The organism is Massilia sp. YIM B02443 (genome assembly GCF_030411955.1).
Lineage (GTDB): Bacteria > Pseudomonadota > Gammaproteobacteria > Burkholderiales > Burkholderiaceae_D > Telluria.
Window position 1 is genome coordinate 56523 of the sequence record NZ_JASNRA010000020.1, and the last position, 43695, is coordinate 100217.

Sequence of the window (43695 nt, forward strand, 5' to 3'; positions counted from 1 at the left end):
CAGGCTGGCGCTGGCCGTATGGTCGCCCGTCGTGGAGACATAGTTTGCCTGGTAGGCGGCGTTGTGGATCGTGGAAGCCTGCACCGTGCCCGGAAAATAGATGCTGACGGCCAGGTCGGCGAACGGCGCCACTGCCAGCGCCACCGGGTCGGACACGGCCGGCGCCCCGGCGGGAATCGTGATGGCGCGGCTGCCGCCAAAGCTCAGTGGCAGATTGGCGCCGACCACGGCGCCGCCGGACCGCACCCCGATGGCGGCGCCGCCTACACGCAGGTCGGTGCTGCCGCGCTCGTTCGACAGGCGGATGCGCACCCGGCTGCCGCCGACCGAGGCGCGCACGATCAGGCGCAGGGTCTGGTTGCTGAAGCTCTGGGTCGAGGCCGCCGGCGGCGGGCCGGCCGGGGCGCAGCCCCAGGTGGCAGACCAGCGCTGGACCGCGCGCGCCTGCGCCGGCGGCGAAGCGGCGCCGGCCAGCGCAGCCGCCAGCGCCGGGGCGCCGAGCAGCAGACGCCGCCTTCCCGCGTCGATGCCGGCCCGGCGATGGGAAGACGAAGTGGAAGCGCGGAAAGCCGGGAAAATCATGGCGGGCTCCTGTCGATGGCGTTCGGCCGCAGTACGGCCGCACATCAACGATAGCCCAGCGCGACGCGCGCGCGACAGCCGGCGCGCACGGGGCTTGCGCCAGCTCGATCCTGCACTAGAAGCGCAAAAACGCGGGAACTTGTCGGCGCCGCGCGATCACGAAAGAATGTTCAGCAGGCCGTCCAGGCCCGAGAAGTTCAGCGCCACATCGGCCTGCTCGCGCACCACCGGCTTGGCGCGGAACGCCACCGACAGTCCGGACACGCTCATCATCTTGAGGTCGTTGGCGCCGTCGCCCATCACGATCGCCTGGGCAGGGGCGATGCCCAGTTCGGCGCACACCCGCTCGACGGTGCGCTTCTTTTCCTCGGCGTCGACGATGCCGCCCAGCACGCGGCCGGTCAGCTTGCCGTCGACCACTTCCAGCGTATTGGCGTGGGTATGATCCAGCCCCAGGCGCGGCTTGAGGCGGTCGGTGAAGAAGGTGAAGCCGCCCGACACCAGCAGCGTCTTGAGGCCGGCCGCCTGCACCGCCCTCAGCATCGCTTCGCCGCCCATCGAAATCCGCAGCCGCTCGTCGTAGACGCGCTGCAGCGCGCTGGCGTCCAGCCCTTCGAGCAGGGCCACGCGCCGGGTCAGGCTCTCGGAGAAATCGAGTTCGCCGCGCATCGCCGCCTCGGTGATCGCCGCCACCTGCGGTTTCAGGCCCTGCATGTCGGCGATCTCGTCGATGCACTCGATGGTGATCAGGGTCGAGTCCATGTCCATCGCCACCAGCCTGAAGTCGGCCAGCGTGCGGCCGGCCGCGATGAAGGTGGCGTCGACCCCGGCCGCGAACGCGGCTGCGTCCAGTTCTGCCTTGAGCACCGGGTCGAAGGTCACGCCGTCGACGCGCAGTGCGTGGCCGCCGAGCGCCGTGAGGCCCTGCGCCGGGCCGGCCAGGCGCGCCAGGCGCTCGAGGGTTGCGTGGTCGGCCTGCGGCCCCTGAAGCACCAGGTTCGTGGTCATGGTTCGATTCAAAAAAAGTTAAGCAAGTAGCTGTTTGATGGTCTGCTTGACCTGGTTCACGCGCGCCGCCAGGTCGGGCATGCTGGCGGTGATGCGCAGCTTGTCCTGGCCGGCCAGCTTGACGTGGCGGTTCTTCTGGATCAGCGTGATGATCTTGATCGGGTCGATCGGCGGCTGTTCCATGAACTGCAGGCTGGCCGCTTCGCCGTGGGCGTCGATCTTGACGATGCCGACCGACCTGGCGGCGATGCGCAGGCGGTGGGTCTCGATCAGCGCCTTCACCGCGTCCGGCAGCTTGCCGAAGCGGTCGATCAGCTCTTCCTGCATGCCGTCGATGCGGTCCTGGCTTTCGCAGTTGGCCAGGCGTTTATAGATCGACAGCCGCTCGTGCACGTCGCCGCAATAGTCGGCCGGGAGCAGCGCCGGCACGTGCAGGTTGATCTCGGTGGTCGAGGACAGCGGCGCCGCCAGGTCCGGCTCCTTGCCGGCTTTCAGCGAACGCACCGCTTCGTTGAGCATGTCCGAGTACAGCTGGAAGCCGACCTCCAGCATCTCGCCCGACTGGTTCTCGCCCAGCACTTCGCCGGCCCCGCGGATCTCGAGGTCGTGCATGGCGAGATAGAAGCCGCTGCCCAGTTCTTCCATCGCCTGGATCGCGTCCAGGCGGCGCTGCGCCTGCTTGGTCAGGTTCTGCACGTCGCTCACCAGGAGGTAGGCATAGGCCTGGTGGTGCGAACGGCCTACGCGCCCGCGCAGCTGGTGCAGCTGGGCCAGGCCGAACTTGTCGGCGCGGTGCATGATGATGGTGTTCGCGGTCGGCACGTCGATGCCGGTCTCGATGATGGTGGTGCACAGCAGGATGTTGAAGCGCTGCTGCACGAAGTCGCGCATCACCTTCTCGAGGTCGCGCTCGTGCATCTGGCCGTGCGCGACGCCGATGCGCGCCTCGGGCAGCAGCTCCTGCAGCATCACGCGCCGGTTTTCAATCGTGTCGACTTCGTTGTGCAGGAAGTAGATCTGGCCGCCGCGTTTCAGTTCGCGCAGGCAGGCTTCGCGGATCACCGAGCCGTCTTCGCTGCGCACGAACGTCTTGATCGCCAGGCGCTTCTGCGGCGCGGTGGCGATGATGGAAAAGTCGCGCAGGCCTTCAAGCGCCATGCCGAGCGTGCGCGGGATCGGGGTCGCGGTCAGCGTCAAGACGTCGACCTCGGCGCGCAGGGCCTTCAGCGCTTCTTTCTGGCGCACGCCGAAGCGGTGCTCCTCGTCGATGATCACCAGCCCCAGGCGGGTGAACTTGACGTCGGGCGACAGCAGTTTATGGGTGCCGATCACGATGTCGAGGGTGCCGTCGGCCATGCCCTTGATCGCATTGTTGATTTCTTTTCCTGTCCTGAAGCGCGACAGCTCGGCGATTTTCACCGGCCAGTCGGCGAAGCGGTCGGCGAAGGTCTGCGCATGCTGCTCGGCCAGCAGCGTGGTCGGCGCCAGGATCGCCACCTGCTTGCCGCCCATGACGGCAATGAAAGCGGCGCGCAGCGCGACCTCGGTCTTGCCGAAGCCGACGTCGCCGCACACCAGGCGGTCCATCGGCCGGCCCGAGGTCATGTCCTTCACGACGTTGTGGATGGCCTCGGCCTGGTCCGGCGTCTCGTCGAAGCCGAAGCTCTGGGCGAAGTTCTCGTAGTCGATGCTCGAGTATTCGAAGGCGTGGCCCTGGCGCGCGGCGCGCCGCGCGTACAGGTTGAGCAGCTCGGCGGCGGTGTCGCGCACCTGCTCGGCGGCCTTGCGCTTGGCCTTTTCCCACTGGCCCGAGCCGAGCGAATGCAGCGGCGCGTCTTCCGGCGAGGTGCCGGAGTAGCGCGAGATCACGTGCAGCTGCGAGACCGGCACGTACAACTTCGAATCCTTGGCGTACTCCAGGTGCAGGAACTCGGTCTCGCCTTCGCCGAGATCCATGCTCATCAGGCCCATGTAGCGCCCGATGCCGTGGTTGATGTGCACCACCGGGTCGCCGATTTTCAGCTCGGACAGGTCGCGCACCATCGATTCGACCTGGCTCGTGGCTTCCTGCTTCTTCTTGCCGGCGCGCCGGCCCGAGCCCGCATACAGCTCGGTCTCGGTGATGAACACCAGGCGGCCCGACGCTTCGTCGTTCAGCTCGAAGCCGGCCTGCAGCGGGGCCACGCCCAGCGCCAGCTTGGCATCGCTTTGACGGAAGCCCTCGAAGCCTTCGACCGGTGCCAGGTCCAGCTTGTACTCGGCGAAGTACTGCTGCAGCGTCTCGCGGCGGCCGGCCGAATCGGCGCAGATCATCACGCGCGTGTCGCGGTTGTGACCATCGGCCAGATAGCCGCGCAGGCTGGTCAGCGGATCTTCCAGGCGGCGGTTGACCGACACGTCGGGCAGCGGCGCGGACAGCTCCGACGCCGGCGCGGCCGCGTCGCGCGCGATCGCCCAGCGACCGTGCGGCTTGATGCAGGTGAAGAACTGCTCGGCGCCCAGGAACAGCTCGTGCGGCTCCAGGATCGGGCGCTCGCGGTCGCTCCTGAGGAATTTGTAGCGCGACTCAGTATCCAGCCAGAAGCGCTGGATTGCAGCGTCGATGTCGCCCACCAGGGCCACCGGCGACTCCTCCGGCAGGTAGTTGAACAGGTTGGCCGTCTCTTCGAAGAACAGCGGCAGATAGTACTCGATGCCGGCCGAGGCGATGCCGTTGCCGATGTCGCGGTAGATCGGCGAGCGCGACGGGTCGCCCTCGAAGCGTTCGCGCCAGCGGCCGCGGAAGGCGGTGCGGGCGGCGTCGTCCATCGGGAATTCGCGGCCCGGCAGCAGGCGCACTTCCTTTACCGGGTACAGCGAGCGCTGGGTGTCGGCGTCGAAGGTGCGGATGGTTTCGATCTCGTCGCCGAACAGGTCGAGCCGGTAGGGCAGCACGGAACCCATCGGGAACAGGTCGATCAGGCCGCCGCGCACCGAGTATTCGCCGGGCGACATCACCTGCGACACGTGGCTGTAGCCGGCCAGCGTCAGCTGCGCCTTGAGCCGCGCTTCGTCGAGCCGTTCGCCCTGGCGGAAGAAGAAGGTGTAGGCGGCGAGGAAGGACGGCGGCGCCAGGCGAACCAGGGCGGTGGTGGCCGGCACCACCAGCACGTCGCACTGGCCGTTCTGGATCTCGTGCAGGGTGGCCAGGCGTTCCGACACCAGGTCCTGGTGCGGCGAAAACGCGTCGTAGGGAAGCGTCTCCCAGTCCGGCAGCAGGTGGCACGACAGCTTGCCGTCCGCGAACCAGGGGATTTCGTCCAGCAGGCGCTGGCCGTCGCTGGCGTTGGCGACGACCACGGTCAGCATCTGGCGGTTGGCTTTCAAGGCCAGCGCACCCATGGCGAGTGCGTAAGCATCGGACGAGCCGTGCAGCGACGGCAGGGCGAAGCGGTGGCCTGGTTTGGGGAGGTGTTTCTTGAGATCGAAAGGCATGCAGCGTGGCTGTTACGTTCGCGTCAAAGTGGCTGCCAATTATAGACGAACGCGCAATATCGGGCGCGGCGCAAGGCGCCGCGTGGCGCCGCCGCCGTGCATGCCGGCAGGAACGCCGGAGCAGCGGTTCGCCATCCGGGCCGATCCGCCAATTGCCGCCTCACGGGGCCATCGCTATACTCCAGTTCAATTTCTCTTCTGATTTTTGCGTAATGCGCTTCTACCGCAGCCGGGCACGGCACGTCTTCCATCCGCTGCCGGCCTGCATGGTCGCGCTGTGCTGTCTGCTGCCGTCCTGGCCCCTGGCCGCGCCGGCGCGCACCCTGGACCAGCTCGAGCACGTGAGCTGGACCGCGCGCGACGGCGTGCCCGACAACATCACCGCCATGGCCCAGACCACCGATGGCTGGATGTGGTTCGGCACCTCGGAAGGGTTGTGGCGCTTCGACGGCCTGCGCTTCACGGCCGCGAAGGCGCCCGCCGGCGCGCGTTTTCCCGACCAGACGGTTTACTCGCTGCAGGCGGACGGCGCCGCGGGCCTGTGGATCGGCTGGATGTTCGGCGGGGTCAGCCATTTGCAGGCGGGGACGCTGCGTAACTGGAGCGCGGCGGACGGGCTGCCGCCCGGCGTCATCTGGGCGTTCGCGCAGGACGGTCCGTGGCTGTGGGCGGGCGGCATCGGCGGCCTGGCGCTGTTCGACGGCAGCCGCTGGCAGCGCATGGGGCCGGAACAGGGTTTCAGCGCGCGCAAGGTCGATGCGGTGTTCGTGCATGCCGACGGCACGCTGGCCGTGTTTACCGAACAGGGCCTGTTCCTGCGCGCGCCCGGCGCTGCGCGTTTCGCGCCGCCGCTGCCCGGTCCGCCCACACGCCAGCGGCCGGCCCAGTACGGGAGCGGCCCGGTCTGGTACCTGGAACAGCGTGGCATCCGGGCGCTGGACAGCCTGGCGCAGTACGGGCGCGCCGATCGCTGGGTGTTTCGCCAGCGCGCCGCCGTCACCGGCAGCCTGCTGGCCGACAGCCGCGGCGCGCTGTGGTTCGACGACGTCGGCACGCTGTTGCGGCATGCGGACCCGCTCGGCGCGGACGATGCCCCCGGCGGCGGGTACGCGCCGGGCGTCGAGCAATTCGGCGCGGCGCAAGGATTGTCCGGTTCCATCGTGTATCACATGATGGAAGATGCCCAGGGCAATGTCTGGGTCGTGACGAATGGCGGCCTGAACCGTTTTCGCGCGGCCAATGCGGTCGAACTGCGGCTGCCGACGCTGTACCGCGCGCGCCTGCTGGCCGGGGCCGACGGCAGTGTCTTCATCAGCGACGGCAACCAGGCGTGGCAAGCCAGCGCCGGCGGCGCCATGCGCAGCCTGCCTGCGGCGTCCGGCGCGATGGCGATGGCCACGGCGCCCGATGGCGCCATCTGGCTGGCGACGGCGCGGGCGCTGCGCCGGGTGACGGCGGACGGCGCGCGGCTGCTGGCCGACATCCCGTATCCGCCCGACGTCGCGCCGGCCGACAATATCCGCGCCATCGTCGCCGCGCGTGACAGCGCGCTCTGGCTGGTGGCCAGCGGCCGCGGCGTGCTGCGCCACGCCGACGGCGCCTGGCAGCGCCATCCCGCGCTGCCCGAGGGCGGGCGCAAGACACCGATCGCCGTGCTGCAGGACAGCCGCGGCCGGGTCTGGATCGGCTACGAAGACAACCAGGTCGCCCTGGTCGAGGGCGACAAGGTCACCCTGTACGGCGCCGCGCAGGGGCTGACGGCCGGCAAGGTCAGCGTGCTGCTCGAGCACGGCGGCGCGATCTGGGCCGGCGGCAGCGACGGACTGGCGCGCCTGTCGGGGGCGCGCTTCGTCGCGCTGCACGCCTTCCCGGCCAGGGCCCTGGCCAGCCTGGCCGGCGCCGTCGGCGCGCCGGAAGGGATCTGGCTCAACGGCGGCGCCGGGCTGGTGCTGCTGCCGGCGGCTGCGCTGAAAGCGGGCGGCCCGCTGCCGGCCCGGGTGTTCGACGACACCGAAGGCGTCGTGGGGCGCGCCCGTCCGCTGTACAACGATGCGATCGTGCGCGCCACCGATGGCAGCATCTGGGTCTCGACCAAGCGCCGCGTGTTCCGGCTCGATCCGGCCACCGTCCGGCCCGAACCGGTGCCGGGGGCGCCGACGCTGCTGGCCGTGACGGCCGACGGGCGCGATTACGACGCGTCCGCCGCGATCGCGCTGCCGCCCAACCCGGGCCGGGTCGCGTTCCGCTTCGCTTCGCCCTCCACCGGCATGGCGCCGCGCATCCGCTACCGCTACCGGCTGGAGGGATACGACCGCGCGTGGCAGCACGCCGGCCATGCGGTGGACGTGGCCTATACCGGACTGCCGCCAGGCGACTTCCGGTTCGTGGTGCAGGCGCTGAACGGCGCCGGCGCGCCAGGTCCGGCCAGCGCGCCGTTGCCGGTGCACGTTGCGGCGACCGTGGTGCAGACGGTGTGGTTCAAGCTCGCCTGCGCGGGCCTGGCGCTGCTGGGGCTGTGGGGACTGGTCCGCTACCGCCTGCGCCTGCAGGCGCGCCGCCTGCTCGCGGTGGAGCGTACCCGGCATGCCGAGCGCGAGCGCATCGCGCGCGAGTTGCACGACACGCTGCTGCAAAGCGTGCAGGGACTGGTGCTGAGCGTTTCCGCGACCACCGAGCGCCTGCCGGCGTCCGACCCGCTGCGCGCGTCGTTGAGCGCAACCCTGGAACGGGCCGACACCGTGCTGGCCGAGGCGCGCGACCATGTGCAGGGATTGCGCCGCAGCGTGCCCGCGGCGCATGCATTGCCGACGCAGCTGGCCGCCGCGCTGGACCAGGCCTGCGCCGAACACGGCGCGCCGCGCTGCAGCTTCACGCACAGCGGCGCTCCCGTGGCCTTGTCGCCGGACGCGGTTCGCGCGTGTATTGGCATTGCGATGGAAGCCGTCCGCAACGCGTGCCGGCACGCCGGGGCGCGCCACATCGACGTCCGGCTGCGCTATGACGCGCAGGGGCTGGAACTGTCGGTCGCCGACGATGGCCGGGGAATCGAGGCGGGCATCCTGCAAATGGGCCGTGCCGGCCACTGGGGGATCGCCGGCATGCGCGAGCGGGCGGCCGAAGCCGGGGGCCTGTTGCGCATCGACTCGACGGTCGGCGCCGGCACGACCGTGGTGCTGACGCTGTCCCGTGCCGCTGCCGCTGCCGACGGCGACCTGGACCGCGCCTGAGCGCCGGCGTCCTTGCCGGCGGCCGCCCGCGCCCGGGCAAGTCTCAATGCCGCACTTCCTCGCGCTGCGCCAGCGACTGCGGCAGCCAGCCGCCGGCCGGGTCGCTCGGCTCGGCCACCCGGATCACCGACAGCGGATGCGCGAACTGGATCCGCTCGCGCTCGAAGCAGCGGTAGATCTCGAGCAGGATCGCCTGCTGCGCATCCATGTGCGGGTTGTAGTCCGGGCTCTTGAAGTGGTACACCACCTCGAAGTCGAGCGACCATTCGCCGTAGCGGAAAAAGTGGGCGCGGTCGAAATCGACGTCGTCGCGCGCGGCGACGATGTCGCGCACCATCTGCGGGATGCGCGCCATCTGCGCGTCCGGGGTGCCGTAAGCCACGCGCAGGTTGAAGGCGACGCGGCGCGACTGCATGCGCTTGTGGTTGTGGATGCGGCTCTTGAGCAGGTCGCCGTTGGAGAACACGATCTGCTCGCCCCCGAGGCCGCGCAGGCGGGTGGTCTTCAGGCCGATGTACTCGACCGCGCCGAGGGCGTCGCCGACGATGATGAAGTCGCCGATCTCGAACGGCTTGTCGATCATGATCGACAGCGACGCGAACAGGTCGCCCAGGATGTTCTGGGTGGCGAGGGCGACGGCGATGCCGCCGATGCCGAGACTCGCCACCAGCGTGGTGATGTTGAAGCCGAAGTTGTCCAGCAGCATCAGGAACGCCACCGTCCAGGTCAGCAGGCGCAGCATGAAGAACATGATCAGGCTCGAGGCCTTGCGCGCCCCGTCGCCATGGGTGTCCATGAACTGGGCGCGCCAGGCGCGCAGGCCGGCGTCGGCCCACACCGCCAGTTGCAGGATCAGGGCGGCGACGGCGATGCGCGAGATGATGATCTTGTAGTTGGCGGGCAGCACCAGGAAGAGGCTGCCGAGATACACGCCGATGCACAGCAGGAAGGTGATGTAGGTCGTGTGCAGCATCTTGCTCACGAACTCGGCCAACCGGGTCGAGGCGCGCTGCGCCAGCTGATGCGTCTTGCGGATGGCGAAGCAGCGGACGAAGTACATCAGCGCCGTACTGCCCACGGTGACGCCGAGGGCCATGATCCAGTTTTCGAAGTGGTTGTACGGCAGCAGGGATTCCACGCAAGGCTCCATCGGACAGCAACAGACAATCGCCTAGTCTGCTGCCCAATGGGATCGCGGCGCGCACGTTTGCGCGGGCTGCCATGTACCCCGCCGGCCAAGCCGCGCCGCGCCGCTGCGCTCATTATCACGGCCGTGACAGTTGCGTTAGCGCTAACAGTCGCGCATCATGTCGTTTCCAACGAAAAGAACAGGCAGGAGACATGATGAGAAGTGGAATCGCGGGCATGGTATGGCTCGCCGCAGGCGCCCTGAGCGCTTGCACGACCGTGAAACACAGCGAGGCACAAGCCGACGGGATGGCGCTGTTCGACGTCCAGCCGCGCCACGGCATGCAGGTGGTGGCGGTGGCGCCCGACAGCGAGCACGTGCTCGATGGCGCCGCGGTCAGTGCCGGCGCGGCCCTGGCCGGGAAATTCCCGAACAGCGACATCAGCGTGTCGCGCGCCCCGAAAACCGGCGGCGGCGATGCGTTGACGCTGCGCTGGCACGACATCTGGAAGAGCGGCGTGCGCTTGCAGGGCGCGCCGCTCGACCTGCGGCCGTATGCCGCAAACGGCATCGTGTACTTCGACCTCAAGGTGAACAAGCTGGACAAGGGCGGCATCGTGTTCAAGGTCGGCTGCGGCGACGGCTGCGAGCGCCAGGTGCCGTACGTGCTGCCTGGCCGCGCGGCCGCAGGCCAGGGCTGGCGCCGCGTGATCCTGTCGATGGGATGCTTCGTGCGCGATGGCGACGATTTCTCGGCGGTGGCGCGGCCGTTCGCGCTGGAAGGCACCGGCAGCGGAGAAGTCAGCATCGCGAATATCGCGTTCGCCCGTGACGGCAAGCCGAACACGCCATGCCCGGACTGGCGCACGGTGGCGCTCATCCCCGACATGCTCAACGAATCCTGGGCGATCGACTGGTGGCTGCCGCGTCACCGCCAGAAACTGGACGAAAAGGCGCGCATGGTCGCGGCGGGAAAAAGTCCGCAGCTGCTGTTCATCGGCGACTCGATCACCCAGGGCTGGGAGAAGGAAGGCGCGCCGGTCTGGCAGCAGTACTACGCGCGCCACGATGCGCTGGCGCTGGGCTTCGGCGGCGATCGTACCGAGAACGTGCTGTGGCGGTTGCAGAACGGTGAAGTCGACGGCATCGCGCCCAAGGTCGCGGTGCTGATGTTCGGCACCAACAACACCGGCCTGCGCGGCGACTTCCCGGCGATCACGGTGGCCGGCATCAAGCGCAACCTGGACGAACTGCGGCAGCGGCTGCCGCACACGCGCATCCTGCTGCTCGGGATCTTCCCGCGCGACGCGACGCCGGATGGCGCGGCGCGCAAGACCAACGAGCAGGTCAATGCGCTGCTGCCGGCGTTGGCGGACAACCGGCGTGTGTTTTTCCTGAACATCAACACCGCGTTCCTGGGGCAGGACGGTTCTCTGTCGAAGGCGGTCATGCCTGACCTGCTGCATCCGAATGAGCAGGGCTATGCGATCTGGGCCAAAGCGATGCAGCCCCGGCTCGACGAGTTGATGGCGCTGCCGCCGTTCTAGACGGGGCCGATAAATTCTTGGCTAGGGAAGTTAATGCTACCACCAGATGGAAATTAACAGTGCTTTCATTGGGAATTTTATGGTAGAGTCGTTGGCATGGCAAAGCGGCAATGTTCGCTTTGCCATGTCCGCAGCATCACTCGACGACCATCTCTCCTTGAAGGCGACCCATGATCCGGCTGATTGCGTTCTTCCTCGTAGTCTTATGCAGTGCGCCGTCCGGCGCCCAGCAGCCCGTTCTCATTGACAACCAGCCCGGCCAGTACGCGGTCGGCTTCCGTAGCGTCGAACAGCTCGACACCAGCCGCGTCTATGGCCAGGCGGCGGCGCGTCCGATCCAGACCGCGGTCTGGTACCCGGCGCGTGCCGGCGGCAAGCCGATGCGCTACGACGACTACCTCGCCCTGCGCGGCTGGGACGACGATTTCACCCGCACGCCGCAGCAACGCAGCAAGGTGGTGGAAGACTGGCTGCAGTCGTTCGTCGGCGCCGACCGCGCAGCACAGGTCGCGGCCGAGCGGCGCGACGTGCTGTGGGCGGTACGCGATGCGCAGCCTGCGGCCGGAAAGTTCCCCGTGGTCGTCTATTCGCCCAGCTTCAGCAGCCCCGCGTTCGAGAACGCCGAGATGATGGAATACCTCGCCAGCCACGGCTATATCGTGCTCGCCAGCCCCGCGCTGGGCGTCGCCAGCCGCGGACAGAAGATGGACGCGGCCCACGTCGAAGCGCAGGCCGCCGATATCCGCTTCCTGGTCGCCTATGCCGCTTCACTGCCGCAGGCCGATACCGGACGCGTGGCCGTGGTGGGGTTTTCGTTTGGCGGCCTGGCCAATGCGCTGGCGGCGGCGCAGGACGCGCGCATCAAGGCGCTGGTCAGCCTGGATGGTTCGCTGCGCTACCACCATCAACTGGTTGCGCAGCTGCCCGGCCTGCAGCTGGAAACGCTGCGCACGCCGCTGCTGTTCCTGGCCCAGCGTCCGGCCCCGTTCGAGCGCGCCGCGCGCTATCCGCAAGACCTGTCGGGCGGCACGCTCAAGCGCCTGAAGAACGCCGACGTCTACCTGGTGACGATGTACGCGATGGAGCACCCGCACTTTGCCACCGCCTTCCTGCGCCTCGATCCGCTGGAATTCGACGAGTACACGCGCGACGAAGTGGCGCGCTCGCATGCGGCCAGCGGACGCTACGTGCTGAACTTCCTGAACGGCGTCCTGAAAGGGGAGCCCGAGGGCCTGGCCTACCTGATGAAGAAGCCGGAGCAGACCGGCATGCCGCGCCATAGTTCGTACAGCCAGTTCTTCCCGGCCCGGCGCTAGGCCTTACGCAGCACTGTCGGGCGTCTCCGGCGCGCGCCGGTTGGCGATTCCGAACGGCACGTGCACCATCGGGATGGCGCCGCCGGGACCCGCGCGCAGGTGGCTCAGCTGGTCGTCGAAGAAGATGTGCGGCTTGAACACCGACAGCACGCGCGCTTTTTCCATCCCGCCCAAAAAGAAGGTCTCGTCGGCCGACACGCCCCAGCTTTTCAGCGTGGTGACCACGCGCTCGTGCGAGGGCGCGCTGCGCGCCGTGATGATGGCGATGCGCACGATGCGGCGGTAATCGGGATCGTCGCGCTCGGCCTCGCGCTCGAGCTGCTGCATCATGGCCAGCTTCTGGAACAGGTCGGCCAATGGCCCCGGCTGGTGCGGACGCGCCACGTGCAGGCGCTCGTGGGCGTGGAACTCGTCCAGGTCGTTGTTGCGCTTGAAGACGGTCTCGGATTCGTCGTCGGCCAGCACGCCGTCGAAGTCGAAGGCGACACGCAGCTCGACGTCGTCCAGGTCTTCGCTGTCGGCGATGCGCGAAGGCAGCACCAGGCCGGCCGGATAATTCACCGCGATCGCGCTCTTGACGTCTTCCTCGTTGGCGCTCAGGAACAGCGAGGCGTTGAAGGCCGGCAGGTAGGCGTACGGCGACTTGCCGTTCATAAAGGCCGCGCGTGAAATATCCAGGCCATAGTGGGCGATCGAGTGCATCACGCGCAGGCCGGTCTCGGGCGAATTGCGCGAGAACAGCACCACTTCGACCGGCGTCTGCTGCGGGAAGCACTTGTTGATGCTCAGGAAGCGCCGGATGAAGGTAAACGCGACGCCGCGCTCGAGCACCACGTCGCGCTGCTGTTCCTGGTAGCTGCGATAGGCCTCGGGTCCTTGCTCAAGGTAGACCTGGTGCGACTCGGACAGGTCGAACAGCGCGCTCGAAGCGACGCCGATCACCAGTTTCTGTTCGATAGGAAAGGGCATCAGCGCTCCTCCGGTGCGGGTTGATCGTCGAGCTGGTCATAGACCTGGCGCTCGTGCGCGTCGAGCCGGGCGGCGGCGCGCACGAAGGCCGGCTGGCCGCCGCCCGCCAGCATGCGCAGCTTGGACAGGCGGTCGGCGGCGGCTAGCGTCGCCGGCAACGGCGCCGCTGGTGACACACCATCGCCCAGGTGGCCGATCGCATGGCCGATCGGCGGCGGCAGTTCCCACTGGGCGGCAATGTGCGCCGAGATCCGGCGCGCCACCCGCACCAGTCCCAGGCCGAAGGCGTCGTCGTCGGGCAGGGCGCCGGCCGGCAGCAGGCCGTCGATCACGCGCAGTGCCACCACCAGGCCGACGTTGTGCATCAGCCCGGCCAGGTAAGCTTCGAAGGGGTCGGCGCCGAGTCGTGGCGCCAGCAGGGCGGCGGCCAGCGCGCAATGCTCGGACTGACGCCACAGATTGGGCGCCGCCTGGCGCGCCAGCGGCCCGGCCTGGATACTGATGACGGGACGAAAGGCGACCCGCGCCAGCAGCATGCGCAGGCCGTTCTGGCCCAGCAGCAGCAGCGCGCCTTCGAGGTTGCGCACCGGCGTCGCCGGGCGGTAATACGGGCTGTTCACTTCGCGGATCACCTCGGCCACCAGCACCGCATCCTGCGCCAGCTGGCGCGCCAGCTCGGCCGACGAACTGTCCTGGTCGCGCAGGCTGCGCAGCAGTTGCGGGATCACGGCCGGCACCCGCGGCACCAGGCTGGCGGCATCGAGCGGGTCGCGGCCCAGGCGCGCCAGCTCGTCCAGGATCAGGTCGGCGCCGGCGGGGGCGCCGCTGACGTGCGGGCCGGCCAGCCACAGGAAGAAGGCGAGGTCGATGTCGGGCGCAGCCTCGGTCATGGTCGGAGCCGCCGGCTCCAGTCCGGTTACCGGCGCGGGCGTGGACTGGCCGGAGGCCGGACGCGCGCCGCCAGCGCCGCCGAACAGGCGCGCGAGCCATTTTTTCATGAGATGGGCAGGTGAGGGCAGTCGGCCATGACGGAATTCTACCCGAGCCGTCGTGCAATGCCCATGCGAAACGGCCCGCTGCGGGCGCCGCATGGGCGCCCGCAGCGGGCCGTCATTGCCGAGCGTCTGGCGCTTTAGCTGCCGGTCGACGAACCGGTGGTCGGTGCGCCGTGGGTCGGGGTATTGGCGGCCGGACGGGTGTCGCCGGTGTTGCCGCTGGCGCCTTCGCCGGTCGAGGCGCCGCTGTTCGGCGCATTCGAGCTGCTGCCGTTGCTGCGGGCATTCGGGTCCATCGACGAACCGCTGCTGCTCATCGACGACGAGCCGCTGGTGGTGGTGGTGTCGGTGCCGGTGGTGTTGCAGGCGGCCAGGGCGAAGGCCATGACGCCGCCCAGGACGACGGTCTGGATCGTGTTTTTCATATTGGATCTCCTCGGTTTGTCTGTGGCCTCATCATGCGAGGTCAGCGGTATGGCGAGAATAGGAACGCGTCGTTAACGTTTGTAGGAAGGTGCTCACACACTCATCCATAACTGCGCGGCGCCATGCCGGACCAGGCCATGGCGCCCGTCCGTCAGCGGCTGATGGTCGCGTTGGGATTGGTATTGGTGCCGGTGCTCGACGAATCGGTGTTGTTGATGGTGCCCGAAGCGTTGGTCACGCCTGTCGAGCCGGCATTCCAGCTCGAGCCGCCGGTGGTGTCGCCGGTGGTGGCGTTCGATTCCACGGCGCTGCCGCTGTTGGTCGACGAGGTCGCGCTCGAGCCGCTGCTGTTCATGCCGTTGTTCATGGTGTCGGTCGAGCTGCAGGCGCCCAGGCCAAAGGCCAGCACGCCGGCCACGACTGCGGTATTCAGGATACGTTTCATGTCGTTCTCCTCGGATGATTGGATGAGGCCATGATGCAGTTCCGGCCCGCGCGCCGGGAATAGGAACGCGCCGGCGTGCCCTGTAGGAGCCCGGCGCAGCGCCGCGTCAGGCGGCCACTGCCATTCTGGCGTCGAGCCAAGCCAGCAGCTCCGGCGCCGGCAGCGGGCGGCTGTACAAGTATCCCTGCGCCTTGTCGCAGCGCTGGCTGCGCACCACGTCGAGCTGGGACTGGGTCTCGATGCCCTCGGCCACCGTATTCATGCCCAGGCTCTGCGCCACCTTGACGGTGGCTTCGATCAGCACCCGGTGGTGGGCGCTGGTGTCGGCCTGGCACACGAAGGAGCGGTCGATCTTGACCGTGTCCACCGGCAGCAGGTGCAGGCTCGACAGCGACGAATAGCCGGTGCCGAAGTCGTCCAGCGCCAGCTTGATGCCGAGCGCCTTCAGTTCGTGTAGGCGGCCCTGGATGTCCTGGTCCTGGGCGGCCAGGCTTTCGGTCACTTCCAGCTGCAGCGCCGCGGCCGGCATGCTGCTGCGCTCGAGGATGGCGCGCACGGTGTCGATCCAGCCCGGCTGGCCGAGCTGGGCGCGCGACAGGTTGACCGCCATCAGGCGCGGCGCGGCATTGCCCATGCGCGCCTGCCAGCTGACGTAGTCGCGGCAGGCGCGCTCCAGCACGAAGTCGCCCACCGCGCCGATCAGGCCGCATTCTTCGGCCACCTGGATGAAGTCGCCGGGCGGCACGATGCCGCGCAGCGGATGGCGCCAGCGCACCAGCGCCTCGACGCCGGCCGCGTGGTCGACCGCGCCGTCCGGGCGCAGGCCCACCACCGGCTGGTAGACCACGAACAGCTGGTCCTCCGCCAGCGCCTGGCGCAGGTCGGCCTCGATGTCGGCGCGGCGCGCGGCGCGTTCGCGCATGCCCGGGTCGAACACCACGTGGCGGTTGCCGCCGGCGCGCTTGGCTTCGACCATGGCGATGCCGGCGTCGCGCAGCACGGCGTCCGGATCGCTGGCCGCGCCCGCGCCCCAGGCCAGGCCCAGGCTGGCGCAGCAGACGATCTCGTGGCCGTCGATCACGTAGGGACGCGCCAGCGCGTCGAGCAGGCGGATCGCCACCCGTTCGGCGTCGCTGCGGCTGCGCATGCTTTCCAGCACCACCACGAATTCGTCGCCGCCGATGCGTCCCGCCAGCTGGCCCGGCACGCGCGCGCCGGGGGGAATGAAGCCTGCGCCGGTCGGGCGCAGGGCGCCGCGCACGCGGTCGGCCATGTGCATCAAGAGCTGGTCGCCGATACCCTGGCCCAGGCTGTCGTTGACCTGGCGGAAGCGGTCGCCGTTGATCAGCAACACCGCGAACTGGGGCGCGTCGGCGTCCGGCGCAGCCGCCTGCGATCCGATCAGGCGCTGCAGCTCTTCGCGCACCGCTTCGCGGTTCGGCATGCGGGTCAGGGCGTCGGTGCGCGCGGCGTTGCGCAGGCGCCGGTGCAGGGTTTCCTGCTCGCGCTGGACTTCGAAGGTGGCGTCGGCCACGGTCGCCATCAGGCGCTCGCGGTCCAGTTTCAGCAGGCTCAGCGACAGCACCTGCAGGCTGCCGGTGGCGGCGTGCGCCACCCCGACCGGCAGGCGCAGGCCTTCGCAGATCACGCCGGACGGCTCGATGAAGGCCTCGACCATGAGCGGCAGCTGCGGCGCGACCGCGGCCAGCACCTCGAACAGGTTGTCCAAGCCGTGCTCGTTCGCGAGCGGCATCAAGAGGTTCGAGGCCATCGGATTGAGCATCTCGACGCTGCCGTCGAGGGTGGTCTGTGCCAGCCCGATCGGGGCGCGGTACAGGAACTGCATCAGGGCTTCGTAGGCATCGCTCGGGTCAGGCAGCATCGGCATCCTCTCCAGGGTGGTGCGCGTGGTCGTGGGGGCGCTTGGCAACCAGCTCGGGCCGCCAGCGTTCGACGCGGTTGCGTCCGGCGCGCTTGGCGGCGTACAGGGCCTGGTCGGCCTGCTTGAGCAGCAGGTCGACGCCGCCGCGGCCGTTGCTGCTGGCGGCGACGCCGGCGCTGACCGTGAAGCGTACCGCGACGCCGTCGACCATGGCGCTCTGCGAAGCGACGGCGGCGCGCAGGCGTTCGGCCACCACGGCGGCGCGCGTCAGGTCGGTCGAGGGCAGCAGCACGGCAAACTCCTCGCCGCCGATGCGCGCCACCACGTCCACTTCGCGGAAGGTGGAGGTCAGGATGGCGGCCAGGTGCTGCAGCACGGCGTCGCCGCCCGGATGGCCGTGGCGGTCGTTGATGGCCTTGAAGTGGTCGGCGTCGATCACCACCAGCGCGGTCGGACGCGGCAGCGCCTGGCTGCGCTGCAATTCCTGCTCGGCCGCCTCGAACAGGGCGCGGCGGTTGGCCAGGCCGGTGAGGTAGTCGGCGAAGGTCTCGCGGCGGCGGCGCTCGCTGGCTTCGCGCTTGTCGCTGATGTCGCGCAGGATCAGGCAATAGGCCGGGCCGGGGTCTTCGCCCGGCAGCGGCTCGCGGTCCGGCAGCGGGGCGATCAGCACGCTGCCCCAGAAGGTGCTGCCGTCGGCGCGCAGGCGGCGGCCTTCGTCCAGGGTCCAGCCGTTGGCGTCGGCCTCGCGCAGGCGGTCATGCAAATGTTCGGGAATGATCGCGTCGGGCGCATAGAACACCGAGAACGGCTGGCCGACGATGTCCTGGCCGTGGCCGGTGACGCGTTCGATGCTCGGGTTCCATTCGCAGATACGGCCCTGCCAGTCGATGCTGGCCAGGGCGTAGTCGCTGATGCCGGTCAGGATGGCGTTGAGCCAGGCATCGCTCTGGCGCAGCTGGCGCTCGCGCCGCACCTGCTCGGTGACGTCGCTGATCACCGCCATCAGGCGTGTGGCGTCGAGTTTGAGCAGGGTGATCGACAGGATCTGCGGCACCCGCTTGGCGCTGCCGGTAACGCCGCCCGCGTTCAGGTGCACGTGCAGGCCGTCGCACACCTTGCCGCTGGGCGCCCCATAGGTGGCGCACAGGTTGCGCAACTCCGGCGCCACGTCCTGCAGGGCCGTGAACAGGTTGTCCAGGCCGCCATCGCGCGACAGCGGCATCAGCAACTGGGCCGAGATCGGGTTCATCATGGCGATCTCGCCATGGAAGTCCGCCTGCACCAGCCCCACCGGGGCCAGGTACAGGAACTGGATCAGCGCTTCGTATTCGGCGCCGAGCTGGTCGAGATCGCGCGACACGGTATCAACGCGGCTGGCGCTGGACCAGCACGTAGCGGCGGGCGCTGCCCGGACTGGCCAGCAGGCGCAGGGCCACCTTGACCGGGCGCATGCGCAGGGTCAGCACGTAGTCGATCGTGTCGTCGAGAGGCGAGCCGTCGTCCTGGGCGTCCTCGAAGCGCTGCGCCACCATGAAGTTGTTCAGGCACGGGGCGACGTTGGTGAACAGCGGCTGGCCGAGCACGCGCTGCTGCGACAGGCCGGCGGCCTGCGATTCGAAGGCGTTGTAGAGCTCGACGTTGGTGTCGGCGCCGAAGCCGATCACGCCAAAGTCCAGACCATCGAGCTCTTCAAGCGTGCAGCGGTCGAGGCGGGCGGCGAGATCCGGCATGCCGAAGGTGGTGGTCGAATTGGTCATGGTTTTGGCGGCCGTATTGTTGGATATTGATTGTTAGAAACTGATGTTGGCATGTGAAAAGGTCGGGTGTCAATTGTGCGCAGGGTCTAATGTGACAATTTCTTTGTGGATTGTACTTTTAGCCACAGGAATGACCGGTTTGACAGCATTTGCGCGTGCTGTCACCATCCAGGCCTTTCCACCTTCCGGCCTGCCTGCATGACTTCCGAGACCCCGATCGCGTTCCGCTGGTGGCGGGACGATGCCGTGTTGCAGCGCATGGTTGCCGATTTGCTGGCGGCCGACATGGCGCTGATGCGCCCCGGCGTGCGATTTCCGGGGCAGCCGTGGACGCCCGACACCGACCTGCGCACCGATCTCGGCGCCGACTCGCTCGACCTGATGGGACTGGCCAGCACACTGGAAACGGTGCTGCACCTGGGCCGCCCGACGGCCGAGGCCGAAGGCGCGCTGCTGGCGGACACCCGTCTGTGCGCGTGGGTGGCGCAGGCCCATGCCGGCCTCGATGCCGGTGGCGCCGCGCTGACCTTCCGCACCTCGGGCAGCTCAGGTGCGCCGAAACCCTGCACCCACGCGCTGGCCGCGCTGTGGCAAGAGACGGCGGCGCTGGCGTCGCTGTTCCCGGGACGGCGCCGGATCGTCAGTCTGGTGCCATCGCACCATATCTATGGATTCCTGTTCACCGTGTTGCTGCCGCTCCGGCTGGGCCTGTCGGCACAGGACGTGCTCGATTTGCGCGGCTTTGCCCCGGGCGCGCTGGCGCGGCAGTTGCGTCCGGGCGACCTGGTGGTCGGGTTCCCCGATTTCTGGCGTGGCTTGGCCGAGGCTGGCGTGGATGCGCAAATCGGTGGCACGGCGGGCGGCGCAGCGGACGGCGCGGCAACGCACGGCGCGGCGGCGCGCGTGCTACCGGACGTGATTGGCGTCAGCTCGACCTCGCCATGCCCGGACGCGGTGGCGCGCGGCGCCGTCGATGCCGGCCTGGCGCGGCTGGTGCAGGTGTACGGCAGTTCCGAGACCGCCGGCGTCGGCTGGCGCGACAGCCCGGATGCGGACTACACGCTGTTCCCCTACTGGAGCCGCGCGCACCAGGGCGAACACTTGAACGGTGAACACGCGAAATACGAGTACCCACAAGGCGAGCAGCCACAAGGCGAGCACCTTGAACGCACCATGGTCGATGGCCAGCGTCGCACCTATCCGCTGCAGGACCGGCTGGACTGGTCCGACGCCGACCGCTTCCGCCCGGCCGGACGGGTCGACCAGGCGGTGCAGGTCGGGGGCGTCAACGTGTTCCCGGGCTATGTGGCGGACGTGCTCAAGCTGCATCCGCAGGTCGCGGACGCCAGCGTGCGCCTGATGCGCGCCGACGAGGGCCATCGCCTGAAAGCCTTCGTGGCGCCGCGCCAGCCCGGCTGGGACTGGCAACAGGGCGGCGTGCAGCAAGCCGATGCCCTGCGCGCGCAACTGCATGCCTGGCTCGGCGAGCGCCTGTCGGCCGCCGAATGCCCGGCCGCGATCTCGTTTGGCCCGGCATTGCCGCGCGGCGCCAGCGGCAAGCTGGCCGACTGGATCATCGACGCCTGCCTGTAAGCCGCGCCGCGCGCGGCGACGCCGGGCGCCTGGCGGCTGGCGCCCGCGGCGCCGGGTTCAGCGCGCGAGGCTCAGCGCTCCACCAGCAGATTGAAGCCGCCGTAAATCATGCGCTTGCCGTCGAACGGCATCGCGTCCGGCTTCATCACATCGGCCAGGCGCGGATCTTTCATCACCTTCTCGTTGACCTGGTCGCGCGCTTCGCGCGATGCGTACACGATCCACGCGAATACCACGGTTTCGCCGTCTTCCAGGTTGACGCTCTGCGGGAACGAGGTCAGCTTGCCCGGCTTGACGTCGTCGGCGATCCATTCGCGATAATCGAGCGCGCCATGCTCGCGCCACACCGTGCCGGCCATTTCGGCGATCGCCTTGTAGGCGTCGATCTTTGATTTGGGCAGGGGAAGGACAAAACCGTCGACGTACGCCATGATGATCTCCTCGTTGTGATGTGCTGCGGATGGGGAATGCCCGCTGCCGGCACGGGCCGCTCATCTACAGACCGGCGGACCGTGGCGAAGGTTCCCGGCCGGAGCCGGGCAGATCAGACTAACATCAATAGCGGCCGCCGGGTGGCGGCGCGGGCGCCCCTTGTGGCACGGCGGGCACAGGCGCCGGCGGGGCAGGCGGCGGCGCCACCTGCGGCAGCGGGATCGCGCCTGGCACGCCGTCTTCCGGCGCGCCGTCATGCGGCGCCGGCAGCGCGTCCGGATCGTCCGTCACTATGCCTTCCGGATCGGTCTGCGGCGCGATGTCGATGGTGCGTTCTTCCACCGCGTCGATGAATTCCGGGTAGATCCAGTCGACGCCGTCGTTGACCACGTCCTCGGGCGGCGTGCGTTCGACCGGGGACACCTTGGCCAGCGCCACGCGCATGTAGTCGATCCAGATCGGCATCGCCAGCGTCGAGCCGAATTCGCGTCCGCCCAGCGAGCGCGGTTCGTCGTAGCCCATCCAGGCCACGCCCACCACGTTGCCGCCGTAGCCGGAGAACCAGCCGTCGATGGCGTCGTTGGTGGTGCCGGTCTTGCCGGCCAGGTCCTGGCGGCCAAGTTGCTTGGTCGCGGCGGCGGCGGTGCCGTAGCGGGTGACGTCGCGCAGCATGCTGTCCACCACGAAGGCGTTGCGCGCCGTGATCACGCGCCGGTCCTCGCTCTGCGCCGCCGGCTGCGTCTCGGCAATGACGCTGCCGTTACCGTCCCGGATGCTTGCGATCAGGTAGGGTTTGACGCGGTAGCCGCCGTTGGCGAATACGGCATAGGCGCCGGCCAGCTGCAGCGGGGTGACCGCGCCGGTGCCGAGCGCCATGGTGTAATTCTTCGGGTGGCGCGCCAGGTCGAAGCCGAAGTGCTCCAGGTACTGGTGCGCGAAGTCGACCGACACCGCGCGCAGCACGCGCACCGTCGGCACGTTCTTCGACTTGGCCAGCGCCTGGCGCAGCGTGACTTCGCCGTCGAACACGCCGTCGTCGTTCTGCGGCGTCCATGGCGTGTCGACGCTGGCGCCGGGCAGCTCGATCGGCTGGTCCAGGATGCGGGTGGCCGGCGAATAGCCTTTTTCCAGCGCCGCCGAATAGACGAAGGGCTTGATGCTGGAGCCGGGCTGGCGCCAGGCCTGGGTCACGTGGTTGAACTTCTGCAGGTTGTAGTCGAAGCCGCCGACCAGCGCGTGGTAGGCGCCGGTGGACGCGTCGAGCGCGACGAACGCGGCGGCCACCTGCGGCACCTGGGTGATCGCCCACGCGCCTTTGTCGCTTTTGCTGATGCGGATCACCGCGCCCGGCGCGATGCGGATCGCCTCGCGCGCCTTGGGCGACAGGCCGGCCGCGGCGAACTTCAGGCCGGCGCCGCTGATCGTGACGTCCTCGCCGGACAAGGTCTCGACCCGCACCTCCTGCGCGCTGGCGGCCAGCACCACCGCCGGCAGCAGGCCGTCGCTCGACGGACGCTTTTGCAGCGCCTCGATGATCGCCGCTTCGCGTTCCTCGCCGTCGCCCGGCAGCACGATGCGCGCCTCGGGGCCGCGGTAGCCGTGGCGGCTGTCGTAGGCCAGCACGTTGCCTCGCACCGAGTCGTAGGCCGCGTCCTGCTCGGCCTTGAGGATGGTGGTGGTGACCGTGATGCCGCGCGTATAGGCTTCTTCGCCGAACTGCTCGAAGACCACCTGGCGCGCCAGTTCGGCCACGTATTCGGCGCGGGTGTCGAACGACTGGCCGGCGTCGCGCTTGACGCGCAGCGGCTCGGCCAGCGCCTGCTGGCATTGCGCCTCGTCGATGTCGCCCAGGTCGCGCAGGCGCTTGAGGATGGCGTGCTGGCGCTGCTGCGCGCGCTTGGGGTTGGCGACCGGGTTGTGGCGCGCCGGGTTCTGCGGCAGGCCGGCCAGCATCGCCGTCTCGGCCAGCGTCAACTGATCCAGCGTCTTGCCGAAATAGCTGCGCGCGGCGCTGGAAAAGCCGTACGAGCGCTGGCCCAGGTAGATCTGGTTCATGTACAGCTCGAGGATCTGGTCCTTGCTCAGGGCGGCTTCGATCTTGTAGGCCAGCGCGACTTCGGTCAGCTTGCGCGACACCAGTTTTTCTTTCGTGAGGAAGAAGTTGCGCGCCACCTGCNCTCAGGGCGGCTTCGATCTTGTAGGCCAGCGCGACTTCGGTCAGCTTGCGCGACACCAGTTTTTCTTTCGTGAGGAAGAAGTTGCGCGCCACCTGCATGGTGATGGTCGAGGCGCCCTGGCGAAAGCCCCCGCCCAGGTTGGCGCGGGCCGCGCCCAGCGCGCGCCGGAAGTCGATGCCGCCATGCTCGTAGAAGCGGGTGTCCTCGATCGCCAGCACCGCCGTCTTCATCATCGGCGGGATCTTCGAGATCGGCACGAAGTCGCGGTGCTCGACGCCGAACTGGCCGATCAGGACATTGTCGGCGGTGTAGATGCGCAGCGGGATCTTGGGCCGGTAGTCGGTGACGGCGTCGATCGGGGGCACGTTGGGCAGGATCGCCGTCATCACCCAGGCGGCCACGCCGCCGATCGCCAGCAGGACGGCCGCCAGCAGGGCGAGCAGGATGCCGCGCAGGCGGCGCGGGCGTGGGGGAGGCTGTTTTTTCGACGTTGGGGACGTGCTTGAAGACTTGGTCACTGCGGAACTCTCGCGGTAGTTATGGCGCCGGGCGCGCTGCTGTGCCCGAGGTCGAGTCCAACTTCGGGCCGCCAGCCACCGATTATAGTGCGCTTTTATACCATGCAATTTTTACGCTTTCATTCCCGCGTTGCATGTGAGATATTCTCGCTTTCGGCCGCGCCATGGCGTCCCATTTCCCGTGGCGGACCGCTCCAGCAACAAAGGAACACCATGCCTTACGACCCCAACCCGGCCGGCTTCAAGCCCTACATCCCGGCCTCCGCCCAGCTGGCGGAAATGACCCCGCGCGCCCTGATCATGGGCGTGATCCTGGGGATGATCTTCGGCGCCTCGTCGCTGTACCTGGTGCTGAAGGTCGGCCTGACCGTCAGCGCCTCGATTCCGGTGGCGGTGATCGCGATCACCCTGTTCGGCGTGGCGCGCAAGATGGGCGCGCGCGAATCGACCATCCTGGAAAACAGCGTGGCCCAGACCGCCGGCTCGGCCGGCGAATCGCTGGCCTTCGGCCTGGGCGTGACCATGCCGGCGATCATGATCCTGGGCTTCGACCTGGAAATCTCGCGCGTGATGCTGGTCGGCGTGCTGGGCGGCCTGCTCGGTATCCTGATGATGATCCCGCTGCGCCGCACGCTGATCGTCGACCAGCACCGCGAACTGAAGTACCCGGAAGGCACCGCCTGCGCCGAAGTGCTCAAGGCCGCCGCCACCGACGTCTCGCGCGAAGCGGCGGGCGAGGTGCGCGAGGAGGGTTCCGACGCAGCGAAGGAAGCCAAGCGCCGCGCGATGATCATCTTCGGCGGCTTCGGCATCGGCATCCTGTATAAAACCCTGAGCGTGTCGTTCAAGGGCTGGCGCGACGTGATCGACTTTCAGTTCGGCGCGCCGCTCAAGGCCGGCAGCGCCGGGGCCGAGATCTCGCCGGAACTGGTCGGCGTCGGCTACATCATCGGTCCGCGCATCGCGTTCACGATGGCGGCCGGCGGCGTGCTGGCTTCGCTCCTGCTCATCCCGATGATCAAGTTCTTCGGCGAGCTGTTGACCGTACCGCTGTCGCCGGGGACCATGCTGATCCGCGACATGACGCCGGACGACATCCGCGGCGCCTACATCCTGTACATCGGCGCCGGCGCGGTGGCGGCCGGGGGCCTGATCTCGCTGGTGCGTTCGCTGCCGACGATCTGGAACGGCCTGCGTGGCGGCCTCGCAGGCATGAGCAAGGGTTCGAGCGGCGACGCGTCGCTGCGCACCGACCGCGACATTCCGATGAAGTGGGTGGTGATCGGCTGCCTGGCGATCATCGCCATCATCTCGCTGGCCACGCCGCTGCACATGAACGTGCTGGGCGCGATCCTGATCCTGGTGTTCGGCTTCCTGTTCGCCACCGTGTCGTCGCGCCTGACCGGCGAGATCGGCTCGTCGTCGAACCCGATCTCGGGCATGGCGGTGGCCACGCTGCTGTTCACCTGCCTGATTTTCCTGGTGCTGGGCTGGACCGGCGGGCGTTACTACGTCACCGCGCTGTCGGTCGGCGCCATCGTCTGCATCGCCGCCAGCAACGCCGGCACCACCTCGCAGGATCTGAAGACCGGCTACCTGGTCGGCTCGACCCCGCGCATGCAGCAGTACGCGATCCTGTGCGGTGCGTTCGCTTCGGCGCTGATCCTGGGGCCGATCCTGCTCAAGCTGAACGAAGCGGGCACCGTATACGTGCCGGCGGCGCAGGTGGCGCCGGGCCTGACGGTGGATGCCTCGAAGCTGGACGAGACCGGCCAGCTGCACGGCCCGCAGGGGCAAACCGACGGTAACACGTATAAAGTCTGGCACAAGCTCGACACCGTGGGCGGCCCGGCCGGCAAGTACTTCGTGGCGAACGACGGCAAGGTCGTGTACCTGGTCGACCCGGGCATCAATGGCCAGCACAAGACCCGCCCCGACGGCTCCGAGGTCAAGAAATACGACGCGCCCAAGGCGGTGCTGATGTCGTACATCATCAAGGGCATCCTCGACCAGCAGCTGCCGTGGACGCTGGTGCTGTTCGGCGTGATGATCGCGCTGGTGCTGGAAATGGCCGGCATCTCGGCGCTGGCGTTCTCGGTCGGCGTCTACCTGCCGCTGGTGGCGACGCTGCCGATCGCGATCGGCGGCACGGTGCGCTGGCTCGCGGACCGCCGCAACAACAAGCTGCCGCAGAACGCCAACCTGAACGAGGAAGAACGCCAGGCCGCGGGCGACCGCAGCTCGGGCACGCTGCTGGCGTCGGGCTATATCGCGGGCGGCGCGCTGGCCGGCATCATCATTGCGATCACGGCCGGCGTGCTGACCGAGTTCGATAGCGCGATCGGCGATTGGGCCGAGGCGTCGAATCCGTTCTTCGCGGGGGACAATGCCAACTTCCTGAGCATGATTCCGTATGCGCTGATCGTCGGGCTGCTGTACTGGGTGGCGCGCGAGAAGGCCAGGAAGTAATCCGAGAAATAAAGAGGGGCGGCCGCAAGGCCGCGCTGCAAACGACAACGCCGGCTTCGAGCCGGCGTTGTTCGTTAATGGGATGCGAGCGTCGCTTGAACGCGTCGGCGGCGGAGCCGCCAACCCTACGCGGTATGGATGCGATGTTGGACGCGTGGACGGCAAGCCGTCCACGCGTTCAACAACCTTTCCTGTAGGGTTGGCGGCTCCGCCGCCGACGCGTCCAACCAGCTCCAGCGCAGCCGTCAATCAAACGTAAGCCAGATCGTGCTGCCGGATCGTATCCGCGATCCAGTCGTCGGTATGCTTGACCGGATAGCCCAGCGCCTTCGCGCGCGACGTGTCCAGCACCAGCGGCGCCGCCAGGTCGAACGGCGAAAACGGCCCGGCTTCGTCAGCAGGGGCCTTGCGCACCCGCGCCGGCGCATCCAGCGCCTGGCCGACGCGCGCATGCAGCTCATACGCCGACAGCGCGCCGTCGTCGCCCGCATTCACCGGCCCGGTGAAGTCCTGCGCCCCGGTCCAGGCCAGGAAGTTGGCAGCGTCCTGCGCCTCGATGAACGAGGTGCGCGCACGTGCCTGGGTGTAGCGCAGCGGCGTACGCCCGCGCACCAGGTCGACATAGTGCGCCAGCCGGCCGGTGTAGTCGTCCGGTCCGCCCAGCACGTGCGCCAGGCGCACGCTGGCCAGCGGCAGGCTGCCGTCGCGGTACAGGTAAGCCTCGGCCTGGAGTTTGCCGGCCACGTAGCTGTCGTTGGCCAGCGCCGGGTCGTGCCACGGATAGCCGGTGTCGATCGGCTGGGCCAGGATCTGCAGCGCGTCTTCGGCAAAGGGCGCGGTCTGCGCCGGCAGCGCGCGATACACGTCGATGGTCGAGGTCATCACGTAGCGTCCCACCTTGCCGCCGAACACGCGCGCCGAGATCGCGGCGTCGAACGGCGAATAGCACATCTGGTCGTAGACGATGTCGAAACGGGCGCCGGCAAAGGCGGCGCGCATGCTCGACTCGTTGCGGCGGTCGACGCGCACGCGGGCGATGCGGTTGCCGAACGGATCCGGTGCGTAGCCGCGCGTGGCGACCGTGACCTCGTGCCCGGCGCGCAGCAGGCGCTGGACCAGCAGTTTGCCGAAAAAGCGGGTGCCACCGATTACCAAAATTTTCTTGGGCATGGGGTGTCCTCTGTTGATCCTCGCTATTGTCGTACCGTTGTTACAATGGTGCAACCGAGAAATAGTATGGACATTGACTAATAAATTCTAATGCATGGAGCGCTTATGAAGCCTTTGCGCAGCCTGTCCGGGCTGATCGATTTCGACTGCGCCGCGCGCTGGGGCAGCTTCAAGCTGGCCGCGCGCGAGCTGCACAAGACGCCGGCGGCGGTCAGCCAGCAGGTCAAGCAGCTCGAGGAAAACGTCGGCTTTGCCTTGTTCGTGCGCCATCCGCGCCACATCGCGCTCACCGAAAAGGGGCAGGAGCTGGCGATCGCCACCGCGCGCATGCTGGCCGACCTGCGCGCCAAGGTGGCGGCGCTGCAAAGCGGCGACGAGGAAGCGGTGCTGCGCATCTCGACCACGCATTCGTTCGCGATCAAATGGCTGGTGCCGCGCATGCACCGCTTCACCAAGCTGTATCCGGAACTCGATATCCGGCTCGACTCGAACGACGCCCAGGTCGACCTGCATGCGGACAGCACCGACGTCGCGATCCGCTATGGACCGGTGGAAGAGGGCGATCCGCTGGTGCTGTTTCGCGAGCGGCTGGTGCCGGTCTACAGCCCGGAACTGCTGGCGCCCGGCCAGGCGCCTTTGACGCTGGCCGACCTGCCGGACTACCGGCTGTTGATCGAGAAGTCGTCCGAGGCCTGGCTCAAGCTGCTCAACGAGAACCGGGCGCTGGATGGCGACTACCTGTTCTCGCGCGGCTACAGCCACTGGGGCGTGCTGGTGCAGGCTGCGGTGGCCGGGCAGGGCGTGGCGCTGGTGCCGTACGGGATCGCGTTCGAGGACATCTCGGCCGGCGCCTTGCTGCGCATCCCATGCCGCAGCGCGCCGTTCGCCAACGGCTACCGTTTCCTGGCCAATCCGACCAAGGAACACATGCTCAAGGTGCGGCGCATCAAGGCCTGGCTGGAGCGCGAGATGGAAGAAATGCGGGTGCAGTTCGACCAGGGTTGACGCCGATGGCGTCGTCCGCACGGCCTCGTTAGCACCCGTGATTCGTAACTAACCAACAAAGCTGCTTGGCACGGCAACGGCAGCCATCACGGCGGCGGGGGATGAAAAAACGGCGGCCATATAGGCCGCCGTTCTTGGCGAAGCAGGGAGCGTGTTATTTCACGCCGTGCATCAGTTTCTGGATCAACGGCGCCAGCACGAACAGCAGCACGCCGCCGCCCAGCAGCGACCAGAAGCCGAAGCTGTAGCCGCTCAGGGCCGACGCCACCGACATGCCGGATTCACCCGAGACGTGCGAGGCGAAGATGCCGGACAGGTTGTTGCCGATACCGGTCGACAGGAACCAGCCGCCCATGCCCAGGCCCACCAGGCGGGTCGGCGCCAGCTTGGTCACCATCGACAGACCGATCGGCGACAGGCACAGTTCACCCACCGACTGGATCACGTAGACCATGAACAGGGTCCAGAACGGGATCTTGCCGTTGTCGTTGATCAGCTGCGACAGCGCGTACATCAGCAGGCCGAAGGCCAGGCCGTTGAAGATCAGGCCGAGGCCGAACTTGCGCGGGATCGACGGGTTGGCGTTGCGCTTGCCCAGCCAGACCCAGATCGCGGCGATGATCGGCGCGCACACGATGATGGCGATCGAGTTCACCGACTGGAACCAGGCCACCGGGAATTCGAAGCCGCTCAGGTTGCGGTCGACGATGTTCGCGGCCAGGAAGGTGAACGAGCTGCCGGCCTGCTCGAAGAAGCACCAGAACAGGACGTTGAAGAAGAAGATGATCATCATCGCCCAGGTCTTGTCGCGCGCGACCTTGCCTTCGCGGATGCCTTCGATGATCAGCATCGCGGCCAGGCCGATGAACAGCACGGTCAGCAGGATCTGCAGGTTGTTGGCGCCGGCCTGCAGCAGGAAGTAGACGATCGGGATCACGATCAGCGAGCCGACGATGACCATGATCTGGCGCTTCGGGTTGGCCAGTTCTCCGTTTGCGGCGCCGATGCCCTGCAGGGTCTTGCGGCCGATGTAGAACCACACCAGCGAGATCAGCATGCCGATGCCCGAGGCCAGGAACACGATCTTGTACGACGGCATGGCGCTGGTGCCGAACACCTTCTCGGCCAGGATCTGGGTCAGGATCGGCGCGAAGAAGGCGCCGACGTTGATGCCCATGTAGAAGATGGTGAAGCCCGAATCGCGGCGGGTGTCGTTCAGCGAATACAGCTGGCCGACCATGGCCGAGATGTTCGGCTTGAACATGCCGTTGCCGACGATGATGGTCGCCAGGCCGAGCTTGAAGATGTCATGGTTCGGGATGGTGATCATGAACAGGCCTGCCGCCATGAAGATGGCGCCGGTCAGGATCGAACGCTGATAACCGATGACGCGGTCGGCCACGTAGCCGCCGAAGACGGCGCCGGCGTACACCAGCGCGAGGTAGGAACCGTAGGTGAGGTTGGCCTCGGCCTGGCCGGATGCGTCGCCGCCGAAGAACTGGCCGACGATGTAAAGGACGAGTGCCCAACGAATGCCGTAGAAAGCGAAACGCTCCCAGAATTCGGTCATGAACAGCATCCACAGCGGTGCTGGATGGCCCATGATCTGCTTGAATTCTGGAAGGGGTCCCTTGGCGGGTGTAGTAGCTGCACCGCTCATGCGGTTCCTCCCGAAATAGATTGACTCGAATAATAGTTATATGAAGCACCTGGGCACCGCGAATGCGACGGCCGAGCATTCCAATAGGCACGCATTCTAGTGCATATCAGGTACCACAAGCGAATTTTTTCCGGATGTGGTATTGACGCGCGAAGGCGGTGCACGGCGCGGTGCACGGCTGCCTTTTTTTGGACAGGCATCGTGGTGCGCTTTGGCGTATATTGCTGTTCAGGCTACTAGAGTTTCAAGCAACGGAAAGAGGAAAAACAGACCATGACCCATGAAGTAGTCGACACCCTGATTTCGCCGGAAAACCTGAAGTCGGTCGATACCCTGATTTCTCCCGAAGGCCGGCTCGAAGTATTGTCCAAGGCCGAAGTGACCAAGCTGCTGGACACCAGCAAGGCCGGCCTGTACGACATCTTCCGCAAGTGCGCGCTGGCGGTTCTGAACAGCGGCAGCAGCATCGACGACGGCAAGGAGCTGATGGAACGCTACGCTTCGTTCGACATCAGCATCCTGCAGCGCGAGCGCGGCATCAAGCTCGACATCCGCGGCGCGCCCGGCCAGGCCTTCGTCGACGGCAAGATGATCAAGGGCATCCACGAACACCTGTTCGCGGTGCTGCGCGACATCGTCTACGTCCACTTCGACGTCACCGACAACCCCAAATTCGACCTGACCCGCAGCGACGGCATCACCGACGCCGTGTTCCACATCCTGCGCAACGCCAATGTGCTGCAGCCGCAGCGCAATCCGAACCTGGTGGTGTGCTGGGGCGGGCACTCGATCTCGCGCCTCGAATACAACTACACCAAGCAGGTCGGCTACGCGCTCGGCCTGCGCGAACTGGACATTTGCACCGGCTGCGGCCCGGGCGCGATGAAGGGCCCGATGAAGGGCGCCACTATCGGCCACTCCAAACAGCGCCTGTCGGGCGGGCGGTATCTCGGCATCTCGGAACCGGGCATCATCGCCGCCGAGTCGCCGAACCCGATCGTCAACGACCTGGTGATCATGCCGGACATCGAAAAGCGCCTGGAAGCATTCGTGCGCACCGGCCACGGCATCATCGTGTTCCCAGGCGGCGCCGGCACCGCCGAAGAGATCCTGTACATCCTCGGCATCCTGCTGCACCCCGAGAATGCCGAGATTCCGTTCCCGCTGATCTTCACGGGTCCGGCGGCGGCGCGCGAATACTTCACCCAAATCGACCAGTTCATCGGCGTCACCCTGGGCGAGGCGGCGCAGCGGCGCTACAAGATCATCATCGACGATCCGGACGCGGTGGCGCGTGAGATGGTCGCGGGTATCCAGCAGGTGCGCGCCTTCCGCAAGGCCCACAGCGACGCCTATTACTACAACTGGCGCCTGAAGATCGACCCCGAATTCCAGAAGCCGTTCAAGCCGACGCACGAGAACATGCGCAACCTGAAGCTGCACCGGGGACAGGAACCGCACCTGCTGGCGGCCCAGCTGCGGCGCGCGTTCTCGGGCGTGGTGGCGGGCAACGTCAAGGAAGAGGGCATCCGCGCGATCGAGCAGTTCGGCAAGTACGAGATCCAGGGCGAGGCGGCTATCATGGGGCCGATGGATGCGCTATTGCAGTCGTTCGTGGAGCAGAGCCGGATGAAGTTGCCGGGCAAGGCGTATGTGCCTTGCTATACGATCGTGCAGTAGCGCACCGCAATCTCAAATTCGGCTACGTCCGTTTGAACGTCATCCCCGCGCAGGCGGGGATGACGTTCGGGAGGAGCGGGCCAACGTTTCGCGGTAATGGCACGCAAATAAAAAAGGCCGCCTTCCGGCGGCCTTGCTACATCAGTCTTCCTTGCGCAGGTGGGGGAACAGCAGCACGTCGCGGATGTTCGGCGAATCCGTAATCAGCATCATCAGGCGATCGATACCGATACCGCAGCCGCCGGCCGGCGGCATGCCGTATTCCAGCGCGCGGATGTAGTCGGCGTCGTAGAACATCGCCTCGTCGTCGCCCGCGTCCTTGGCCGCCACCTGCGACAGGAAGCGCGCCGCCTGGTCTTCAGGGTCGTTCAGCTCCGAGAAGCCGTTGGCGATTTCGCGGCCCACCATGAACAGCTCGAAGCGCTCGGTGATCCCTTCGCGCACGTCCGAGGCGCGCGCCAGCGGCGAGACTTCGACCGGGTAGTCGATGATGAAGGTCGGTTCCCACAGCAGCGCTTCGGCGGTCTCTTCGAACAGGGCCAGCTGCAGCGCGCCCAGGCCGGCGGTGGCGAACGGCTTGACGCCGAACTTCAGCAGTTCCTGCTTGATGAACTCGACGTCGTTCAGCTGCTCGGGAGTATAGCCCGGCGCGTACTTGTCGATCGCCTCGACGATGGTCAGGCGCTGGAACGGCTTCGACAGGTCGAGTTCGCGTCCGCCGTAGGTCAGCACGGCGCTGCCGTTCGAATCGATCGCGGCCTGGCGGATCACTTCTTCGGTGAAGTTCATGATCCACTTGTAGTCGGTGTAGGCCGCATAGAATTCCATCATCGTGAATTCAGGGTTGTGGCGGACCGAGACACCCTCGTTGCGGAAGTTGCGGTTGACTTCGAACACACGGTCGAAGCCGCCCACCACCAGGCGCTTCAGGTACAGTTCCGGCGCGATGCGCAGGTACATTTCCATGTCCAGCGCGTTGTGGTGGGTGACGAAGGGCTTGGCCGCGGCGCCGCCGGGAATAGGGTGCAACATCGGGGTCTCGACTTCCATGAAGCCGTTCTTTTCCATGAAGCGGCGCATCGACGACATCGCGGCGGTACGCGCCTTGAAGGTGCGGCGCGTCTCTTCGTTCATGATCAGGTCGACGTAGCGCTGGCGGTACTTGGTTTCCTGGTCGGCCAGGCCGTGGAATTTGTCCGGCAGCGGACGGATCGCCTTGGCCACCAGGCGCAGTTTGGTGACCTTGATGGTCAGCTCTTCGACCTTGGTTTTGAACAGGGTACCTTCGACGCCCAGGATGTCGCCCAGGTCGTAGCTGCGCAGTTCTTCCATCGCGGCTTCGCCGGCGCTGTCGAGGGTGATGTAGACCTGGATGCGGCCATCGGCGGCCGGGCCGGAACTATCCTGCAGGGTGGCGAAGGCGGCTTTCTTGCCGGCTTCGCGGCGCAGCATCATGCGGCCGGCCAGCACCACCGGCACCGGTTCGGCTTCCAGTTCTTCGCGGGTCTTGCCGCCATAGGTGGCGACCAGGTCGGCGGCTTTGTGCTGCGGCACGAAGTCGTTCGGGAAGGCGATGCCTTTTTCGCGGATCGCCGCCAGCTTGGCGCGGCGCTCGGCCATGATCTTGTTCTCGTCGGCGCCCGGAGCGGTGGCTGGGGCCTGCTGTTCTTGGTTTTCGGTGGTCATGATGTGTTCTGTTCTAGTTTTGGTGGTACTGGCTGTATTCAGGCCAACAGCGTTTCAACGTCCAGCTGCGTGAAATCGTTGACGATGGCGATCACGTTGTCGAATTCGGCGAACGCGGACGCAGGCAGGGTGGTGGTCAAGACCACCGCGCGCATGCCGGCGCGGCGCGCCGCTTCCACGCCCAGCGGCGCATCCTCGAACACGATCGATTGCGCCGGCATCACGCCGCAGCGGTCGGCCGCTTTCAGGAACACGTCCGGATGCGGTTTGCCGCGCGGGACGTCGATGGTGCCGATCACGACTTCGTCGAAGCGCTCGCGCAGGCCCATGTCGTCCAGCACGAAGCGCGCGCTGCCGGGCGAGGCCGAGGTGGCGACGGCCAGTTTCCAGCCGCGTGCGCGCGCCGTCTCGATGAAGGCATCGAAACCTTCGACGGTGCGCCGGTGCGGGCCGTACATCTCGCGGTACAGCACTTCCTTCTCGTGGGTCAGCGCCATGATCTCATCGTCGCTCAAATCCTCGCCAACATAGTGGCGGATGATTTCCTTGCCCTGGCGGCCCGCCGTATCGCGGAAAAACTGGTCCGGGTCGATGCTCTTCCCGCGCCGTTCGAAGAATGCGATCCACGCTTGCGTGTGGAAGCTCATGTTGTCGACGATCGTGCCGTCCATGTCGAAGATCAGCGCGCGGGAAGAAGAAGTCATCGTTGAGTGCCTTTACGGTTGAGCGAGTGGAATCACACGCCTTGCTTGAGCGAGGCGGAGATGAAGTCGTCCAGATCGCCGTCGAGCACGTTCTTGGTATTGCCGGTCTCGAAACCGGTACGCAAGTCCTTGATGCGCGACTGGTCCAGCACGTACGAGCGGATCTGGTGGCCCCAGCCGACGTCGGTCTTGGAGTCTTCCAGCTTCTGCTGCTCGCTCATGCGGTTGCGCAGCTCGAGTTCATACAGCTTGGCGCGCAGCATGTCCCATGCTTCGGCCTTGTTGCGGTGCTGCGAGCGGTCGTTCTGGCACTGCACGACGATACCGGATGGGCCGTGGGTCAGGCGCACCGCAGAATCGGTCTTGTTGATGTGCTGACCGCCGGCGCCCGATGCGCGGTAGGTATCGATACGCACGTCGGCCGGGTTGATCTCGATCTCGATCGAGTCGTCGACCTCCGGGTACACGAACAGCGAGGTGAACGAGGTGTGGCGGCCGTTGGCCGAGTCGAACGGCGACTTGCGCACCAGGCGGTGCACGCCGGTCTCGGTGCGCAGGTGGCCATAGGCATATTCGCCGTCGACCTTGATGGTGGCGGTCTTGATGCCCGCGACCTCGCCCTCTGACTGCTCCAGGATCTCGGCCTTGAAGCCCTTGCGTTCGCAGTAGCGCAGGTATTGGCGCAGCAGCATCGAGGCCCAGTCCTGGGCTTCGGTGCCGCCGGCGCCGGCCTGGATGTCGATGAAGCAGCTGGCGTGGTCCATCGGGTTGTTGAACATCCGGCGGAATTCCATGCCTTCGATGATCTTCAGGATCGCATCCAGGTCGGCGGCCACGGCTTCGAGCGTGTCGTCGTCGCCTTCCTCGCGCGCCATGTCGAACAGGTCGCGCGCATCAAGCAGGTCGGCTTTCGCCTTCTCGAGCACCAGCACGACGCCTTCCAGCGCCTTCTTCTCTTTGCCCATCTCCTGGGCGCGCTTCTGGTCGTTCCAGATCGATGGATCTTCCATCTCCTGGTTGACCTGTTCTAGTTTCTCCGACTTCTTATCGAAGTCAAAGATACCTCCGAAGTTCGGCCTCACGACCGGTCAGGTCGTTCAGCAGGGCGGAAATGGCATTGATGCGTTCAGCTTCCATGGTCTTGGCAGTCTCGTTTGTAGGTTGAATCGAACCGGAGATTATAAACGACTGCGGCGCCGAAGTCGCCCGCCAGCCCCTGCCGAAGTTGTCTGGACAGATTCTTTCTTGCCCCGGCGCAGGGCGCTGCCGTATCATCGGCCCGTCTATTCACCTGGAATCACCATGTCCGTCGCTTCAAACACCACCTTGCGTTACCAGATTTGCATGGCGTTCGCGCCTGTCTTATTCAGCCTTCCCGTGTATGCCGCAACCGCGCCAGCCAAGGGCACGTCCGCCGTGCTGGCCGTGCTCGAGACATCCGACCTGCACTCGAACGTGGTCGGCTACGACTACTACAAGCTGGCCGAGGAACCGTCGATCGGCTTCGATCGCACCGCGACCCTGATCCGCCAGGCGCGCAAGGAGTTCGCCAACACCCTGCTACTCGACAATGGCGACACCATCCAGGGCACGGCGTTCGCCGACTACCAATCCCTGGTGGCGCCGCCGAAATGCGGCGAGGTGCTGGGCATCTACAAGATCATGAATGCGCTCGGCTACGAGGGCGCCACGGTCGGCAACCATGAATTCAACTACGGCCTGCCGTTCCTGAACCAGGTCACCGGCAGCAGCTTCAAGGTCAAGGACGTGACGCCCGCCGCCAAGCCGTGCGCCGGACCGAAGTTCCCGATCGTGCTGGCCAACATCCAGAGCCTGCAGAGCAAGCAGCCGCTGTTCGCGCCGTACCGCATTCTCGACAAGAAGATCGTCGCCACCGGCGCCAACGGCAAGCAGGTCGAGACGACGGTCAAGGTCGGCATCATCGGCTTCACCCCGCCGGACATCATGTCGTGGGACAAGCGCTGGCTGGACGGCCGCGTGGCGCCGCTGGACATCCGCGCGACCGCTGAAAAATTCATCCCCGAGATGAAGAAGAAGGGCGCCGACCTGGTGGTGGTGCTGGGCCACGCGGGCCTGGACGACAGCCCGTATTCGGCCAAGATGGAAAATACCAACTGGCACCTGGCCAAGGTGCCGGGCGTGGACGTGGTCCTGATGGGGCATGCGCACCAGCTGTTCCCGAACAAGGACAGCACGGTCGGCCAGTTCAACCTGCCGGGCGTCGATAAAGTGCGCGGCCTGGTGAATGGCGTGCCGGCCGTGATGCCGAGCCAGTGGGGCAAGCACCTGGGCGTGGTCCAGCTGCATCTGAAATATGACGGCAAGGCCTGGAGTGTGGACAAGGACAAGACGGTGGTTCAGGCGCGTTCGACCCAGACCGGCCCAAAGACCTTCGTCGAGCCGGATGCAGAAGTGCGCGCGCTGGTGAAGGCCGAGCACGAGGCGACCATCGCCTACGTCAAGACGCCGATCGGCGCGACCCAGTTCCGCATGTCGAGCTACTTCGCCGACGTCGGCGACCCGTCGGCGATCGAGATCGTCAACCGCGCGCAGGCCGACTACGTCGTCAAGTACGTCAAGGCCAACCTGCCGCAGTACGCCAGCCTGCCGGTGCTGTCGGTATCGGCGCCGTTCAAGGGCGGCTTCCCGACCGCGGCCGATTTCACCGACGTGCCGGCGGGCGACTTGGCGCTGAACAACGCGGCCGACCTGTACCTGTTCCCGAACTCGCTGTACGCGGTGAAGGTGGATGGCGCGGGCCTGAAGGCGTGGCTGGAGACGGCGGCAGGGCGTTTCAACACGATCGACCCGAAACAGTCGGCGCCGCAGGAGCTGGTCAACAGCCGCTTCCCGAGCTTTAATTTCGATACCGTGACCTCGCCGGACGTCAGCTACGAGATCGACGTCACCCGCGCGCCGGGCGATCGGATCCGCAACCTGCAATACCGCGGCAAGGCGGTCGAGGCCAGGCAGGAATTCCTGGTCGCGACCAACAACTACCGCGCCAGCGGTGGCGGCGGGTTCCCGGGGCTGGATGGCAGCAACGTGGTGCTGGCTTCGCCCGACAACAACCGCGACATCCTGATCGAGTACGTGCGCAATGCGAAGCAGCTGACGCGCAAGGAGCATGGGTCGGCGCGCAGCTGGAAGTTTGCACGCGTGCAGACGGCGGGTCCGGTGGTGTTCCGTTCGGCGCCGGGGCTGGTGGGGCTGGCGCAGGAGGCCGGGCTGGCCAATGTCAGTCAGCTGAAGGAAGATGACGGCGCCGGCAAGGGCATGGCCTTGTACGCGGTCGATCTGTCGAAGTAACGCTACCTTTAGCTGCTGGCAGAAGCACGTCGCCCCCGCGCAGGCGGGGGCCCAAGTTCGTAGCGCAGCCGCTACCTTCAACGCAGGTGGTTCGCACGCAAACTTGGGCCCCCGCCTGCGCGGGGGCGACGGTTTTTAGGATAACAATTGCAATAAGGGTGACGTCCGCGCGAACCAGCCCCTCAATGCAGCTGCTTCTTCGGCTCCTGCACCAGCACGAACGGGCTCACCACCGACGCCCACAGCGTCGCATCCTGTTCCACCCAGCTCTGCGCCTGCGCGTCGCTCACCTTCGCCAGCATTCCATCGTTCATCCAGCGCGTGATGCTGTCCTTGTCGTCGTGCGCGATGCGCAGCGCGACGTCGATCAGGTCCAGCTGCTCGCTGACCCACACCACCGAGCCGCTGGCGAAGTGGCGGTCGAGTTCCTTCCACTGGATGCGGCCGGTCTCGCGGTTGATCTTGTCGTGCAGTTCGGTGTCTTTTTCGGGATTGGTTTTCATGCTTTTGCTTCGGGAATCATTGAATCTCGACCGCAGGATGCGGCGAACCCGCCCATGTTAACCGATACGTCTGCGCCTTGCGCACATTGCCGACCAGCGCCGGGCGGAAGCACGCCAGGCAGGTGCCGCCGGGATCGCGCACGCTGGGAAAGATCACGCCCATCGAGCCGGCGTCGAGCAGTTCGTTGGCCAGCGCCTGCGAGGCCACGTAGCTGGACGGGTCCAGGCACGGCAGATACGCCTCGATGCCGCGCAAATCGTGGAAGGTGGCGCTGAAGTCGGCCAGCAAGGCCTGGTACGTCACGCTGTCGTCGAAGCGGTTGATCTCGCTGTACTCGACCGTCTTGTGGAAGATGACTTCGGCCAGCGAGGTCTCGGCCGAGAACCCGCAATACCAGGCGCCGCGCTCGCCGTCGTTGAAGCGGCTGCCTTCGGGCCGCGCATAGGTATAAGCGGCGTTGATGATGCGGAAGTTGGGCACGCCGAACACCAGTTCGTCCATGCCGATGCCCGGCAGCAGGCCGGATTCGCCGCGCAGCCGTTCGCTGGTGGCGTTGTCGAGGTCGAACAGGTCGCGCAAGGCGCCGTCGCTGTCGGCCAGCGGGGCCAGCACCGAATCCTCGACGTCGGCGAAGCGCGACGGGATCAGGCGGCAGGTGTCGTTCTGGCGCAGCAGGCTGAGTTTGGGCACGAGGCGCAGGGTCATGGGCGCACGCTCATGGCCAGGCGATCAAAGTCCGCCGCGGCGGGCGTCGAGCAGCCGGCGCACGTTCTGCATCGCCAGCAGGCCGCCACCCAGCATGTAGGCCAGCGGCGAGCGGCCGGCGAACACCGGATTGGTATTCGGCAGGTGGACCCATTCGTCGGCCAGCTTGTCGCCGTACAGGATGTGCAGCGCTTTATAGATGCCAAGCAGGTACGAGATGCGCGTGATGCGGTCGACTTCGAGCACGCGCTCGGGGTTCTTCTTCCATTCGTAGTATGACGAAGACGACAGGCCGCCGAGCAGTTCGCGCGCATCGTCGTCGCGCACCTGCCAGCTGGCAGCCAGCTTGAAGAAGCCTGTGAGGGCCGAGCGCGACAGGCGTTCGCGCTCGACGCGGGAATTCAGGTCGACCAGTACCGCCGGCTCGAAGCGGCTCTTGGGGTAGGCGTAGGCTAAGTTCATGATTCCTCCGGTAGTGGATTCTTTATACTCCGATTTCGAAAACATTGCAACCTGCGGTTGTCAAGCATGAGCGACCGTGACAGAATTCCCGGTTTGCCAAAAACGCAAACTCCGCTGCCATGCGCCTACGTTCGCTGTCGCTGATCGCCGCCTGCTTGCTGGCAACCGTGACCGTTGGCAGCGTGCGCTCGTCGCCCGGCGACCTGCGGCGCCAGGTGTTCGAGAGCGAGCGCGCATTCGCGGCCACGATGGCGGCGCGCGACTTCGACGGCTTCAGCCATTTTCTGGCGCACGAGGCGATCTTCATGTCGGGAAGTCAAGTGCTGCGCGGCAGCGACGCGGTGCGCAAGGTCTGGCGCCGCTACTACGACGGGCCGCGCGCGCCGTTCTCGTGGCAGCCGGCACAGGTGGAGGTGCTGGCTTCGGGCACGCTGGCCTACAGCAGCGGCGCGATCTTCGACCCGGACGGAAAACGCATTGGCAGCTTCAATTCGGTGTGGCGGCTGGAAGCGCCGGGAAGGTGGCGGGTGGTCTTCGACCGGGGCTGTGACTGCCGCCCCTAGCCGACACGGCAGGCGAAAAAAAGCCGGCATCGGATGCCGGCTCTCGAATGTCAGGCTGCGAACATCAGTCCGCAACGATCCCCGAATTCATCATCGCGCTGGCGCCGGCGCCGGCGCTCAGCATCCAGCCGTTCATGAACAGGAACAGCATCAGCAGCGCGAACAGCACCGAGATGCGGCGCGCCGACACGCCTTCGAACAGCGCCGGCTTGTTGTACGCCACGCCGACGAAATAGGCGCCGAACACGGTGGCCATGTAGTGCACCGCGCCGAACAGTTCGCCCAGCTCGCCCTTGCGCGGGTGCTCGATGAAGAGGTGCGACAGGATCACCAGGATCAGGTACGGCACCGAGGCGGCCAGCGGCGGCAGGTACAGGCCGAAGCGCTCGACGAAAGTGCGGATGGCCGGACGCTTGCGCGCCAGCAGCGGCAGGATCAGGTTATGGGTCAGGCCGGCGATGACGATGATCTTCAGCAGCACCGCCTTGTGCAGGCTTTCCTTGCCGAAGCCGAGGTTGTGCAGATTTGTTTCGCCCTGACGGTTGTTTTGCAGGAAGAACTCGGACGACTGGATCTGCAGGATGCGCTGGAACCAGCTGATCTCTTCCAGCGCGGCCAGCGCCACCAGCGCCGACAGGCCGCCCAGCACCAGCACTTCGAGGCCGAAGCCGTTGCGCTTGAAGCGGTCCACCGTCACGTAGCCAAGCAGGCCGGCGGTCAGTGCGAAGGCCAGGAACTGGGTCCACTCGACGATGCCATCCTCGACCAGCAGGCGCGACAGCTCATGCGGATTATCCTTCCAGATCAGGGCCAGCAGCAGCGCGAACGCGTTGATCACGCTCGCGGTGACGATCACCGGGTGCTTGTACCATTTTTGATTTTCCAACTACTTACTCCTTTACAGACGAAAATTGTTCTACCGGGGCGGGCTGCAGTACCGGCGCCAGCGGCGATTCGGGTGTGCCGGCCACGGGTGCGCCCGCCGCGGGGTCGGTGGCGCGGCGGCCGCTCTTGCGCAGCGCGCCGGCGGCCAGCGTGAAAACGGCCCAGCCGCACAGCAGCGGATCGAGCATGGCGTCCCACAGATTGCCGGTCGGCAGGCGCAGCAGCGAAAACAGGGCAATCGCGCCCAGCATCGCCGCCGCCGGGCTACGCGCATGGCCGCGCACGACCGCCAGCGCACAGGCCGCTGCGCCGAGCGCGGCGGCCAGCGGCGCGAGCACCGGCCAGAAGCCGGCGTAATAGAAGCCGCGCGCCAGCAGGCCGAAGGTGTCCAGGTACAGCAGCGTGCCGCACACCACCAGCACGCCCGCCAGCGTGTGCGGCATCGCGCGGCTGCGGCGGATGCCGTGCCAGCGCTCGAACAGGCGCAGCGCGCAGCAGCCGACCAGCAGGCCGCTCGGGTACTGGAACGCCAGGCCCAGCCACCAGGCCGGCGACAGCTGGCCCGGCAGCGCCATCGCCACCAGGGCGCCGCCCATGATCGCGACGAGCAGCGGGCGCGTCAGCGCCGGGCCGCGCCACAGGGCGCAGACGATGGTGGTGGCCACCACCGCCCAGCCGAGGCGGGCGTAAACGATCTGCAGGGCCAGGTCAGGCAAGGTCATCAAATACTCTCCCCGAGCGTGATCTTGTAGCGGTGGTGCGCGATGTTCTGGCGCTGCCAGGTGTAAGTGATGTGCAGTTCGTTGCCGACCTGCTGCATGGTCGGGTACGAGAATTCGTCGCCGGCCGGGCCCTTGGCGATGTCGGTGACCGTATGCCAGGTGCGCATGTCGCTTGATATCGACAGGCGCAGCAGGTTGCGGTCCGAGCCGCCGGCGGCGATATGGTTGTGCAGCATCAGGAACTGGCCGCTGGTCAGGCGGATCGCCGCCACCGAGGTGCTCTTGTTCGGCAGTTCGAGCGCCGGCAGGTCTTCCCAGCTGGCGCCGCCGTCGCGGCTGCTGGCGTGCTGCACCCGTTCCTGTTCGCCGTCGTCGCGCATCAGGGCGCGCACTTCGGTGGCGGACACGGGCACGATGGCCGGCTGCAGGGTCGAGGTGCTGTGGCCGATGCGCGCCAGCGAGGTCGGGTTGCCGTCGGCGTCGAACGCCATCAGCATCGGATACTTGTTGCCGATTTCAAAATACACCGGCAGCCACCAGCCGCCGTCGCTGAGGGCTACCGGCGAGGTGCGCACCAGGGCGCTGGTATTGAACAGGGGCGAGGTCGGCAGCACGCGGCGGACGGTGAAGGTGGCGCCGCTGTCGTTTGACACGATGTGGGCGATGCGCGCGGCGGCCCAGCCACCGAGGCCGGTCGCCACGACGTAGACGTGGACCTTGCCGCTACGGTCGGTCCAGGCGACCGGATTGCCGATGCGGCGCACGCCGAAACCGAGTTCCTTGCCGAGCGACTCGCGGCTGGCCACGACCCATGGCGCGCTCCAGGCGCCGTTGCGCCAGCGCGAGGCGAATACTTTCACGTCGGGACCGCTTTCGCGGCTGCCGGCCCACCAGAACGCCAGCATGCCGTCGCCGGCCAGCGGCGTGAGGGCGCTGGCGTGGGCCGAGGGCATGCCTTGCGGGGCGGGGATGTGGGTGTGCGACAGTTCGGTCAGCGTGGCCCTGGCGGCGGGACCGACGCTGCCCATGCTGGGACGGGCGGCGGCATGCGCGGCGCGGCTCCAGCGCAGCGCTTCGGCGCCGATCACGAGCAGCACGATGAGGGCACAGGCAAGGACAGTCCAGTGACCGGTCCGCGACCGGTTGATCCGGGATATTTCCATACGCTCCAGTGGTGGGAACCCAGCAGACACGTTCGGCACTCCGGGCTCGGACATCAAGACTCCCGCATGCGATGCATTGCATCTTTGGCAGTACGGGATCGCCGAAGCAAACTGAAGCGTCGGCGAAAGGCGCTATCCTACCGGAAAGCGATCAAGAATGCATGAGGGCAGCTATAAAAATGCGGCAAACGCGACCGCCTGCCGGCACGCGTGCGACAGGTTGGCCGCGCCTGCTTGCAACATTGCTCTTATACTTGCGATTTCGCCAGCCGCAACTGTGCCATATTCACTCTGCCGCATGCCCAATCTACGTCCTTTATCCGCACTGGTCCTTGGCCTGCTTCTTGCCGGCTGCGCGAACGTCAATCCATATTTCGACTCCAATAAGCCGCACCACCGGCCTGAAGGATTCGCCAACAACTACCCGCCCAACCCGGCCTACCAGCGGCCGAAGCTCGGTTTCTTCGAGGGCTGGGCGGCGCGCATCCGTAACTGGACCAAGGATGAGGCCGTGCGGGCGCCGGGCGCGCCGATCGAGCCGGTCGCGCCCGACCTCGCCTTCATCCACGCCAACCGCAGCGAGCCGGCGCTGACCTGGATCGGGCACGCGACCTTCCTGTTCCAGACCGGGACCGGACTGAACATCCTGACCGACCCGGTGTTCGACGAGCGCGCCTCGCCAGTGCCGTTCGCGGGACCGAAGCGCCACCAGCGTCCGGGCGTGGCGCTCGCCGACCTGCCGCGCATCGACGTCGTGTTGCTCAGCCATTCGCACTACGACCACCTGTCGAAGGATTCGCTGCGCGCGCTGTACCGGCAGGCGGGCGGACCGCCGTTGCTGGTGGCGCCGCTGGGCGTCGATCTCTGGCTCGAGAAAAACGTCACTGGCGGCGAGCGCTCGCGCATCGTCAAGCTGGATTGGTGGGACAAGACCACGGTCGATGGCGTCGAGCTGCACCTGCTGCCGGTGTTCCACTGGTCGGCGCGTTCGCCGTGGGACCGCAACGAGACTTTATGGGGCGGGTTCGCCGTGACGCGGCCGGGGTTTTCCTTCTTCTTCTCGGGCGACCTGGCGTATTCGAAGGATATTCAGGACATCGCGGCGCGCTTCGACGGTTTCGACCTGGCGGCGGTGGGGATCGGTGCGTACCAGCCGGTGTGGTACCGCAATTCGCACGTCAGCCCGGACGAGGCGGTGCGCATCCATCGCGAGCTGAAGGTCAAGCGCAGCGTGGGCATGCACTGGGGAACGTATCCGATGGGGCAGGAGCGGCTGGATCAGGCGCCGCTCGACCTGGCGACGGCGCGCGCGGCCCAGGGCGTGGCCGAGGATGCGTTCTTCGTGATGAAGCATGGGGCGACGTATCGGCCCGTAGGGTTGGCGGCTCCGCCGCCGACGCGGTGATTGTTATCGGCTTCGGCGTCGTGCCGGATAATCTTGCTGCCAACCATCGCCGCGTCGGCGGCAGAGCCTGTTTGGCACAGAGACATGGGTGACACATGTCTAGGG

At 67.0% G+C, this 43695-nt stretch carries 34 protein-coding genes and 1 pseudogene (1 of these 35 cut by a window edge); 10 read left to right on the plus strand and 25 right to left on the minus strand.

The window, feature by feature from the left end:
- From QPK27_RS18980 to mfd, 3 genes are all read right to left on the minus strand, one after another.
- Positions 1-582, minus strand: the start of a protein-coding gene (locus tag QPK27_RS18980; RefSeq protein ID WP_290419736.1) for an SGNH/GDSL hydrolase family protein. 714 nt of this gene lie to the left of the window's left edge; 582 of the gene's 1296 nt are visible here — the first part of the coding sequence; the start codon lies at positions 580-582; the stop codon falls past the left edge of the window.
- A 156-nt stretch (positions 583-738) separates the two neighbouring features.
- Positions 739-1590 carry a phosphoserine phosphatase SerB gene (gene serB, locus QPK27_RS18985; protein ID WP_290419737.1) on the minus strand — a complete coding sequence of 284 codons (852 nt, stop codon included), beginning with the start codon at positions 1588-1590 and terminating at the stop codon, positions 739-741.
- Between the two features lie 18 nt (positions 1591-1608).
- Entirely contained in the window at positions 1609-5064 is a 3456-nt protein-coding gene (mfd, locus tag QPK27_RS18990; RefSeq protein ID WP_290419738.1) for a transcription-repair coupling factor, read from the minus strand.
- Between the two features lie 212 nt (positions 5065-5276).
- On the opposite strand from mfd, the gene QPK27_RS18995 reads away from it, so the two are divergent.
- The gene (locus QPK27_RS18995; protein ID WP_290419739.1) at positions 5277-8291 is read left to right on the plus strand and encodes a sensor histidine kinase; all 3015 of its coding nucleotides are present in this window, start codon (positions 5277-5279) and stop codon (positions 8289-8291) included.
- Positions 8292-8334: 43 nt separating this feature from the next.
- On the opposite strand, the gene QPK27_RS19000 is transcribed toward QPK27_RS18995, so the two are convergent.
- Positions 8335-9429, minus strand: a complete 1095-nt coding sequence (locus QPK27_RS19000; protein WP_290419740.1) for a mechanosensitive ion channel family protein — start codon at positions 9427-9429, stop codon at positions 8335-8337.
- 203 nt (positions 9430-9632) lie between these two features.
- Between QPK27_RS19000 and QPK27_RS19005 the strand changes: the two genes are divergently transcribed.
- Both QPK27_RS19005 and QPK27_RS19010 read left to right on the plus strand, forming a co-directional pair.
- The gene (locus tag QPK27_RS19005; RefSeq protein ID WP_290419741.1) at positions 9633-10967 is read left to right on the plus strand and encodes a GDSL-type esterase/lipase family protein; all 1335 of its coding nucleotides are present in this window, start codon (positions 9633-9635) and stop codon (positions 10965-10967) included.
- 170 nt (positions 10968-11137) lie between these two features.
- Entirely contained in the window at positions 11138-12283 is a 1146-nt protein-coding gene (locus QPK27_RS19010) for a CocE/NonD family hydrolase (RefSeq protein ID WP_290419742.1), read from the plus strand.
- 3 nt (positions 12284-12286) lie between these two features.
- On the opposite strand, the gene QPK27_RS19015 is transcribed toward QPK27_RS19010, so the two are convergent.
- The 7 genes from QPK27_RS19015 to QPK27_RS19045 form a co-directional block, all read right to left on the minus strand.
- Complete coding sequence (locus tag QPK27_RS19015) at positions 12287-13252, minus strand: 5'-nucleotidase (RefSeq protein ID WP_290419743.1); 966 nt, start codon at positions 13250-13252, stop codon at positions 12287-12289.
- Complete coding sequence (locus tag QPK27_RS19020; protein WP_290419744.1) at positions 13252-14250, minus strand: HDOD domain-containing protein; 999 nt, start codon at positions 14248-14250, stop codon at positions 13252-13254. The genes QPK27_RS19015 and QPK27_RS19020 overlap by 1 nt, the downstream gene beginning before the upstream one ends.
- A gap of 134 nt (positions 14251-14384) precedes the next feature.
- Positions 14385-14672 carry a hypothetical protein gene (locus QPK27_RS19025; RefSeq protein WP_290419745.1) on the minus strand — a complete coding sequence of 96 codons (288 nt, stop codon included), beginning with the start codon at positions 14670-14672 and terminating at the stop codon, positions 14385-14387.
- Between the two features lie 152 nt (positions 14673-14824).
- Complete coding sequence (locus tag QPK27_RS19030; RefSeq protein WP_290419746.1) at positions 14825-15118, minus strand: hypothetical protein; 294 nt, start codon at positions 15116-15118, stop codon at positions 14825-14827.
- 106 nt (positions 15119-15224) lie between these two features.
- Positions 15225-17006, minus strand: coding sequence for a bifunctional diguanylate cyclase/phosphodiesterase (locus QPK27_RS19035; protein WP_290419747.1), 1782 nt, complete (start codon positions 17004-17006; stop codon positions 15225-15227).
- Positions 16990-18360: a sensor domain-containing diguanylate cyclase gene (locus tag QPK27_RS19040; protein ID WP_290419748.1), complete on the minus strand. Its 1371-nt coding sequence runs from the start codon at positions 18358-18360 to the stop codon at positions 16990-16992. Before QPK27_RS19040 ends, QPK27_RS19035 begins: the two co-directional genes overlap by 17 nt.
- Positions 18361-18364: 4 nt before the next feature.
- A complete protein-coding gene (locus QPK27_RS19045; RefSeq protein ID WP_290419749.1) occupies positions 18365-18757 on the minus strand; it encodes a phosphonate transporter in 393 nt (130 codons plus the stop codon).
- Positions 18758-18955: 198 nt separating this feature from the next.
- Between QPK27_RS19045 and QPK27_RS19050 the strand changes: the two genes are divergently transcribed.
- Entirely contained in the window at positions 18956-20350 is a 1395-nt protein-coding gene (locus QPK27_RS19050; RefSeq protein WP_290419750.1) for an AMP-binding protein, read from the plus strand.
- Between the two features lie 71 nt (positions 20351-20421).
- On the opposite strand, the gene QPK27_RS19055 is transcribed toward QPK27_RS19050, so the two are convergent.
- The 3 genes and pseudogenes from QPK27_RS19055 to QPK27_RS25535 all read right to left on the minus strand — a co-directional run.
- A complete protein-coding gene (locus tag QPK27_RS19055; protein WP_290419751.1) occupies positions 20422-20781 on the minus strand; it encodes a DUF1428 domain-containing protein in 360 nt (119 codons plus the stop codon).
- 124 nt (positions 20782-20905) lie between these two features.
- On the minus strand, positions 20906-22918 hold the full coding sequence (locus tag QPK27_RS19060; protein WP_374047091.1) for a penicillin-binding protein 1A: 2013 nt from the start codon (positions 22916-22918) through the stop codon (positions 20906-20908).
- 106 nt (positions 22919-23024) lie between these two features.
- Positions 23025-23345: pseudogene (locus QPK27_RS25535) on the minus strand (transglycosylase domain-containing protein); the annotation flags it as partial.
- Between the two features lie 345 nt (positions 23346-23690).
- Between QPK27_RS25535 and QPK27_RS19065 the strand changes: the two are divergent.
- Positions 23691-25946 carry an OPT family oligopeptide transporter gene (locus tag QPK27_RS19065; protein WP_290419752.1) on the plus strand — a complete coding sequence of 752 codons (2256 nt, stop codon included), beginning with the start codon at positions 23691-23693 and terminating at the stop codon, positions 25944-25946.
- Positions 25947-26195: 249 nt separating this feature from the next.
- Here the strand turns inward: QPK27_RS19065 and QPK27_RS19070 are convergent, their stop codons facing one another.
- On the minus strand, positions 26196-27116 hold the full coding sequence (locus QPK27_RS19070; protein ID WP_290419753.1) for an NAD-dependent epimerase/dehydratase family protein: 921 nt from the start codon (positions 27114-27116) through the stop codon (positions 26196-26198).
- Positions 27117-27221: 105 nt separating this feature from the next.
- Here QPK27_RS19070 and QPK27_RS19075 point away from each other — a divergent pair, with 105 nt between their 5' ends.
- Positions 27222-28121: a LysR substrate-binding domain-containing protein gene (locus tag QPK27_RS19075; RefSeq protein ID WP_290419754.1), complete on the plus strand. Its 900-nt coding sequence runs from the start codon at positions 27222-27224 to the stop codon at positions 28119-28121.
- Between the two features lie 154 nt (positions 28122-28275).
- On the opposite strand, the gene QPK27_RS19080 is transcribed toward QPK27_RS19075, so the two are convergent.
- Positions 28276-29781: a peptide MFS transporter gene (locus QPK27_RS19080; RefSeq protein ID WP_290419755.1), complete on the minus strand. Its 1506-nt coding sequence runs from the start codon at positions 29779-29781 to the stop codon at positions 28276-28278.
- Positions 29782-30054: 273 nt separating this feature from the next.
- Here QPK27_RS19080 and ppnN point away from each other — a divergent pair, with 273 nt between their 5' ends.
- Entirely contained in the window at positions 30055-31461 is a 1407-nt protein-coding gene (gene ppnN / locus QPK27_RS19085) for a nucleotide 5'-monophosphate nucleosidase PpnN (protein WP_290419756.1), read from the plus strand.
- Positions 31462-31602: 141 nt separating this feature from the next.
- Here the strand turns inward: ppnN and lysS are convergent, their stop codons facing one another.
- The 3 genes from lysS to prfB all read right to left on the minus strand — a co-directional run bounded on the left by lysS (position 31603) and on the right by prfB (position 34988).
- Complete coding sequence (gene lysS / locus QPK27_RS19090; protein ID WP_290419757.1) at positions 31603-33147, minus strand: lysine--tRNA ligase; 1545 nt, start codon at positions 33145-33147, stop codon at positions 31603-31605.
- A 38-nt stretch (positions 33148-33185) separates the two neighbouring features.
- Entirely contained in the window at positions 33186-33851 is a 666-nt protein-coding gene (locus QPK27_RS19095) for an HAD family phosphatase (protein ID WP_290419758.1), read from the minus strand.
- A gap of 32 nt (positions 33852-33883) precedes the next feature.
- A protein-coding gene (gene prfB / locus QPK27_RS19100; RefSeq protein WP_290419759.1) for a peptide chain release factor 2 occupies positions 33884-34988 on the minus strand; the annotation gives its coding sequence in 2 pieces (ribosomal slippage) (positions 33884-34906 and positions 34908-34988; 1104 coding nt in all).
- A 165-nt stretch (positions 34989-35153) separates the two neighbouring features.
- On the opposite strand from prfB, the gene QPK27_RS19105 reads away from it, so the two are divergent.
- The gene (locus tag QPK27_RS19105; RefSeq protein ID WP_374047092.1) at positions 35154-37181 is read left to right on the plus strand and encodes a bifunctional 2',3'-cyclic-nucleotide 2'-phosphodiesterase/3'-nucleotidase; all 2028 of its coding nucleotides are present in this window, start codon (positions 35154-35156) and stop codon (positions 37179-37181) included.
- A 182-nt stretch (positions 37182-37363) separates the two neighbouring features.
- On the opposite strand, the gene QPK27_RS19110 is transcribed toward QPK27_RS19105, so the two are convergent.
- Genes QPK27_RS19110 through QPK27_RS19120 form a run of 3 tightly spaced genes read right to left on the minus strand, consistent with a single transcriptional unit; the run spans position 37364 to position 38852 of the window.
- The gene (locus tag QPK27_RS19110) at positions 37364-37684 is read right to left on the minus strand and encodes a DUF2288 domain-containing protein (protein WP_290419760.1); all 321 of its coding nucleotides are present in this window, start codon (positions 37682-37684) and stop codon (positions 37364-37366) included.
- Between the two features lie 16 nt (positions 37685-37700).
- Positions 37701-38390, minus strand: a complete 690-nt coding sequence (locus tag QPK27_RS19115) for an RES family NAD+ phosphorylase (RefSeq protein WP_290419761.1) — start codon at positions 38388-38390, stop codon at positions 37701-37703.
- A 24-nt stretch (positions 38391-38414) separates the two neighbouring features.
- Positions 38415-38852 (minus strand): MbcA/ParS/Xre antitoxin family protein, encoded by a 438-nt coding sequence (locus QPK27_RS19120; RefSeq protein WP_290419762.1) that lies wholly within the window; start codon positions 38850-38852, stop codon positions 38415-38417.
- A 119-nt stretch (positions 38853-38971) separates the two neighbouring features.
- Here QPK27_RS19120 and QPK27_RS19125 point away from each other — a divergent pair, with 119 nt between their 5' ends.
- Entirely contained in the window at positions 38972-39415 is a 444-nt protein-coding gene (locus QPK27_RS19125; RefSeq protein WP_290419763.1) for a nuclear transport factor 2 family protein, read from the plus strand.
- A gap of 64 nt (positions 39416-39479) precedes the next feature.
- On the opposite strand, the gene QPK27_RS19130 is transcribed toward QPK27_RS19125, so the two are convergent.
- From QPK27_RS19130 to QPK27_RS19140, 3 genes are read right to left on the minus strand one after another with little or no spacing between them, the layout of a single operon-like run.
- Positions 39480-40301 carry a hypothetical protein gene (locus tag QPK27_RS19130; protein WP_290419764.1) on the minus strand — a complete coding sequence of 274 codons (822 nt, stop codon included), beginning with the start codon at positions 40299-40301 and terminating at the stop codon, positions 39480-39482.
- Positions 40302-40305: 4 nt separating this feature from the next.
- Complete coding sequence (locus QPK27_RS19135; protein WP_290419765.1) at positions 40306-41022, minus strand: hypothetical protein; 717 nt, start codon at positions 41020-41022, stop codon at positions 40306-40308.
- Positions 41022-42119, minus strand: a complete 1098-nt coding sequence (locus tag QPK27_RS19140; protein WP_290419766.1) for a sialidase family protein — start codon at positions 42117-42119, stop codon at positions 41022-41024. The genes QPK27_RS19135 and QPK27_RS19140 overlap by 1 nt, the downstream gene beginning before the upstream one ends.
- Before the next feature lie 364 nt (positions 42120-42483).
- Here QPK27_RS19140 and QPK27_RS19145 point away from each other — a divergent pair, with 364 nt between their 5' ends.
- Positions 42484-43590 (plus strand): MBL fold metallo-hydrolase, encoded by a 1107-nt coding sequence (locus QPK27_RS19145; protein WP_290419767.1) that lies wholly within the window; start codon positions 42484-42486, stop codon positions 43588-43590.
- Positions 43591-43695 lie beyond the last annotated feature (105 nt).

Bases quoted from the DNA above. Each gene is read 5' to 3' on its own strand.
- QPK27_RS19045 (WP_290419749.1), bottom strand. From the start codon at position 18,757: ATGACCAATTCGACCACCACCTTCGGCATGCCGGATCTCGCCGCCCGC.
- QPK27_RS19025 (WP_290419745.1), bottom strand. From the start codon at position 14,672: ATGAAAAACACGATCCAGACCGTCGTCCTGGGCGGCGTCATGGCCTTC.
- QPK27_RS18995 (WP_290419739.1), top strand. From the start codon at position 5,277: ATGCGCTTCTACCGCAGCCGGGCACGGCACGTCTTCCATCCGCTGCCG.
- QPK27_RS19055 (WP_290419751.1), bottom strand. From the start codon at position 20,781: ATGGCGTACGTCGACGGTTTTGTCCTTCCCCTGCCCAAATCAAAGATC.
- QPK27_RS19005 (WP_290419741.1), top strand. From the start codon at position 9,633: ATGATGAGAAGTGGAATCGCGGGCATGGTATGGCTCGCCGCAGGCGCC.
- QPK27_RS19125 (WP_290419763.1), top strand. From the start codon at position 38,972: ATGCGCCTACGTTCGCTGTCGCTGATCGCCGCCTGCTTGCTGGCAACC.
- QPK27_RS19050 (WP_290419750.1), top strand. From the start codon at position 18,956: ATGACTTCCGAGACCCCGATCGCGTTCCGCTGGTGGCGGGACGATGCC.
- QPK27_RS19115 (WP_290419761.1), bottom strand. From the start codon at position 38,390: ATGACCCTGCGCCTCGTGCCCAAACTCAGCCTGCTGCGCCAGAACGAC.
- mfd (WP_290419738.1), bottom strand. From the start codon at position 5,064: ATGCCTTTCGATCTCAAGAAACACCTCCCCAAACCAGGCCACCGCTTC.
- QPK27_RS19070 (WP_290419753.1), bottom strand. From the start codon at position 27,116: ATGCCCAAGAAAATTTTGGTAATCGGTGGCACCCGCTTTTTCGGCAAA.
- QPK27_RS19135 (WP_290419765.1), bottom strand. From the start codon at position 41,022: ATGACCTTGCCTGACCTGGCCCTGCAGATCGTTTACGCCCGCCTCGGC.
- QPK27_RS19030 (WP_290419746.1), bottom strand. From the start codon at position 15,118: ATGAAACGTATCCTGAATACCGCAGTCGTGGCCGGCGTGCTGGCCTTT.
- QPK27_RS19120 (WP_290419762.1), bottom strand. From the start codon at position 38,852: ATGAACTTAGCCTACGCCTACCCCAAGAGCCGCTTCGAGCCGGCGGTA.
- QPK27_RS19065 (WP_290419752.1), top strand. From the start codon at position 23,691: ATGCCTTACGACCCCAACCCGGCCGGCTTCAAGCCCTACATCCCGGCC.
- ppnN (WP_290419756.1), top strand. From the start codon at position 30,055: ATGACCCATGAAGTAGTCGACACCCTGATTTCGCCGGAAAACCTGAAG.
- QPK27_RS19105 (WP_374047092.1), top strand. From the start codon at position 35,154: ATGTCCGTCGCTTCAAACACCACCTTGCGTTACCAGATTTGCATGGCG.
- serB (WP_290419737.1), bottom strand. From the start codon at position 1,590: ATGACCACGAACCTGGTGCTTCAGGGGCCGCAGGCCGACCACGCAACC.
- QPK27_RS19075 (WP_290419754.1), top strand. From the start codon at position 27,222: ATGAAGCCTTTGCGCAGCCTGTCCGGGCTGATCGATTTCGACTGCGCC.
- QPK27_RS19010 (WP_290419742.1), top strand. From the start codon at position 11,138: ATGATCCGGCTGATTGCGTTCTTCCTCGTAGTCTTATGCAGTGCGCCG.
- QPK27_RS19035 (WP_290419747.1), bottom strand. From the start codon at position 17,006: ATGCCGATGCTGCCTGACCCGAGCGATGCCTACGAAGCCCTGATGCAG.
- QPK27_RS19110 (WP_290419760.1), bottom strand. From the start codon at position 37,684: ATGAAAACCAATCCCGAAAAAGACACCGAACTGCACGACAAGATCAAC.
- QPK27_RS19145 (WP_290419767.1), top strand. From the start codon at position 42,484: ATGCCCAATCTACGTCCTTTATCCGCACTGGTCCTTGGCCTGCTTCTT.
- QPK27_RS19020 (WP_290419744.1), bottom strand. From the start codon at position 14,250: ATGAAAAAATGGCTCGCGCGCCTGTTCGGCGGCGCTGGCGGCGCGCGT.
- QPK27_RS19015 (WP_290419743.1), bottom strand. From the start codon at position 13,252: ATGCCCTTTCCTATCGAACAGAAACTGGTGATCGGCGTCGCTTCGAGC.
- QPK27_RS19095 (WP_290419758.1), bottom strand. From the start codon at position 33,851: ATGACTTCTTCTTCCCGCGCGCTGATCTTCGACATGGACGGCACGATC.
- QPK27_RS19080 (WP_290419755.1), bottom strand. From the start codon at position 29,781: ATGAGCGGTGCAGCTACTACACCCGCCAAGGGACCCCTTCCAGAATTC.
- lysS (WP_290419757.1), bottom strand. From the start codon at position 33,147: ATGACCACCGAAAACCAAGAACAGCAGGCCCCAGCCACCGCTCCGGGC.